The organism is Bradyrhizobium tunisiense, from assembly GCF_042263385.1.
Classification (GTDB): domain Bacteria; phylum Pseudomonadota; class Alphaproteobacteria; order Rhizobiales; family Xanthobacteraceae; genus Bradyrhizobium; species Bradyrhizobium tunisiense.
Window position 1 is genome coordinate 111367 of sequence record NZ_JBHLEV010000001.1, and the last position, 56717, is coordinate 168083.

The window sequence follows — 56717 nt, forward strand, 5'->3', positions numbered from 1 at the left end:
ACAGGATCACGGGACGGCCGGGCTTTGCCGGCACGTGCCAGACGATGACCTTTTCGCCGTCCGACGTCGTCAGGATGTGCTCTTCCGCCCCGGGCAGGCCCGCGGCATCGGGGGCGGTGCGGCCGACGCGCGGGATCGGAAACAGCATCTCGCGCTGCCGGACATAGAGCATGACGAGACCGGCGCAATAGACGGTCACGAGCAGGACGGCGATCCACTTGAAGACGGTCATGATGCGCAGCAAGCCTTTCGGCTCAGGGCTTGCGCCGGCTCCGCAGCAATTTCATGACCTCGGGCCGCCAGGCAACACGCTGCTCGCGCGTCGCCTTCAGTGGCATGCGATGGGACCGGTGCCATTCCTGTCGATGGCCACGGTCCGGGTGCCTCGGCGCTACATCGCCTTGACGATGTTCTCGGTGACCTTCTTGGCGTCGCCGAGCAGCATCATGGTGTTGTCGCGGTAGAACAGCGGATTGTCGATGCCGGCGTAACCCGAGGCGAGCGAGCGCTTGATGAACATCACGGTGCCGGCCTTCCAGACCTGCAGCACGGGCATGCCGTAGATCGGCGAGGTCTTGTCCTCTTCGGCCGCCGGGTTGGTGACGTCGTTGGCGCCGATCACGAAGGCGATGTCGGCCTGCGCGAATTCGGAGTTGATGTCCTCGAGCTCGAACACCTCGTCATAGGGCACGTTGGCTTCGGCGAGCAGCACGTTCATGTGACCGGGCATGCGGCCGGCAACCGGGTGAATGGCGTATTTCACCTCGACGCCTTCCTTCTTCAGGATGTCGCCCATCTCGCGCAGCGCATGCTGGGCCTGCGCCACCGCCATGCCGTAGCCGGGCACGATGATGACCTTCTGCGCGTTCTTCATGATGAAGGCCGCATCGTCCGCCGAGCCGAGCTTGGCGGGCTTCTGCTCGCCCGTGCCGCCGCCGGCCGCGGCGGTCTCGCCGCCGAAGCCGCCGAGGATGACCGAGATGAAGGACCGGTTCATCGCGTGGCACATGATGTAGGACAGGATCGCACCGCTTGATCCGACCAGCGCGCCGGTGATGATCAGCGCCGAATTGCCGAGCGTGAAGCCGATGCCGGCCGCAGCCCAGCCGGAGTAGGAGTTCAGCATCGAGATCACGACCGGCATGTCAGCGCCGCCGATCGGGATGATCATCAGCACGCCGAGCACCAGCGCGATGATTGTGATCAGCCAGAAATCGACCGCACTGCCGGAACGAACCAGGCCGAAAATGAAGAACACCAGCGCCAACGCAAGCACGATGTTGATGATGTGGCGGAACGGCAGGATGATCGGCGCGCCGCTCATGCGCGCGGACAGCTTCAGGAACGCAATCACCGAGCCGGTGAAGGTCAGCGCGCCGATGGCGACGCCGAGCGACATTTCGATCAGGCTGGAGGCATGGATGTTGCCGGGCGTGCCGATGTCGAACGCCTCGGGCGCGTAGAACGCGCCGGCGGCGACCAGCACGGCGGCCATGCCGACCAGCGAGTGGAAGGCCGCGACCAGTTCCGGCATCGAGGTCATCGGCACGCGGCGCGCGATCACCGCGCCGATGGCGCCACCAATGGCGATGCCGAGGATCACCAGGATCCAGGCGACTCCGTCCGCCGGCGGATGACTGGCGAGCGTGGTCGCGACCGCGATGCCCATGCCGATCATGCCGAACAAATTGCCCTGGCGCGACGTCGCCGGGCTCGACAGCCCGCGCAGCGACAGGATGAACAGCACTCCCGCCACGAGATACAAAAATGCAGAGAGGTTGGCGCTCATCTCAGGTCCCCATTATCCCATCAGCCCGAGGTGGCCGCTTACTTGGCTTTCTTCTTGTACATCGCCAGCATGCGCTGGGTGACAAGGAAGCCGCCAAAAATGTTCACGCAGGCGAAGATGAGCGCGACGAAACCGAAGCCGCGCGCCCAGCCCGAGCCGCTCGAAACCATGCCGACGCCGACCGCGAGCAGCGCACCGACCACGATCACCGAGGAGATCGCGTTGGTCACGCTCATCAGCGGGGTGTGCAGCGCCGGCGTCACCGACCACACCACGAAATAACCGACGAAGACGGCGAGGACGAAGATCGACAGCCGGAAGACGAAGGGGTCGACGACCTGTGCAACATGCTCCATGGCGATCTCTCCTTATGCCTTCGGCTGGAAGTTCGGGTGGATGACGGCGCCGTCTTTCGTGAGCGCGGTCGCCTTGACCAGCTCGTCGTCCCAATTGACGGCGAGCTTCTTCTCTGTCTTGTCGACCATGGTCTCGATGAAGGAGAACAAATTGCGCGCATATAGGCTGGAGGCCGAGGCCGCGACGCGACCGGCGACATTGGTGTAGCCGACGATCTTGATGCCATCGAGATCGACGACCTCGCCCGGCTTCGCGCCTTCGACATTGCCGCCGCGCTCGACGGCGAGGTCGACCAGCACCGAGCCCGGCTTCATCGACTTGACCATCTCGGCGCTGACCAGCTTCGGCGCCGGCCGGCCCGGGATCAGCGCGGTGGTGATCACGATGTCCTGCTTCTTGATGTGCTCGGCGGTGAGCGCAGCCTGCTTGGCCTGATACTCCTTGGACATCTCCTTGGCGTAGCCGCCGGCGGTCTGGGCGTTCTTGAACTCCTCGTCCTCGACGGCGAGGAATTTTGCGCCGAGCGATTCGACCTGTTCCTTCGTCGCAGGCCGCACGTCGGTCGCGGTCACGACGGCGCCGAGGCGGCGCGCGGTCGCGATGGCCTGGAGGCCGGCGACGCCGACACCCATCACGAACACCTTGGCCGCAGGCACGGTGCCGGCCGCCGTCATCATCATCGGGAAGGCGCGGCCGAAGGCCTCGGCGCCCTCGATCACGGCGCGGTAACCGGCAAGGTTCGCCTGCGAAGACAGCACGTCCATCACCTGCGCGCGCGTGATGCGCGGCATCAGCTCCATCGCGAAGGCGGAGACACCGGCATCGGCGATCGTCTTCAGCGCGGCCTCGTTGCCGTAGGGATCCATGATGGCGATGACGAGCGCGCCGCGCTTGTACTGCGACAGCTCCGAGGCCTCGGGGCGCTTCACCTTGATGATGATGTCGGCGTCTTTCAGCGCGTCCGTGCTGACGGTGGCGCCTACGGCGGTGAATTCCGAATCCGGCAGGCCCGATTTGATGCCGGCGCCCGGCTCAACGGCGATCTCGGCGCCCAACGCCTTAAACTTCTTCACCGTATCAGGCGAAGCGGCGACCCGCGGCTCCGACGGATCGATTTCCTTGGCAACGGCGATCTTCATAGGCCCTCCGGCGGCGCGGGACAGCGCGCGCGCAAAACTAAGCGTTACTCCCGCAGCGTTCGATACCGGTTTTGGGACCGGCTTGGATGCAAATATTCTGGGCAGTGACTGCCGCTGGCGTGTGCAGCCTGCCGACAGATCAGGTCAGGAAGATCGCCATCAGAATGACGATGAGCGCGACCGAGGCCGTGCCGTACTTCACCAGCTTGATGAAGCCCTCATAGGTCTGCTCGTGGGCAACGTAATCGTTGCCGTCGGCGGTGGTGTACGCCACTTCGCTATGGTCAGCCATGTATTGTCCCCAGTCGAAAGTCGAATTCTTGGGCTGGGATACCGCAAAGCTTCGGGCAGGGCAACGGCACCTGGACGCGGTTTTCCCGCAAATCGGGTCATTTGGAATTCCAATTGTCCCGGATCCAGCGCGCGAGGCTTTCCTCGCTGACTTCGCCGGCGGCAAGGGACAGGACAATAGTGGCCGCTTCCGCTGGATCGGGAATAAAGGCAGCACCGTTCTTGTGCAGAAAGACCATCATCGCCATGAAAGCGATGCGCCTGTTTCCATCGACGAATGCATGATTTTTCGCAAGGCCGAATGCGTATGCTGCAGCGAGTTCGTCCATCGACGCCTGCTCACAGCGCCATTTGGTGACCGGCCACTCTAGCGCGGAGCGTAGCATGCCTTCGTCGCGCAATCCTGGCGCCCCGCCAAAACGGCGAAGTTGCCGGCCATGAATTGCGACGGCCTGCTCGTGGGTGATCCAGAGCGGCCCCTGAAGATCGCTCATGCGCGCAGCCGGCTATTTGGCAAGCGCGGCGAGCGTGTCGCGATATTTGTCCATCAGCTCGTCGGCAATTTCCATTGTCCGCCCGAAGTCGGGATCGTAAGGCAACAGCTGGAAACCACCGCCGGGTAGTTCCACGATGTGCAATTGCTGCCCGCGCTTGAGATCGAGCCGTTGCATCAATTCACGAGGCAGCAATAGCCCGTCCGAATTGCCGATCTTCTTGATCTCGATTTTCATGGCCGACATCTACCGCGTTATACATACGTATAACATAGCCAGAGGGTCGGTTGAACAGATGTTTGACGGACGTCGCCCGGCTCCCCTCAGCCCATCGCCTCCAGCTCGTCGATCATCCCCGCGATGACGCTGAGCCCGCCGTCCCAGAACTTAGGGTCCTTGGCATCCAATCCGAACGGCCGCAGCAGCTCGGAATAGTGCTTGGTGCCGCCGGCCGCGAGCATGTCGAGATAGCGCTCGGCAAAACCCTCGGCCGCGTTCTCGTAGACCGCATAGAGCGAGTTCACCAGGCAATCGCCGAAGGCATAGGCGTAGACGTAGAACGGCGAATGGATGAAGTGCGGGATGTACATCCAGTAGTTCTCGTAGCCTGCCTTGATCTCGATGGCCGGCCCCAGGCTCTCGCCCTGCACCGACAGCCAGATCTCGCCGAGCCGCGTCGCGGTGAGCTCGCCGTTCTTGCGCTCGGTGTGGACCGCGCGCTCGAACGAATAGAACGCGATCTGGCGCACCACGGTGTTGATCATGTCCTCGACCTTGCCGGCCAGCAGCGCCTGGCGCTGCTTGGCGCTCTTGGTCTGCGCGAGCAGCCGCCGGAAGGTCAGCATCTCCCCGAACACGCTCGCGGTCTCGGCCAGCGTCAGCGGCGTCGGCGCCATCAGCGCGCCGTTCTTCGCCGCCAGCACCTGATGCACGCCATGGCCGAGCTCATGGGCGAGCGTCATCACGTCGCGCGGCTTGCCCTGGTAGTTCATCAGCACATAAGGGTGCGCCGACGGCGTGGTCGGATGCGAGAAAGCGCCCGGCACCTTGCCCGGGCGCACCGGCGCGTCGATCCAGCGATCGGTGAAGAAACGCTCGGCAATGTCGGCCATCCTGGGCGAGAAGCCGCGGTAGGCCGTCAGCACCATGTTGCGTGCATCGGGCCAGCCGATGATGTCGGTCGCGGCAAAGGGCAGCGGCGCGTTGCGGTCCCAGTATGCGAGCCGCTTCTTACCGAACCACTTCGCCTTGAGCGCGTAATAGCGATGCGACAGCTTTGGATAGGCCGCGCGCACGGAAGCGACCAGCGCATCCACCACCTCGCGTTCGACGCGGTTGTTCAGATGGCGGGAATCCGCGACGTCCTTGAAGCCGCGCCAGCGGTCGGAGATGTCCTTGTCCTTGGCGAGCGTATTGGTGATCAGCGCAAAGGTACGCTCATTGGCCTTGAAGGTCTTGGCCAGCGCCTCCGCTGCGGCCTTGCGCTTGGCACCGTCGCGGTCCTGCAACAGATTGAGCGTCGGCTCGATCGCCAGCTCCTTGGACCCGACCTTGAAGCGCAGGCTGGAGATGGTCTGGTCGAACAGCCGGTTGAAGGCGGAATAGCCGGTCTGCGCCTTCTCCAGGAAGAGCTGCTCTAGCTTGTCGTCGAGCTGATACGGCTTCTCCTTGCGGAGATCCTCGATCCACGGACGGTAGTACGCGAGCTCGGGCGTTTGCATCGCGTGGTTCAAAATATCGTCATCGACGCGATTGAGCTCGAGCGCGAAGAACAACAGATGCGTGGACGCGGCCGTCAGCCGCTCGGAGACATCCCCGTAAAACTTTGAAATCTTGGGGTCCACGCTGTCACCGGCATGGATGAGGCCGGCATAGGAGCCGAGACGGCCGGCGAGATCGTCGATCGCCTCATAGCGTCGCACCGCCTCCGCGAGCCATTTTCCGCCATCTTCGTTTGCTGTCCCTGTCGCCAGCTTGCCCTTGTAGTCGGTCTCGAACGCGACACAGTCGGCATCCATCTTTTCGAGATCGCGCGCCACTTCCGGCGCATCGATCCCGGAATAAAGATCAGCCAGGTTCCACTCCGGAAGCTTGCCGGTCTTGCTCGCAGGCTTTGCCGACGAAGATCTGGCGAGTGACGTTTTGGAGGACTTTGCCTTGGCTGGAGTTTTCTTGGCGGCAGATTTCTTGACGGCGGATGCTTTAGCGGCAGGCTTGCGGAGAGCGTGCTTTTCAAGAGCGTTCTTGGAGCGCGAAGTCATTGTGTGGGAAACCTGTGTTCAACAATCGCGACGGCGGGCTGGGGCATCAAGGTTTAAGAGTGCGTTAATCGGCTTCGGCCAGAGTGCCCCGATTCGAGACAGATAGTAGTAGCGTGCGGGGAACACCATGGCTGCCAGTATTTTGATCGCCGACGACGACGCCGTAGCTCGCCGGCTGGTCGAGAACATGGTGCAGAAATGCGGCTATGAGACGGTCGTCGTGGATTCCGGCGACGCCGCGATCGCCGCCCTCACCGCCCCCGATGCAGCGCCGATCGATGCCGTCATCCTCGATCTCGTGATGCCCGGCCTCGACGGCATGGGCGTGCTGGCGAAGATCCGTGACGCCGGCCTCAGCGTCCCCGTCATCGTGCAGACCGCCCATGGCGGCATCGACAACGTGATTTCGGCGATGCGCGCCGGTGCGGCCGATTTCGTGGTCAAGCCGGTCGGTGTGGAACGGCTCCAGGTCTCCTTGCGCAATGCGCTCAACGCCTCCGCGCTCAAGGGCGAATTGCAGCGCATCCGGCACAGCCGCGAGGGCCGGCTGACCTTCTCGGACATCATCACCCGCTCCGAAGCGATGGCCGGCGTGATGCGCGCCGCGCAGAAGGCGGCGAACTCCGCGATTCCCGTTCTGATCGAAGGCGAGTCCGGCGTCGGCAAGGAGCTGTTCGCGCGCGCCATCCATGGCAGCGGCGAGCGCAAGGCAAAGCCGTTCGTCGCGGTCAATTGCGGCGCGATCCCCGACAACCTCGTCGAGTCCATTCTGTTCGGCCACGAAAAGGGGGCTTTCACCGGCGCCACCGAGCGGCACATGGGCAAATTCGTCGAAGCTCATGGCGGCACGCTGTTTCTGGACGAGGTCAGCGAGCTGCCGCTGACTGCGCAGGTCAAGCTGCTGCGCGCGCTCCAGGAAGGCGCGGTCGAGGCCGTCGGCGGCCGCAAGCCTGTCAAGGTCGACGTCCGCATCGTCTCGGCGACCAATCGCCGGCTGCTGGAGCGGGTGAAACAGGGACACTTCCGCGAAGACCTGTTCTATCGCCTGCACGTGCTGCCGCTGACGATCCCCTCGCTCCGGGCCCGGCGCGAGGACGTCCCGCATCTGCTCCGGCATTTCCTGGCGCGCTTTGCCGCCGAAGAGAACCGCCAGATCACCGGCATCAGCGGCGAGGCCATGGCACATCTCGCCCAACTCGACTGGCCCGGCAACATCCGCCAGCTCGAAAACGCCGTCTACCGTGCGGTGGTGATGAGCGAGGGCGATCAGCTCGGTCTTGGCGACTTCCCTCTGCTGGCATCGCAGCCGCATCCCGCAACCGAGATTCCGACCGCTCCGCTGATGCTCGAGCCGGCGGCGACCCCTTCAATGGTATCGGGGAATGAAATACCCATCGCGCCGCTCCCGGCCGCGGGAACTCTTGCCATGCTGACCCCGACCGGCGATGTCCGCGCACTCGAGGACATGGAGAACGAGATCATCCGCTTCGCGATCTCGCATTATCGCGGCCAGATGTCCGAGGTGGCCCGCCGCCTCAGAATCGGCCGGTCCACCCTCTATCGCAAACTCGACGAGGCCGGGGTTCCCGGGCATGGCGGCAAAAGCGGTGAAGAGACGCACTGAGCCTCATGCGAACGGAGGTTCGCGGGGCGATGCGAGACCGGCAGTAAGCCGTTCGCAAGACGATAGAATTCGACTGCGCCCTGAACCGTGACTTGGAAGTGACAGACACAGGGAAAAGCGCGTGGGACAAGCGCACAATCCGTTGCCAAGAGGCGCCCTTGAAGTCAGTTTGGCGTGAGTTGTCCCGGTTAGCGCTGGCTGCAAATCCGGGGCCTGTATATCGTCTGCGTATGAATCGTTGCGTGCAGGCGTGCAACTTTCGAGAGGCCGGCGCGATTTAGCCGAAACTCATAGGCGAAAAACGAAGCTGTTCCACGAGGGACAGTTCACCCGAGGGGTGCGACACAATGCGTGACTGTTTGAACCACCGTGCGGGCTTTGACCGTGTCTTGATGACGGTCGCGGCAACCTTCCTCACGGTGTCGGCCAGCTCGGCCCTGGCGCAGGATCAGGCGCGCAGCAGCGCTGCCGAGCTCGCGATCGAAGCCGCAATCCCGCGTCCCGAGCCCGCCAACGTCCCGCCGCCGACCGCCTCCGACGTCAAGCTCGACACCACCGCGACGCTTCAGGACTCGGCCAGGGAACCCGCGAAGGCCGCAGCCGCACCGGCGCCCGACAAGGTCGAGACCAAGCCTGCCGACATCGCGACCTCGCCTGCCACCGAGGCGCCCAAGAGCGAGTCCGCAAAAACCGAGCCCGCCAAATCTGAACCTGCCAAGGCTGACACCGCAACCGCCCCGCCCGTCGCTCCTGCGGCGCCGGCCGCCGAGCCGGTCAAGGCCGCAAGCAACGTTCCCGCCGCCGACCAGCCGGTCGCCGACAAGCTCAAGGACATCATCGGCGCCAAGACGTCGCGCTATTTCGACCGCAAGAACGAGCGCGCGGCGATCGAGAAGTTTTATGGCGCACGCGACTTCGCGCCGGTCTGGACGCAAGGCGGCAGCCTGACCGCCGCGGCCAAGGGCGTCATCGCGCGGCTGAAGGACGCGGCCTCCGACGGTCTCAACCCTGCCGACTATGCGGTGCCGGATTTCGCCAGCGCCACGACGCCCGATACGCTCGCCGACGCCGAGCTGAAGCTCACCGCCAGCATGTTCGACTATGCGCGCCACGCCCAGAGCGGCCGCATGCACTGGTCACAGGCCAGCGGCGACATCCTCTATCCCGAGCATCCGGTCGATCCGAACGAGGTGCTCGCCAAGGTCACGACCGCGGCGGATGCCTCCGCGGCGCTCGACAGCTACAACCCGCCGCATAAGCTCTACAAGGAGCTGAAGGCCAAGCTCGCCGAGCTGCGCGGCCAGGGCAACGGCCCGGTGATCGAGATCGCCGACGGTCCGGCGCTGAAATATACCCCGGCCGGCAAGAAGCAGGCCGAGATCGTCGTGGAAGATCCGCGCGTGCCGCAGCTGCGCGCCAAGCTCGGCATTACCGAGAACGCAAACGACACCCGCTACGACGCGGCCGTGGCCGACGCCGTGCGCAAGTTCCAGAGCGGCGCCGAGATGAAGGCGACCGGTATCCTCGACGACAAGACGGTCAAGGCGCTCAACACCCCGAAGCGCGACAAGCAGATCGACGTGGTGCTGGTGAACATGGAGCGCTGGCGCTGGCTGCCGCGGGACCTCGGCGCGCCCGCGCTCGGCGATGCCTATGTCATCCTCAATATTCCCGATTTCACCTTGAAGGTGATGCAGCGTGGACAGCAGGTCTGGACCACACGCGTCGTCACCGGAAAGCCGGGCAAGCAAGCCACCCCGCTCCTCACCGAGACGATGAAGTACATCACGGTCAACCCGACCTGGAACGTGCCGCCGTCGATCGTCTACAACGAGTACCTGCCGGCGCTGCAGCAGGACCCGACCGTGCTCCAGCGCATGGGCTTGAGGCTCGAGCAAAACCGCGACGGCTCGGTGCATATCTCGCAACCGCCCGGCGAAGCCAACGCGCTCGGCCGCATACGTTTCAACTTCCCGAACAAGTTCCTGGTCTATCAGCACGACACGCCGGACAAGCACCTGTTCGCCAAGGAAGAGCGCGCGTTCAGCCACGGCTGCATGCGCGTGCAGAATCCGGATCAGTACGCCTCCGTGCTGCTCAACATCGTGATGCCCAGCGAGAAGTACACGCCGGAGCGTATCCGCAGCATGTACGGCAAGAGCGAGATCGACCTGAAATTCCCAACGCCGATTCCGGTCAACATCACCTATCAGACCGCTTTCGTGGACGACGCCGGCAAGCTGCAATTCCGCAAGGATGTGTATGGCCGCGACGCGGTCATGATCAACATCCTGAAGGGCAACCGCGGCAAGGACCTCGAGGCCATCGTGGCGCACTCGCAGCCGAGCTATTCGCGCCCGGCGACGACGCTGCCGTCAGGGGTAGCGGTGGCCAACAACGGCGGTGGCTTCGGCTCGTCCGGCCCGAACTTCTTCGAGCGGCTGTTCGGAGGCGGAGCCCCGACCCCGCCGGCCCCGATCGGCCGCAGGACCCAGCAGCAGCGGGTGTTTACCCGCTAAGCTCCGTTCGACGAATTCTGCAACGAAATCAGCGGCCCCGTCCCATGGACGGGGCCGCTTAACGTTAACCATTGTCCACCTAGGCCCGGGCGATGGGCGTTTTTTTGCCACAGTCAACCGGTTAGGTTTGTATTCTGACTTGGTTTGGGGGCGGGAAGGTCAACCTCAAATTAACCTTCTCGCTTTAATAAAGCGTTCATCCTCTTTCGCGCGGCTACGGGGTTGGCGGGAGAGTCCATTTTGAACGCTCGTCGACTGGGTGGGCTCATACGTGCTGACTGGTCTCGCACGCCAATTCGTTGTGCTGTCGTTGTCCCATGCGGGAGTGAAGGCCGGATCCAGGATCGGCCTTGCTGCCGCACTGCTGCTTGCTGCCGCAGGTTCGGTTCATGACGCCGCCGCGCTGAACGAGACCAAGACACTCTCCTTCCACCACACTCATTCGGGCGAAGACCTCACCGTCACCTTCAAGCGCGACGGGCGCTATGACGAGGCGGCGCTGAAGCGGCTCAACCACTTCCTGCGCGACTGGCGTACCCAGGATGAGACGGTCATGGACCGTCGCCTGTTCGACATCCTCTGGGAAGTCTACCGCGACGTCGACGGCAAGCAGCCGATCCAGATCATCTCCTCCTACCGATCCCCCGCCACCAACGCCATGCTCCGCCGCCGCTCCTCCGGCGTGGCGCGCGCCAGCCAGCACATGCTGGGGCATGCGATGGACTTCTACATTCCGGGCGTTCCGCTGGAGCAGATCCGCTTTGCCGGCCTGCGCCTCCAGCGCGGCGGCGTCGGCTTCTATCCGACCTCAGGCTCGCCCTTCGTGCATCTGGATACCGGTAGTGTCCGGCACTGGCCGCGTATGACGCATGACCAGCTCGCCCGCGTCTTCCCGGATGGAAAGACGGTGCATCTGCCGACCGACGGCACGCCGCTGAAGGGTTACGAGCTCGCCAAGGCCGAGATCGAGCGACGCGGCAGCGGCGAGGATTCCGGCAGCAAGCCGAATTTCTTTGCCGCCCTGTTCAAGGGCAAGTCGGCAGCTCCGGCCAGCAGCAGCGACGAGGATGACGAGGGCGCGCCCGCCCCGGCCGCGAAGCCGGCGGCTCCGACCGTGGTCGCCGCCGCGGCGGTCAAGCCTGCCGAACCGGTGCCGACGCCGCGCGCCAAGCCACAAATGGCCGCCACGATCCAGCTCGCCTCGGCCGATGCGCAGCTCGTCGCGGCGCCCAAGCCGAAGCCTGCCCCGGTGGCTGACAAGCCGGCCTCCGGCAAATCTCTTGACGGCAAGCCGGAGACCCCGGCCGACATCATCAATGCCCGCGGCTTCTGGGATGATGTGCCCGCGCCGCAACAGGCGACGCCGGCGCAGATCGCTGCGCTGAAGGCCCGCCAGGCCCTTGCCGCTGCCACCGATCCGCAACCCACCGCGAGCGTGTCCAACACGGCCCTTCAGGCGCTGGCGTTCGCGCCGGCCGCCTCTCCGGTTGACCGCGCCAATGTCGTCGCCGCCTCGGCGCCGATCCCGCGTTCCGCCCGCCCCGCCTCGCGCAGCCTCGCTCAGGCGACGGAGGTCAATACGGTGGTCGGCAAGAGCGTCGACGGCATGGTCGCGACCGCGACCCGTCTCTCCGCCGCCAAGGGCGAGAGCATCTGGCTCAAGATCGTGATGCTGTCCCCGAGCGCCAGCCGTGCGATGTCGGTCACGCTGATGGGCGAGTTCGATACGGCCGCCCTACGCGCCTATTTCGTCAAGCCGCGGGCCGTGATCGCGATGGGTTTCGTCGACGATCCGATGCAGGGCCTGTCCTGCGACAGCTTCTCGGGCAACGCGACCGCGAAGCTCGAGACCACCTCGTTCGTCGTGCGCACCGCCGCGCTGCGCTGAAGCTGGTAGGCTTCACCACGTCCAAGCACGTAACCTTTACCGCGCTTTCCGTCCCCGCCGATCCAGGTGATACGTCAACGCCAGCGACAGGCAGACGATGAGCTCCTGCTTCGGCAGCTTGCCCGCCACCGGCAACAACAGCGCCCTCGTCTGCCGGTATTCGAACTGATCGGGAAAGCGCTCGCGAAACGCGTCGATCAGCGTCGTCTTGCAGTTGAACAGAATGGCGGCGTGTGTGGAGTCCTTGATGCGGCCGAGCCGGATCGTCGAGCCGCTGCCGGTCTCATCGGTCAGGTAAGCCGGCTCGCCCCATTTCAACGTTTCCGTGAGCCGGCCGACATCGTCATGCGCCGCGGCAGTCGCGAAGATCAAGTCCCGCACCTGAAGCAGCCGCTTGCCGATCGGCCCTGGAAGAGCGCCAAAGGCGCGGCTCACCTCGCGCGGCAGCGCCGGTGCAGTCACGGCGGTCTCCGTTCACAGCCCAGGTGCAGCATCGCCGATTTGTAGCGCCGATGGAGCGCAGCGCAATCCCGGAAATGCTTCCGCACCGCAAGCACGCGAATCTTCCTGCGCTCGGTCGCGCCGCGGCAGTGGTGGTGAGGCGCCAACGCCTCAGAGCATTCCCAGCGCCTGCATGTAGGTTTCGAGAATGGTCTCGGCCTCGGCGCGCTCGTTCGGGTCCTGCTTGCGCATTCGCACGATGGTGCGCAGCGCCTTGACGTCGTAGCCGTTGCCCTTGCTCTCGGCATAGACGTCGCGGATGTCGTCGGAGATCGCCTTCTTCTCTTCCTCCAGCCGCTCGATGCGCTCGATGATGGATTTGAGCTGGTCCTTGGCAAATTTCGTCGCGGGCTCGTCGTCGCGGACGGCGGCGGAGGTGGCCATCTAGGTACTCCCAATGGAACTGGCAAAACGAGGTGACGCCGGCATCCTCACCGCGCGTGCTGGGGAGAACCCTTAGGGTTGGTGCCGACTGCGTTCAAGGCAGCATCGCGCTCGTCCACAGCGCGCCCACATCTTCCTGCGACAGCGCAAAGAAACCTGTTGTGTGGTGCGACTCAGCGCGGCGGCGGCCGAGGCCGCTCAATGCCCGTGGGGATGGACCTTCTTCATGGTCTCGAGCTGCTCGGACGTGGCCGCGCCCTGGTACTTCGCTTTCCAGGTCTCATAGGGCATGCCGTAGACGGCCTCCCGGCTCTCGTCCTTGCTCAAGGCGACGCCTTGGGTGTCGGCAGCTTCCTTGAGCCAGTTGGACAGGCAGTTGCGGCAGAAGCCGGCGAGATTCATCAGGTCGATGTTCTGAACATCCGTCCGCGTCTTCAGATGATCGACGAGGCGCCGAAATGCGGCCGCCTCGAGCTCGGTTCTGGTTTTGTCGTCGATTGCCATAGCTGTATCCCCTTGGGCCTGCCCCGATGGAGGTCACCCTTACGGGATCAGGTGGGGCCTGTCACAGATTTTGCCATATCCCGGCGCAAACTCGCCCGGCGATGGAATGGCCGCTGCTTGGGCCGGTTCCCGACCCCTACGCCAAATCGTCAATGATCTGGTATAGCTACCGCGACAATGATTGCCGAATCTCCCCGCTCCCCGCTTCGCCTGCTCGCCCGGTTGGTCCCGGTGCTGGTGATCGCCTTGCTGTGCCTCTGCGCCAGTCCGGCCTCCGCCGATTTCCGCCTCTGCAACAACACGTCGAGCCGGGTCGGCATTGCGCTCGGCTACAAGGACGCCGAGGGCTGGACCACCGAAGGCTGGTGGAACATCTCGTCCCGCTCCTGCGAGACCCTGCTGCGGGGAACGCTCGTCGCCCGTTACTATTACATCTACGCGATCGACTATGACCGCGGCGGCGAGTGGTCGGGGCAGGCCTTCATGTGCTCGCGCGACAAGGAGTTCACCATCCGCGGCACCGAGGATTGCCTCGCGCGCGGCTACGACCGGACCGGCTATTTCGAGGTCGACACCGGTGAGCAGCGAGCGTGGACCGTGCAGCTGACCGACGCCAACGAACAGCCGGCGCAGCAACGCGTACCCGGCCTGCCTGGTCCGGTTGGCCCGGGCGGGGTTCCGGGTTTGCCCAACAGCCCGCCCGGTGGTACGCCCCCCGCCGCGCCTGGGCTCCCGCCACCTCCCTCGCCACCGTCTGGAAGTAAGCAATGAGGCGTCTTCGCCGTATCAAGATTCTCGCGACGCTGGGACCGGCCTCTTCGGATCTCGCGATGATCCGCCGCCTGTTCGAGGCCGGCGCCGACTTGTTTCGCATCAACATGAGCCACACCCCGCATGACAAGATGCGGGAGCTGGTGGCGACGATCCGCAACGTCGAGAGCAGCTATGGCCGGCCGATCGGCATCCTGGTCGATCTCCAGGGTCCGAAGCTCAGGTTAGGTGCCTTCGCCGAAGGCTCGGTGCAGCTCCAGAACGGCCAGACCTTCACGCTCGATTCCGACAAGGCGCCCGGCGATGCCACGCGCGTCCACCTGCCGCATCCGGAGATCCTGGCGGCGCTGCGGCCCGGGCACGCGCTGCTGCTCGACGACGGCAAGGTACGCCTGATCGCGGAGGAAACCTCCAAGGAGCACGCGGTGACGCGTGTCGTGGTCGGCGGCAAGATGAGCGACCGCAAGGGCGTCAGCCTGCCCGACACCGATTTGCCGGTCTCCGCCATGACGTCGAAGGACCGCGCCGACCTCGAGGCGGCGCTCGTCACCGGCGTCGACTGGATCGCGCTGTCCTTCGTGCAGCGCGCGGACGACGTGCTCGAAGCCAAGAAGATGATCCGCGGCCGCGCTGCCGTGATGGCCAAGATCGAGAAGCCGCAGGCGATCGACCGCCTCGCCGACATCATCGAGGCCTCCGATGCGCTGATGGTGGCGCGCGGCGACCTCGGCGTCGAGCTGCCGCTGGAGCGCGTTCCGAGCCTGCAGAAGCAGATGACACGGATGGCGCGCCGCGCCGGCAAACCGGTGGTGGTCGCGACCCAGATGCTGGAATCGATGATCCAGTCGCCGGTGCCGACCCGCGCCGAAGTCTCCGACGTCGCTACCGCCGTCTATGAGGGCGCCGACGCCATCATGCTGTCGGCGGAATCGGCGGCCGGCAAATTCCCGGTCGAGGCGGTCTCGACCATGAACCGCATCGGCGAGGAGGTCGAACGCGACCCGACCTACCGCTCGGTGATCACGGCGCAGCGCCCCCCGCCGGAATCGACCGCCGGCGATGCCATCGCGGATGCCGCACGGCAGATCGCCGAAACGCTGGACCTGCCCGCCTTGATCTGCTGGACCTCGTCAGGCTCGACCGCCGTGCGCGTCGCGCGCGAGCGGCCGAAGCCGCCGATCGTGGCGATCACGCCGAACATCACCGCCGGCCGCCGGCTCGCGGTGGTCTGGGGCGTGCATTGCGTGGTGGCGGAGGACGCGCGCGACCAGGACGACATGGTCAGCCGCGCCGGCCAGATCGCGTTCCGTGACGGCTTCGTCCGCGCCGGCCAGCGCGTGATCATCGTCGCCGGCGTGCCGCTCGGCATTCCCGGCACCACCAACATGGTGCGCATCGCCTCGGTCGGCCCCGAAGGCGACGCGAACATTTAGGTCCGGCAGGCGCCGCCAAACAAAAAATCGAAAAACAACCCCATGCAAAGGAGCCGGAGGGTCCGGCGGGCTTGCTGCGGTCTTGCGGAAAGGCTCGCTCCGTCAACGACATGAGCGAGGTCAGGCCGCCGCCCGGCCGCGCGGCCGATGTTACGCGCCAACCAGCGCCTTCGTCGTCGGCAGCAGCGTCTGCTGGACGACCAGGCCGCGGGCGCGGGCGTCCATGACGCCGACCGCGCGCAGGGCCAGCAGCGTCACGGTCTGCACCGCGTCGCGCATCTTGACGGGATCGTCGAGATTGTCGGGCGCGAGCGGCCCGACCAGGGCCTCATGCAGCGCGCCGAGCAACGCGGTGGCCGCGAGCGCGGTGTCCTGCGCCGGCAGGTGACCGGCACGCACCGCGGCGTCGATCCGGGATGCGATCTCGCCCGCGATCTCGCGCCGGCTGGCAAGCCTGGAGGCGCTGACATCGACATCGACGGGCTCGGCCAGGATGCCCCAGGCGAGCCTGCGCTGCGACAGGGTATGGACCGCCACGGTTGTCACGGCCGCGGCCAACGCCGAGGACGGCCCGGGCGCCGCATCGGCCGCCCGGCGGATCGCCGCGAGCTCGTCGCGGGAGACCTCGGCAATCAGTTCGGAAATCAGCTCGGCCTTGGAGGGGAAGTAGCGGTAGACCGTGCCGGCCGCGACATTGGCCCGGACCGCGACCGGCGCGATCTGCACCGCCGCCATGCCGCCTTCCGCCGCCGTCTCCCGCGCCGCCGTCAGAATCGCACTGCGCCGCGCCGCAAGGCGCTTAACCACTTGATGCGTCCGCCGATAAACCATGGCGCGCTTCCTGTCCCACACGCCTGCCGCACGCCCTGCGGCCGAACGCTTCGTCACGCAAAAGATGCAAATCGCCCCGCAAGGACTGAACAACTATTCAGGGTGAATGACAAGATGGAAATGCGTGACGCGTCACGGCGATCCGGACTGGAGCGCCTCCGCGGCTCGGCATTCCCGTCGTGCTGGCACTGACGGAGCGCCACGTGCGGTTGCAATTGTTCATGCTCGCGATGAGCCTCGCGCTCGCCGTCACCATCACGATCTCCGCGCTGGTGCCCGCGATCGGCACCTCTTACGCATTGAATTTGCCGGCCGCGCATTTTTCCCGAGATCAACACCGCGGTCTATGCCGGACAGTTGCGCGGCATCCGCCGTGCTCTACGTGTGGGCGCTGTGGCCGTGCGCTGCCTCGGCGGCATTGCGCTCGCCGCAGCATCGATCTGGGTCGTGAAATTCTACCTCGCCCGGAGCCGCGCGGGTCTGCTGCGCCGGCTTCGTCGAGCAGACTGGCAAGCCTGGCCCAAGAAAGCTGAAGAGCTAGCTGAAGAGCTGAGCTGAACTGACGAACCAGCGACGAGCCTCGCCCCAAACGAAAAGAGCCCCGTCGAGGACGGGGCTCTTCGAATCCCTGGTTCGTCCGGCCTTACTTGAGGCTGGTCGAGATCGAGGTGAACTTGGTGTTCAGCGTGGTGCCGAGATTGTTGACGACGGTGATGATCGCGAGCGCGATGCCGGCAGCGATCAGGCCGTATTCGATGGCGGTGGCGCCGGATTCATCCTTCACGAAACGCGCAACGAGGTTCTTCATAGAAGTGCTCCAAATGAGTACACGAGGCTTACAACTGATCCGGTCTCTTCGGCTTCCCAGCGCCGCCCGACCTTGAAACCGAACGTAGAGGCAAAGAATTGCGCCGCAGTTAATTCGACTGCGTAAACACAGGGCGGGTTGCGTGTATTCGCCGATGGTAAATGGAAATCTAGAACAATCCGTTAAATTGTCGGGACATGAAACCGCGATAGCGTGGCCGGTTTACCCCAAGTTATGACCGCTATGGTCCAATGCCGACCGCTCGGCCTGAAGCGGCCCTCCGGGTCCGGATCGCGCTCGATGACAAGAACAACAGGACGACGAGGCGGCATGTCCCTTTCCTTTGCCAACAGCATCGCGGTGCAGAGCCGCGCGAGGGCCCTGGTGCCGCTGTGCGTCGGTGCCGGCGCCTATCTGTTCTACCTCTTCGTCGGCGACACGCTGCTTCAGGATTCCGACTCGTTCTGGCAGATCAAGATCGGGCAATGGATCCTCGATCACGGCGCCATGCCCACCACCGACATCTATTCCTTCACGCGAACCGGCGCGACGTGGATTTCGACGTCATGGCTGTCGCAGGTGCTGTTCGCCTTCTCCCATGCGCAATGGGGCTGGGCTGGCCCGGTCATCCTCACCGCGATCGCGATTGCGCTTGCGCTTGCAATCTTCGTCTATCTGCTCGACGCGCAGATCGAGGCACCGCGCGCCGTGCTGTTCGCGATGCTGGCCCTGCTGCTGTCGATCCATCACGTGCTGGCGCGTCCGCATATCCTGGCGCTGCCCGTCATGGTGGCGTGGGTCGGCCTGCTGATGGGAGCTGCCGACCGCAGGAGCGCGCCGTCCTGGACCTGGCTGCCGCTGATGGCGCTCTGGGCCAATCTGCATGGCGGCTTCGTGCTGGGCCTGGCGCTGATCGGACCGATTTCGCTCGAAGCGGTCGAGCATGCCGAGAAGGGACAACGCCTTCGGCTGTTCATGCGCTGGGTCCTGTTCGGAATCGGCGCGCTGATTGCGAGCTGCTGCACGCCCTATGGGTGGCGGACGCTGCAGGGCGCGACCAACATCCTCGGCCTTGGCGAGCTGCTGTCGCTGATCTTCGAATGGGCGCCGGCGAACTTCGCCACGTTCACGTCCTTCGAAGGCGCCCTGCTCGCCCTGATCGCATTCGGCTATTATCGCGGCCTGGTGCTGTCGGCGCCCCGGATCTTCCTGATCCTGTTCCTGACCTGGAGCGCACTGACCCATGTCCGGAGCATCGAGGCATTTGCGTTCATCGTGCCGCTGGTGCTGGCAAAGCCGCTCGGCCAGATGTTCCCGCGCCCGGCGCCTGACGCCACCGATGGCGACCGCTGGCCGGCCCGCTATGTCACCGCCCTTGGTGCACTGATGATCGTGGCGGCGAGTTGGACCTCGACGTCGCTCTACTTGGGGCACCACCGCTTTACCTTCACGATGACGCAAACGCCCGTTGCGGCGGTCGACCTGCTCGAGCAACGCAAGGTGCAGCGCATCTTCAACGCCTACCAGTTCGGCGGCTACCTGATCTCGCGCGACATTCCGGTCTTCGTCGACGGCCGCGCCGAGCTCTATGGCGAGAAATTCGTCATGGACTTCTTCAAGGCAACGGAGGGCAAGAAGCCCGAGCTGCTGCCGCGCCTGCTCGACGAGTACAAGATCGACGCGACGCTCCTGGTTGCCGATGCGCCGGGCCCGCAGATCCTCGACCAGCTCAAGGGCTGGAAGCGGATCTATGCGGACGACATCGCCGTCATCCACGTGCGCGAGGACGGACAGAGCGCGGATAGCAGGTCCACGCCCGCGGCCTCGAATTGAGGCGCGGGACGATGCCGTCCCTGTTCCTGCCGACCGAGCGAGGATCCAGCACGACATTGAGTCCCGCGATCGTGCTCACGATCGCCTGGGCGGCGATCGTGGTGGCGCTCGGACTTCCCGCGATCAAGGCCGGCGTGTTCGACACCTTGTCGACCGACGACGCGATGCGACTGGTCGAGGTACGCGATCTCCTGGCCGGCCAGGGCTGGTTCGATCTGATCCAATACCGGCTCGATCCGCCCGGAATCGCGATGCACTGGTCCCGCATCGTCGATGCGCCGCTAGCCCTGCTGATCCTCTCGTTTCGCCCCCTGTTCGGCCAGCATGCTTCGGAAGCGCTCGCATTGGTCGCATGGCCCTCGCTGTTGTTGGGCGCCGCGCTCTGGCTCGCAACGGCGATCGCGGGTCAGGCAAGCGCCGCGGCCGAGCGGCCGCGGATCCAGCTTGCCACGATTCTGGTCACGTCGCTGTCGATCCCTGCCCTGATCCACTTCCGCGCCGGCGCGATCGATCATCACAATGTGCAGATCGTGTTGCTGCTCGGCTTCATGTTGTGCATCACCGATCTCGAACATTCGGCATTCAGGGCGGCATCGGCGGGATGTCTGGCGGCGCTTTCGCTGGCGATCGGATTGGAAATGCTGCCTGCCATTGCCGTGGCGAGCGCGGCCGTGGTCGGTCTCCTGATCTGGAAGGGCGCTCACGTGCTGCGCTCCGCCTGCGCCTATGGTGCAGGCCTCGCCGGATCAGCGCTGCTGCTGGCATTGCTGCTGCTCCCGATGAGCAATCTGGCGAAGCCCGTCTGCGATGCCTTCGGAGGCCCCATCCTGCTGTTGTCCGCGGGCGGCGGCATCGCGCTGCTCGCGGTGGCCGGCGTCAGCTCTCCGCACAGCTCCCTGTGGAGGCGCCTTGCGGCGGCTGCAATTATGGGTGCGCTCCTCTTGGGCGCGTTCTTCAAATCCTATCCGAGCTGCGTTGCCTCGCCCTACGCACAGGTCGATCCCCTGCTCGTCAGCTTCTGGCTCGACCGGGTCACCGAGACCATACCGGTGACGGAGCTGGCGCGGATGCAGCCGCAGAAGCTGCTCGGGTACTACGCGTTTCCCTTGCTGACGCTCGGCCTGTGCGTGGCCGCCATCATTCGCGACAGGCCCGAGAGGCGCTTTCGCTGGATCGTCTCGACCGTCACGCTCGCAGCGCTGTACGGCATCAGCCTGTGGGAATTGCGCGGCGCCGCCGCCGCCAACATCCTTGCCGCGCCGCTCTGCGTCATGGCGATCGCGGCGCTGCGCACGCGTGTCGTTGCCGATTGGGGGCTGGTGCGTGCCGCACTGCTGGTGTCGCCCGCCACACTCGGCGGCATCGGCTTTGCCGTCTGGCCGGCATTCGCCGGGGCGAGCCGCCATGAGATCGCGGCGCCCGAGCGCAACGTCTCCTGCCAGACCATCTCCAGCGCCGCTCCCCTCGCTGCCCTGCCGCCCGGTCGGATCATGGCGCCGATCGACTCAGGTCCGGCGATCCTGGCAGTAACCGGTCATTCGGTGTTCGCCGGCCCCTACCATCGCAACAATGACGGTAACCTCGCCATGGTGCATGCGATGACGGCGCCGCCGCAGGCCGCGCGTGCAATGCTCGGCGTGCGAGAAGTCGATTACATCCTGACCTGCAACGGCTCCGCCGATCAGGAAGATCTTGTCCGGATCGCGCCGGAGGGCCTCGCCGCAGGGCTCGGCCGGGGGGAAGCTCCAGATTATCTGGAGCGAATCGAGGCTGCATCTCGATCCGGTATGACCGTCTGGCGCGTGCGCAAGTGAGGGCACGCAAACCGCAACTGAAGCTGCAGATCCAGCCGCTCTGTTCGGCCTTGGGACGATCTCGGACCTGTGGGCCGCATCAAGGCGCAAACGCGCGCTCTATCCGAAGAAATCGATCAGGAGCAACGCGGCGCTTGTGCACAGTCCCGCCACCGGCACCCAAATGGGCACCAGGAACACGCCGGCAGGAGGTTTCGATTCGTTCGTCTTGATCCGGAGAAGCGCCAGGTTGACCAGGACGAAAGTTCCAAGCGTCAGGCGTGAGGTCCATTCGGCCAATCCGGTCAAGGGAACGCCGAGGGCGAGAATCAGGATGGCGCCGACGCCGAAGAGGGTTGCCACCACAGGCGCGCCGCTTCTGGTGCTCACCCTCGCCAGAAGGGCCGGAAGGTTGCCCTGATCCGCGAGACCGTACAGCACACGTCCGATCATGAGCATGTGAACGATGATCCCGTTGACCGTCGCGACGATCGCGACGGCGCTCAGCACCGAGAGGGGAAGACCGGTCAACCGCTGAAATACCAGGGCGAGCGGGGCCGAGGAGTGTGCAAGTTCGGCCGGGGGCACCGCGACCACCGCAACCCAGACGACGGTCATGTAGAGGAGCGCCGTCACGCCGAGGGTGATGAGAAGCGCCCTAGGCAGGGTCCGGGAGGGATTCTTCATTTCCTCGGATATGTTCACCAGGTGCTCGAATCCGATGAATGCAAATACGGCGAGCAGTGACGTCTGTGCGATCCCTGTCCAGGCGACCTTATCGTTGATGGGGACCCACAATTCAGGCAGTCGGGACACCAGGGTGTCGCCCTGAAATAAGCCGGCCCCGACAATGAGGACCAATCCTCCGATCTCCACGACCGTCATCAGCCCGGCGAAGCTGATGGACTGAACCGCGGACAGGCAGGCGATCGCTCCCATCGCAACCACGACGCCAGCGATGATCCAGCTCGCAGGCAGCGGCAGGAATACGCCGATGTAGCCGGCGCTCCCAACCGTGATGGTCGCGCCCGAGATCGTCGCTGCGGCCACCACGAGCAACCCTGTGGCCCCGCCGAGCCATTTTCGATGGAATGCGGCCTGGACATAAGCCGCCTCGCTGGCCGCAACCGGCAGACGCGTGCCCAGTTCAGCAAAAGTCCCGGCCGTCACGCCCATCACGACGGCAGCAGCAAGGAACGCCAGAGGTGCGTGCATTCCGCTCCGCGCGGCGGCCGCCCCCACCAGGACGTAGATCCCGGCGCCGATCGTCACGCCGAGCCCGTACAGCACCGCGTGCGTCAGCGTGAGCGACCTGATCAGCCTTGGAGAACCACCTGGCGCTTTTCCCATGGCAGGTTGCTGACTGGCATCTGTTCCGGCCTCCTGCATGACCGAGCATCAATGCGAAAACAGGATCGGGATCGGAGGCTTGGAGAGCAGACCCCTGGTCGCACCACCGAGCACGAACTCCCGCCACCTCGGCGTTCCGTACGCGCCCATGACGAGAAGGTCGATGCCGCGAGATAGCACGTATGACTCGAGGACTTCGCTGATCGGCTTGCCCTCGGCATCGATCTTGTCGAGCACGACCTCGATGCCGTGGCGAGCGAGGTTCTTTCCGAGTTCTTCCGCCGAATGTTTGGAATCCAGGGCCTTCTCGTTCGTGACAGTCACGACGCGCACCGTTTTAGCCCTTTCGAGCAAGGAAAGCGCATCGGAAACCGCTCGCGCAGCGGTGCGGCTGAAGTCCCAAGCCACGCAAACAGCATCGAGCCGGAATCGCCGCGGTCGCGGAGTTGCGGGCAGGATCAGCGTCGGCCTGCCCGATCCAAAGATTACCTCCTCGGCGTGCCACCGCTCATGGAATTCCGGCACCGCCATGATCGTGAGATCGCGAAGCTTCGCATAATCGACCAGCATTGCCGCCTCGTCGGCGGTTGCACATTGCTCGATGATGGTCTCGTGCCGAACGCCGGCTTTCACGGCCGACGCTTCGAATGCTGCGAGCAGTGCGTTCACATTCTGCCGGCTCTTGGCGGCCTCGCGCGCAACGAGCGAAGGTATGTCCAGGATGACATCCCCGAGCAGGCTTTCGCGTACTTCCGCATGGACCTCGCAGGAAATGGCTGCGAGGTGCGCATCCAGGACGGCGGCGATGGAAATCGCCTCGTCGATCACCGAAACGGGCGTCGGTTCCGGGTAGCTCGCCAGGGTCAACAGAACATCCTTGAAAGCCATGTATCGCTCCTTTGACGAGCTGGAGCCTAACGCCGTCGAATCCCCCCTTCTTGACCCACCGCAACGGATTCAGACGACATGCCGTGGCAAAACGGCCCAGGTTCAAACCATGGTACCGGGCCAGAACGCTCTGGTTCGGCGGTGCCTGCCTTGCGGGACGAGCCAGCGCGAAGCCGGCTCGCGCACGCGCGTTCGGAGAACAAAAAAACGCGGCGTTTCCGCCGCGTTTTTCAATCTGATCTGCAGCTCCGCGATTACGCCTGCGGCTGCGGCTCCAGGCCGGGATCCGCATCGGGCCGCGGGCGCGGCGACTTGCCGGCCGGGGGCACGGCAGACGCACGCGGGGTGGTCGGCTCCAGCACGGACTCGCGGTTCGGCTTCTTGCCCTTGAGCAGGTCGATGATCTCGTCGCCGCTCAGCGTCTCGAACTCGAGCAGGCCCTTGGCGAGAGCTTCGAGGTCGGCATGCTTCTCGGTGAGGATGCGGGTTGCTTCCTTGTAGCCTTCCTCGACCAGACGCCTGATCTCGGAATCGATCTTCTGGACCGTCGCCTCCGAGGCGTTCTGCGTGCGCGACACCGACATGCCCAGGAACACCTCGTCCTGGTTCTCGCCGTAGGAAACGGTGCCGAGCTCTTCCGACAGGCCCCAGCGCGTCACCATCATGCGGGCAAGGCGGGTCGCCTGCTCGATGTCGGAGGCCGCACCCGAGGTCACCTTCTCCCGGCCGAAGATCAGCTCTTCGGCGACGCGGCCGCCCATCATGATCGCAAGGCGCGAGGTCATCTGCTCCAGAGACATCGACAGCTTGTCGCGCTCGGGGAGCTGCATGACCATGCCGAGCGCACGGCCACGCGGGATGATGGTCGCCTTGTGGATCGGATCGGTCGCGGGCACGTTGAGGCCGACGATGGCGTGGCCGCCCTCGTGATAGGCCGTCAGCAGTTTCTCTTCCTCGGTCATGACGAGCGATTTGCGCTCGGCGCCCATCATCACCTTGTCCTTGGCTTCCTCGAACTCGGCCTGCGTCACCATCCGCTTGTTGCGGCGGGCTGCGGTGAGCGCAGCTTCGTTGACGAGGTTCATCAGGTCGGCGCCGGAGAAGCCCGGGGTGCCGCGCGCGATGGTCTTGAGGTTGATATCCGGCGCCAGCGGCACCTTGCGGACGTGAACCTTGAGGATCTGCTCGCGGCCGACGACGTCGGGGTTCGGCACGACGACCTGACGGTCGAAGCGGCCGGGACGCAGCAGCGCGGGATCGAGCACGTCGGGGCGGTTGGTGGCGGCAATCAGGATCACGCCCTCGTTCGCCTCGAAGCCGTCCATCTCGACCAGCAACTGGTTCAGCGTCTGCTCGCGCTCGTCATTGCCGCCGCCGAGACCGGCGCCACGGTGACGACCGACCGCGTCGATTTCGTCGATGAAGATGATGCAGGGCGCGTTCTTCTTGGCCTGCTCGAACATGTCGCGGACGCGGCTGGCGCCGACGCCGACGAACATCTCGACGAAGTCCGAACCGGAGATGGTGAAGAACGGCACGTTGGCTTCGCCCGCGACCGCACGCGCGATCAGGGTCTTACCGGTGCCGGGCGGGCCGACCAAGAGCACGCCGCGCGGAATGCGTCCGCCGAGACGCTGGAATTTGCCGGGGTCGCGCAGGAATTCGACGATCTCCTGGAGATCCTGCTTGGCCTCGTCGACGCCCGCGACGTCCTCGAAGGTGACGCGACCATGCGCTTCGGTCAGCATCTTGGCGCGCGACTTCCCGAAGCCCATCGCCTTGCCGGCGCCGCCCTGCATCTGGCGCGACAGGAAGATCCACACGCCGATCAGCGCGATGAAGGGCAGCCAGGAGACCAGCAGCGAGACGAACCACGGCACGTTGTCGCCGGGCGGCTTCGCGGTGATCTGGACCTTGCTGTCATACAGGCGCTTCACCAGCGTCGGATCGTTCGGCGCATAGGTCTGGAAGCTCGAGCCGTTGGTGAAGGTACCGTGGATATCCGGGCCCTGGATCACGACGTCGCGCACATTGCCGCGGTCAACCTCGCTCAGGAGCTGCGAGAAGGCGATGTCCTGCGAGGAGGCCCGCTGACCCGGATTCTGGAAGAGCGTGAACAACGCCAACAGCAGCAAAACAATGATGACCCAGAGGGCGAAATTGCGCAGATTGGCGTTCATCGATCTTCCTTCGTGGTCGCGCGGATCGCGGCCTGGTCCTTCAGGAGTTACTTGGGCAGCGTGGCTTGGGCAAGCTAGAGAAAATCCCCAAGGAATCCTCTCGGTTAGAGCATACAATCTAGGTGCCGCACCGGTCGCTGCCAAGGGAACGAGATGGGACTATTTAGCCCATCTTAGAGCGATTCCCGCTGAAATAATGGCGACCTGACCGGTGATTTCCCTGCCTGGTTAAGGTGTCCTGACGGCAGGGGACCGGAATGGCCGGTGTTCACACACCCTTGCGCCGCCGGGCCGGCGCCGGTGCGATGTGGATACGCCCGCCGGCAAGGCTGATCAAGGCTCCCGCAAGGGTCTGCCGCAAGGCCTGCCGGCCATTGGCGGCAGCGCGAGGACTTGCGGCGATGGCCTGATCGAGCACAGCCAGGAGGGTTTCGACCTTGCCGAGTTCCGCCGGCCCTTCATGTCCGAGCGCGTTGATCGCCCGCAGCAGGAGCCGCAGCCGGACCTCCTCGGGCAGAAGGGCGAAGCTCGAGGCCTCGAAGCTTCGAACGCCCACCTGCGGCGCATCGCCGCGATCCCGCAAACGGAGGAAGCGCTCGGCGCCGTCGGCCAGTATCTCGACTGCCGCATTGGCCCGCGCCAGCCTTGCCGCAAGTCGCACGAGCGTGCGGGCATCGCCGCCCTCGGCGGCGAGTTGCGGCAGCAGCGCGCGCAGGCGCGGCCGGGTGAAGGCGGTATCGCGGTTACTGGGATCGTCGGCAAAGCCGATCTTGGCCCGCCTCAAGGTCGCGATCAGCTGCGCCTTGGGGACATCGAGCAGCGGCCGGGCCAGCACGATCCCCTCGCGCTCACTGAGGGACGCCATTGCCGACAGTCCGGCAAGGCCGCTGCCGCGGAGCAGCCGCATCAACAAGGTTTCCGCCTGGTCGTCGCGGGTATGGGCGGTCAGCACATGGCTCGCGCCGACCGCGCGCGCGGCCTGTGCGAGCAGACGATAGCGGGCCTCGCGCGCGGCCGCCGGCAGCCCCGTCTTCGGCTTTGCGTCGCGCCAGCGCAGGGTCCGGTGCGGTAGCCCGAGTTCAGTGGCGAGCCGCTTGACCTCGCGCGCCTCCCGCGCCGCCTCGCGCCGCAGGCCGTGATCGATCGTGACGACGGTGAGACGCGGGCCACGCGCGAGGCTGCGCTGCCAGCGCGCCGCCAGCCACATCAGCGCGACCGAGTCGGGTCCGCCGGAGACGGCGAGGACCAGCGCTGGCGCGCCTTTCAAGCCGGCAAAGAGCCGCCTCGCCTCGCGCGCCGAGATCGGAGAATTGTCGTCGTCTGACATGACGCGGGCCCTGACCTCCAAAGGCGGATGGTGACGACGTCTAGCGTAGCACCATCCGTCTTGTCAGGACCCGGACGTCAGCACTTCACGCGCTTCTGCTCGCGGTCGACCGCGGCTTTGACGCCGGCGGAAGCGCGCGGATATTTGCGGCCGATCTCGCCGAAGGCGGCGCAGGCGGCCTCCTTCTCCTTCAGGGCGGCGAGCGACTGGCCGAGCCGCAGCAGCGCGTCCGGCGCTTTGGCCGATTTCTCGTATTTGGTGGTGACGGCGAGGAAGGCTTCGGCGGAGTCGCGATATTGCTGGCGCTGGAAATAGCTCTCGCCGAGCCAGTATTGCGCGTCCCCCAGCAGCGGGTCTCCAGGATATTTCTGCGTGAAGTTCTTCATGGTCTGCTCGGCGAGCGCATAGTCCTTGCGCTGCATGTAGCCGATGCCGAGGTCGAACTCGTCGCGCGGCGTGGCCGACGGCGGCAGGGTGGCAAGCCCCGTGCCGCCCGCCGGCGCCGGATAGCCGGGTTGAGCCGGCGGATAGCCGGGCTGCGCGGCCGGGGGCGCGGCCTGCGGCTGATAGCGGGGAGCGGTGTTGGCGAGATCGAGCGGCTCGCCGGCGCCGCGGCCGCCGGGGGCGCCGCCGGGAGCCGCCTGCATCGGCTGCTGGCCGCCGCCGAGCGCGCGTGGCGCGCCCGGCGCGTTCGGGTTCTGGTTGGGATCGAAAGCATCGCCGCGGCGGCGCATGCCGGGGGCGCCGGGCGCCGGCTGCTCCTGAATGATCGGCGCAGGAGCGGCGACCTGGGGCTGCTCGTAATTGGGCTGCGCGGCCTGCTGCTGCGGCTGGCGATAGCCCGGCGCGACCTGACCCGGTGCAAGCTGGGCGGGCGGCATCGCCGCGACATTGGGCGCCTGTCCGGGCGCAGCTTGCGCGCCGCCTTCGACCGCCCGCAGCCGCTCTTCGAGCTGGCGGTTGCGGTATTGCAGCTCCTCGTTCTGGCCCGTGAGCTGGCGCAGCTGGCTCTCCAGCCGCTCGATCCGCATCTCCGGATCATCGTCCGACTGCGCGAGTGCAAGCGAGCCGAAAGAGAGCAGCGTGGCCATCGCCACGGTGCCGGTAAAGAGCTTAAATCTGGATGACATCTTGCCCTGACGACGAAAGCGAAATGGCCTGCGACGGAACATGCGACGCGCCACACATTGAAGGGGAGTACGCCAAAACTGTGACTGCCACCACGGGGTTTTAAGTCACGGATTGCTGAAACGAAACCGGCGCCCGAGAGGGCGCCGGCATAATCGGTTTTGGAAGATGAACGGCGCCTGACTGATCGGCGTCAGGAGCTCGCGTTCAGCACCGTGACGGCACGACGGTTCTGCGACCAGCAGGAGATATCGTTACAGACCGCGACCGGCCGCTCCTTGCCGTAGGAGATCGTGCGCATGCGGTTCGGATCGATGCCGCGCGAGGCGAGGAACGAGCGCACCGACTGGGCTCTCCGGGCGCCGAGCGCGATGTTGTATTCGCGGGTGCCGCGCTCGTCGGCATGACCTTCGACGGTGAAGCTGTAGCGCGGATAGGTCTGCAGCCACTGCGCCTGCTTCTCCAGGGTCACGATCGCCTGCGGGGTCAGATCGGTCTGGTCGCTTTCGAAGAACACGCGGTCCCCCACGTTCACCACGAAGTCCTGCTGGCTGCCAGGCGTCGCCGCATTGGCCATCGCATCCGTCGCGGCATTCTTGTTGGCGCAGGCACCCATCGACAGCGCGACGGCAAGCACCGCGACCAGCTTCAATCCCTGGAGGATACGCATAGGATGTTTCATTCCGGAGCCTCCACGCTCACGTTAGTCCACTGCTGTCCGGTCTACAGGGGGTTGGTTAAGCGAACGTTCCGTCAACCTTGACGGAACCTTGCCTCAGCCGATCAAATGCCCCCAACCAGCGAAAAGCACCCGTCATGGTTAATGGGTTGTAAATGTGGCGCAAGGGTGAAGGCAAGCATGGCGGCCGCGGAACTGGCTAAAATAAAGCCAGGTCCGGATGGGTGCCGGACCGCAGGTCCGTTTGAGCAAGGCGCCGACGGGTTGTCAGGAGTAGACGACCAGCTTTGGACGCTCGGAGGCTACTTTCGGCGAGACGATGCTCGCCGATGGCGCGTTGCTGTCCCCAAACAGCATTCGCCGCTCGAATGCGCTTGAGCGCATGATTGGAAATCGCGTTAAGACCTTTTCCCGCACGGCACGGAAGTTGGACGCCATTAATGCGACCTTTGCCAATGCATTCGGAAACAGCCGCGGCTCTGCGATGGTTTCGTTGAGAAAGACCCGGCGATAGAACGACTCGTGCGCGGGACGAACCAGCGCGAGTCCGGTATCGGCATTAAAATGTTCGCAGGCCAGGAAGACCAGTCGCACCGTCACGTAGGGGAGCTCCGGAAAGCATTTGGCTTTTTCCGGGCTTGCGACAAACCGGGCCGGATCGATGAAGACTTCGCCTCGATCAAGGCGGGGGTGAAGAACGTCGCCGAACAAGTCGGTCGTACAGGACATCCGCTGTTCTGGCGTCAGGACGTGGAGACGGATGGAGCTGCAGAGTTCGCCATCGACATACACTCCGAACGTCCGGGCGTTGGGCGCATCGTCGTAGTCATCCGTATAGCGCTGGGACTCTGACGGCGGAATTAGTCCGCCGCGCGTATAGGCCCTGTAGCGCATCTGATAGAGCTGGTCTTTCTCTTCAGGAGTCTCGATGGATCGGTAATCGACGCGATCGAACAGCGCTCCCCCCCGCACAGAGAGCGAAGCACGCAGCTCGGCTTCGGGCTTCATCCAACATTCCTCAACTGGCAAAACAACCCTTGCGGGTATGAAAGGATTAACAGCTTCTTAACGCCGGCGCAATTGACGCGCCCCGTTAGGGTTAATCGTACCGGTTGCAAGATGTCAGAGTCTTCCCGCAATTCTACGGAGATGTCAGGCGATCGATCGTGAAGCGATGGTCAGTTGGTCGTCGGCCGAACGGCGGCCGTGCGAGGCATCCAGCAATTGCCGAACCCGAACAGCGGGCACCGGCCGGCTGAAAAGATAGCCCTGCCCTTCAGTGATGGTGCCATCTGCGCTGATCAGTTCGAGCTGCTCGTTGGTCTCGATGCCCTCGACTACGACCGACATGCCGAGATCGACGGCTAGCCGCGCCACCCCGCGCAGCAGCGTCAGCGGCCGATCGGTGTCGATGCCTTCGAGGAACGAGCGGTCGATCTTCACCTTCTGCATCGGGAAATTGTGCAGATAGCTCAGGCTCGAATAGCCGGTGCCGAAGTCATCCAGCGAAATGCGTATGCCGAGGGCGTGAAGCTGCGACAGGACGTCGTGCGTGAGCTGCGTGTTGCGCAGCAGCGAGGACTCGGTGATCTCGATCTCGAGGCGATGGGCCGGAAGCCCGGACACTTCGAGCGCATAGCGGATTTCGCTGAGCACGTCGCGCTGGTGGAATTGCTGCGGCGAGAAGTTGACGGCGACGCTGACGCCCTCCGGCCACTTCATGCACTCCATGCAGGCCCGCCGCAGGATCCAGCGGCCGAGATCGACGATCAAGCCCATGTCCTCGGCAACCGGGATAATGTCGACCGGCGAGACCGTACCGCGCACGGGGTGGTTCCAGCGCAGCAGCGCCTCGCAGGTTGTGATCTTGCCCGATTTGAGGTTGACCAGCGGCTGAAAGAACAGCTCGAACTCCTCGTTGGCAAGCGCCTTGCGCAGATCGAGCTCCAGGATCCGGCGCGCCTCGACGGTCGCCGCCATTTCCTCCCGAAAGAAGCAGAAGGTGCCGCGGCCGTCGGCCTTGGCGCGGTACAGCGCCATGTCGGCGTTCTTCAGGAGCGTGTCGGCGCTCACGCCGCGGTCTGGCGCGGTCAGCGCAATACCGACGCTGGCGCCGATCTCGACGAGGTGATTGTCGATGCGATAGCGCTCGCTGAGGCGTTCGACGATCCGGCGGGCGAGGCTTGCGGCATCCTCAGCCGAGGCGATGTTCTGCTGAAACACGACGAACTCGTCGCCGCCAAAGCGCGCGACGAAATCTTCGGGCCGCAGCATCTCGCGGAGGCGGTTGGCAACCGCGCACAACAGCTGGTCGCCACACGGGTGGCCAAGCGTGTCGTTGACCTGCTTGAACTGGTCGAGGTCGACGAACAGGAGCGCGGAGAGGCGCTCGGCATGCTGCGCGTTTGCGAGCAGGCGCTCGATCTCGTCTCGAAAATTGACCCTGTTCGGCAGCGCCGTCAGTTCGTCGTAGCGGGCAAGATGGCTTATCCTTGCCTCGGCATTCTTGCGCTCGGTGATGTCCTCGAGCAGCATCACCATGCCGCCGTCTGACATTGGTTGGAAGGTCCAGGACAACGTGCGCCCACGCGCCGAATCTATGGTCAGGAGTTCGCGGACCCGCCCGTCCTCGATTTCCCGGAGGATCAAATTGCCGCTCTCGGTCGAGATAGAACCGCCGTTGACGCATGCCGCGATGATTTCGGAGGCATTGGGGCCACTCTGCACGAGATCGTCGGGCAGATTCATCTGTTCGCTGAAACGATGATTCATCACAGCAAGCTGTCTGTCGACACGGAACATGCACAGACCATGGGGCATGTTGTTCAACGCGCTGTCAAACTGGCCGGCCAGGGCCGCCTCGCGTTCACGCGCGACGAGCGCCCGCATGAATATCCTATGCAAATTGGCCGAGATTTGTATGACGGCCACCAGAAACGCGGCGCACAGGACTGACATGACGAGGTAATAGGGCGTGCCACGCCACGCCAGCGCGATCACCGTCGAACCGAAACAGAGCGAAGCCTGCAGCTGGTATATCCATTGCCGTCCATAAGCCCTGCCTGCGCCCCCCGCCACGAACCCCGTGGTTGTGGAGAGAGAGATCATATGGGCGACGGCATCATCACTCACCAGGAGCGTGGTGGTGCTCCAGATGCCGACCGCGGCGGCCTGGATCATCGCTCCGATCTGATGCCGGTTCTTCCATCGCGCAGCTTCGTCGGGGGTTAGCGTCGATTTGCGCATCTGGTAGCGCCGCAAGTCGAACGCCCGAATAGCGCCGGCGAGGATCAGCAGCGCAACACACGCCCAGATCAAGGGTTCTCCCGTCTTCAGCGCGGTCGCGGCCGCCGCAACGACACCGAAGACGAGACCCGTCAGCAAGGGAGCAGGCGTTTCGAACAGCGAATCGATCAGCGCCGCCGAAATTCTCGGCGACGCCGGCTCAGGTTCTCCGCTCTGGCTTGCGAATTGCATTTGTGTTTGTACGCGCGTCCTGTGTGACGCGTAGTTTTACTCAAACCAGATGAAGTCTTTCTGAGGGAACATCGTTAAAGTCGAGTTGTTTTTCGGAGACGACGAACCCATTTCTGCTTATATTTCAAGCAACTAGGCAAGGCTTGCCGAGCTCAAGGTGAAGGAAAGCTTGCTTTCCTCCCCGATCCCGAAAAAGTTTGCGCGTTTTCTTCGACACATCGCGCGCTGCGCCGAGGGATCTACTGGCCCGCGGTCGAGGACAGCAGCGGCGACCATGCCGGGTCGGAGGCGAAGCCCGGCGTCGGCACCTTCAGCTCGTTGCGTCCCGAGATGTCGACGCTGTACAGCGAGGGCCCGCCGCTGCCGCCGGGATCACGGAAGAACATCAGCACGCGGCCGTTCGGCGAGAAGGTCGGGCCTTCGTTGTGGAAGCCGGAGGTGAGCAGCCGCTCGCCGCTGCCGTCGGGCTTCATGACACCGATCGCGAACTGTCCGCCGCCCTGCCTGGTGAAGGCGATGTAATCGCCCTTCGGCGACCACACCGGGGTCGAATAGCTGGCGTTGGTGTCGTCCTTGGAGAAGGAAATCCGCTGCGCCTGCCCGCCGCCCGCGGCCATCACGTAGATCTGCGACCGGCCGCCGCGATCGGATTCGAAGCAGATGCGGGCACCGTCCGGCGAGTAAGACGGAGACGTGTCGATCGCCGGCGTGTCGGTGAGACGCGTGGTCGCGCGCGAGCGCAGATCCATCACGAACAGGTTGGAATTGCCGCCCTGCTGCAGGCTCATGATGACGCGCTGGCCGTCCGGCGAGAAGCGCGGCGCGAAGGTCATGCCGGGGAAGTTGCCGACGATCTCGCGCTGGCCGGTCTCGATGTTGTAGAGATAAACCTTCGGATCGCCCTGGCCGAACTCCATGTAGGTGATCTCTTGCGAGTTCGGCGAGAAGCGCGGCGTCAACACGAGATCCGCGCCGCGGGTCAGGTAGCGAACATTGGCGCCGTCCTGGTCCATCATCGCGAGCCGCTTGACGCGGCGCTCCTTCGGTCCGCTTTCGTCGACGAAGACGACGCGGCTGTCGAAATATCCCTTCTCGCCGGTCATCCGCTCATAGATCTGGTCGGAGATGATGTGGGCGATGCGGCGCCAGTATTCCGGCGACGTGAAATATTGCTGTCCCGCGAGCTGCTGGCCACTGATCACGTCCCACAGGCGGAACTCGGCCTTGAGGCGGCCGTCCGGCTGCCGCGTCATGCGGCCGGTGACGAGGGCCTGCGCGTTGAGCGTCTTCCAGTTCTGGAATTGCGGCGCGACGTCCATGTTGCTGATGCGCTCGATGAAGGCGGCCTGGTCGATCGGCGCGAACAGGCCCGAGCGCTTCAGGTTGTTGGTGATGACCTGCGTGACGCCGTTGCCAACGTCGCCGTCGGACGGAGAACCCGGCAGGAAGTTGGTGATCGCGATCGGGATCGGCTGGAATGCATTGGGGTCGATGCGGATGCGGCCGTCCTGGCCCTGAGCAAAGGCACTGCCGCCCCCGAGCATGGCAAGCGTCGATCCGGTCAGGGTCATGAAGCGGCGGCGGTTCATCGATCGGACGTCATTCATTGCAAAATTCTTTTGTTCGGATGTCACAACATATCTTTCAGGCCGAAAGTCATGGGAATGAGCTTCCAGCTCTCGTACTGCTGCTTCGGCATGAACGAATAGACCTGGCACTGCACGATGGCGCGCTTGGCGCTCTCCGCCACCGCCTGCGCGATCGACCGCGACGGTCCCCGCACTGCGACGACGATCGGCTCGGAGGCGAGCGATCCATCGATCTTCATGGGAATGTCGATGTCGGCCTCGTACTGATCGGCATCCTGGCCATTGTAGGTCGGCGTGAAGCAGCGCTTGACCGCGCCCTGGAATGCACCGCGCCAGGTCGCGACGTTGTTCGCGGCTGTTCCCGTCGCTGCTCCCAGCGACGCTGACGCATTCAGCGCCGTTCCGGTGAGCTCGTGCCGGGTCGCAGCGCGCTTGTCGAGGTCGCGCTGGATCTGCGCGGGATCGAAGCTGCGCTCCTTGGGCTTGGGCTGCTGCTGCGGCTGCACCGCCGCAACCTTTTGCTCCACCGGCTTCGGCGGCGGCTTCTTGGTGTCCAGCTTCTTCTGGAGCTCGGCGATCGGATCTTCCTTGGCCGGATCAGGCTTCTTTTCCTGCGGCTTCGGCTCTTCCTTCGGCTTGGCCTCGGCAACGGGCTTCGGCGGCTCGGGCTTCTTCTCGACCGGCTTCTCGACGGGTTTCGGCGGCGGCTCCGGCTGCGAGTTGGTCTTGATCAGCTCTTTCTTCTCGGTGACCTTGCCGACGGCGTCTTCCTCGGGCTTCGCTTCCGCGATCTTCTCGACCTTCGGCTTCGGCTCTTCCTTCTTGCCGGTCTTCTGCCCCGCCATCATCTTGGCGAGCTGATCGGTGGAGATGATGTCGATGGGAAGCGACTCTTCCGGTGCGAGGTAGGCTTTGCTGCTGAAGGTGACGAGCCCCCATCCCAGCACGAGGACGTGGAGGGCGATCGACGCAACGAGTGTCTTGTCGACGTTCACCTTCACCGCTTACCCCTGATCCGCTTCCGTGACGAGGGCGAGCTTCTTGAATCCGGCGCCGGACAGCAGGCCCATCACCCTGGCCACCGTGCCGTAATCAGCCTTCTTGTCGGCGCGCAGATAGATGCGCTCCTCGAGCCCGCCGCGCGCATCCGTGATCGCCTTCAGCTTGGGCACCAGCTCGTTGATCGCGATCTCGGAATCGTTGATGAAGACCTTGCCCTTGATGTCGACCGACATCTGGATCGGCTTCTGGTCGTTGTTTTCGAGGCTCTTGGCCTGGGTCTGCGGCAGGTCGAGCGGCACGCCGACCGTCAGCATCGGCGCTGACACCATGAAGATGATGAGCAGCACCAGCATCACGTCGACCATCGGCGTGACGTTGATCTCGGCAACGACGGGCTTGCGCCGGCCTCGGCGCCCGCCGCCTCCGGACGAACTCGCAACGTTCATCGCCATGATCGAGTGCCCAAATTGCCCTTCACACTATACATGCCGGCCGTCAGCCCCGCTCGTCGATCTGGCGCGACAGGATGGCTGAAAATTCATCGGCGAAGCCTTCGAGCCGCTGGGCCTGCCGGTTCACCTCGGAGGTGAACTTATTGTAGAAAATAGTGGCAGGAATGGCGGCGATAAGGCCGACGGCAGTCGCAAACAGGGCCTCCGCGATACCAGGCGCCACCACCGCCAGAGAGGTATTTTTCGACGCCGCGATCGACTGGAAGCTCGACATGATGCCCCAGACCGTGCCGAACAGGCCGACGAAGGGCCCCGCAGAGCCGACGGTGGCGAGCACCAGCAGGCGGCGCTCCAGCCGCTCGACCTCGCGCGCGATCGAGACGTTCATGACCTTGTCGATGCGCATCTGGAGACCCGCGACCGAGCGGGCTTGGCTCTCGAATGACCGCTTCCACTCGCGCATCGCGGCGACGAAACAGGCCGCCATGGAGTGCGTCGGCTTGGCTGAAAGCGTGCGATAGAGCTCCTCGATCGATTCACCGGACCAGAATGCCTGCTCGAAACGGTCCATCGAGCGGCGGGTGCGGGCGAACAGGAAAATCTTGTCGATGGCGATCGCCCAGACCCAGACGGAGCAAGCCAGGAGCCCCAGCATCACCGCTTTCACGATCCAGTGAGCCTGCCAGAACAGCGCAATCAGCGACACGTCGGCGGAGGCAGCAACCGGAAGGGCTGACTGAGCCAATTCGGCCGGATTCATAAGCGGTATCCTCTCAAGGCGATCGTTACCCGATGTGCCGGCCAGCAAATGGCTGCCGGTTCCCCAATAGCCGCGCTAGAACCGGGCGCGGCCGGCAAGCCCGCTCAAAGCCTTGTCTTTCTGGGGTGCAGGGGCTCGTCCAAAGCCGGCCGTCTGCATTCCCTGCCAAGATGTCAAAACTATGGGCCTTTGGCCCCGGGCCTTGACGGGCCTGGCTTTACGCTTTGGGCGCGACTGTCCGCCCTTACCAGAGCCCGCCGTTGGTTAATGCGAGGTTACCAGGGATGAATTTGGTTGCGGGAAAGGCAGCCGGCGCAGGCGGTTGAGGACCGAGCTGGTGTCCCGGGCGCGCCGCACGCTCCTTCGCCTTGCACTGCGTCCGGGGAACGAAGGTTCCACGCGCACGGCGGACTGAGGCCCCCCGCAAATTGTCCCGGAAATCACTTCCCGCGAGGTCCTGCCAGGACCATCAACCCCAAGACGACCGCCGCCATACGGCGATCACCCGCTCCATGATTCATCCCGTTGGCGCCGCATCCGATGACGCGATGGCGCCTCAAGCGGCCGAGGCGGGCTCGGGGCAGTTGATCAATCGTGCAGGATTTCCCACGACGGTGCAGCCGCCGGGAACGTCGGCGGTCACGACCGTGTCGGCGCCGATCCGGGCAAAATCGCCGATCCTGATATCGCCCAAAATGGTCGCGCCGGCGCCAATGAAGACGCCGCGGCCGATGCGCGGCGAGCGCGTCGGCAGCTCACTGCCGCGGCCGATGCTGACGTTCTGAAGGATGATGGTCTCGTCGCCGATCACCGCATTGGCGCCGATCACGATGCCCGTGGCGTGATCGAGATAGACGGACGAGCCGATGCCGGCCGAGGGATGAATGCTGACCTGCAACACGTTCGACGCCTCGTTCTGAAACAGCAGCGCCGCATCGCGATGATCATGATGCCAGAGCCAGTTCGAGACGCGCCAGGCTTGCAGCGCGACGTAGCCCTTGAAATGCAGCAGCGGCGCCAACAGGCCGGCGATGGCCGGATCGCTGCGCACGATGGCCTGCAAATCGCGGCCGGACGCTTCGATCAAATCCGGCGAGTGACGAAATGCCTCGCGCGAAAAGGCCATGAAGCGCGTTTGCCCGGCGACGTTGCCGCCAAGCCTGCGCCCGATGAGATCGGCCAAAACCGCCGCAAAGCCGTCATGGGCGAGAACCGCTTCAGCGATCGACCTGCCGAAGACGGGATCGGATGCGACCGCACGCCGCGCCTCGTCGCGAATCTGCTGCCAGAGGCCATCGCTCGTCGCGGTCACAGCTGCCGTCATCGCCGCCTCCGGTGTTTTGGGCCGCTTTCACGTCTCAGATATAGCCCGTGGGCACCCCGCGCACCACGCCGCGCGGGCGGCACGGCGCTACCCGAGCACCATGCCGCGGTTCACCGGGAGGCTACGAGCTTGCGTGCCGGGCATCCGCGACCATATAGTCAGTCGAGTTCTCGGCCGATGCTGCTTTGGCCGAGGAAATCCCGGGCAAAGCAGCTCGTTCGCCCCCCGCGGTGGTCCGCCATCCGCGGGTTTTTCGTACCCGGCAGCGCTCAGAGCTGCCGACGCGAATCCCGGATCCCCTTTACCTGAGGTCACGCCAAGACATGTCGCCTAACGCGCCCGCCGACGACCACCACGACGACATCATGTATCCCTCCGCCGTGCCGTTCGTGTTGGTCCATCTCGGCTGTGTCGCGGCGATCTGGACAGGCATTACGTGGCAGGCCGTCGCGATCTGCGTCTCACTCTATTGCCTGCGGATGTTTGCGATCGGCGCTGGCTACCACCGCTACTTCTCGCATCGCGCGTTTGCGACCAGCCGGGTGTTTCAGTTCATTTTGGCCTGCCTGGCGCAAAGCACCGCGCAGAAGAGCGTGTTGTGGTGGGCCGCCAAGCACCGGCATCACCATCTGCATTCCGACACCGAACTGGATGTGCATTCGCCGCGTCAGCGCGGCTTCCTGTACAGCCATGTCGGCTGGATCTTTTACCGCGAGCACGACACGACCGATCTCGTGAAAGTGGGCGATCTCGCGGCCTATCCGGAGCTGATGTGGCTGCATCGGCTCGAGCTTCTGCCGGCCACCGTGCTTGCGGCGCTCTGTTTCCTGGTTGCGGGATGGTCGGGTCTTGTCGTCGGCTTCCTGTGGAGCACGGTGCTGCTCTATCACGCCACCTTCTGCATCAATTCGCTCGCCCATGTGCATGGTCGCAAGCGCTACGTGACGGGCGACGATTCCCGCAACAACTGGCTGCTGGCGCTGCTCACTCTCGGTGAAGGCTGGCACAACAATCATCACGCTTACCAGAGCAGCGTGCGCCAGGGCTTTCGTTGGTGGGAGATCGACGTCACCTATTACGTCTTGACGATCCTGTCATGGATGGGCGTCGTCTGGAACATGAAGGCGCCGCCCGAACAGGTTCTGCGCAATGAGCAGCCGCTCGGCGCACGGGTGATCAATCGGGCGGCCCGCGAGCTTGCCGGGCGGTTCGATGCGCAGACGTTGGCGCATGCGATCTCGTCGGCGCGGCGCCGTGCCGAACTCGCCCAGTTGCAGCTGCCGTCGCTGCACGACATTCTCAACCGCGCACATGAAGGTGTCGATGCGCTGACGCATCTGCATCTGCCGAAGATTCCGACTCGTGACGAGTTTCTCGCCGAGGCCAAGGCGATGTTCGCTCGCACGCGATCGCTCAACGAGATCGTGGACCACGCCTACGAACACTTCCTCGCTTCGGTTCGCGCGCAGCTCGCGACAGCGCGCTGAACCTTGCGGCCACTGAGCGCATAGAGCCAGCCGCCGCGGCGACGAGAACGTGCAGGACAAACAGCGCGAAATCGCGGAGCAGGATCACGGGACGATACTCCGCTTCGCGAACAAGACCGTACGGTTGAGTGCGAAACGAGGCGCGCCCGGTAGAGATAGAGGCTGAGGAAGAACCGCCAGGGCTCGCCGAGCTGTCACCGGGATAGAGCTGAACTTCCGTCGGCCATCCATTGATGGAATGCGATCGCTCAGCGCTTGGTCGAGCCTGGTGCCCAACAGGTCCCAGGCATGGTCGGTGACCTGCGCCGGCGGGGCGCGGTGGGGAGCGCATCTCAAAAGCCAAACCGCCCGCCTGCGGGTTGCGCAGACGGGCGGCTCGGGGCCATCAGGACTTTGGGGGCATGCGCCTGAGGGCTTTGAGAGTGTCGGCCTTGAAGGTCAGCCCTGCTGCTGGTCGGTCGGCGGCGGGGTCGGACGCGTCTTGTGCTGTGCCATGAACTGGTCGAACTCTTCCTTGTCCTTGGCGTGACGCAGGCGGTCGAGGAAATTCTTGAACTCGACCTGCTCTTCCTCGAGGCGCTGCAGCGTCTCAGAGCGATATTCGTCGAAGGCACGGTTGCCGGAGGACGGCGGGCCGAAGCCAAAGCCGAAGCCACGGCGCTCCATGCGGCCGCGCATGCGATCCATCTTGTACTGCATCCGCTCCATCTTGTTCTGCCAGCGATCCTGGTTGCTCCAGCACGACATTCTTCTGCTCCCGAGTGTGAAAAAGAGAAGGGCAAGTCCGATCGGCCACCAGATGATGAAGCCGAGAATGGTCACGGCAATCCAGCCGGGATGCCAGGGCGTATCGAGCATGCGTGGACGCTCGTACTGTTGGTATTGCTCAGAGGGGCCGCGCCATCGATTGACATCAGCGGTGTAGGCCATTTCCGATCTCCATCACGGCATCTGCGCCGTTGTGAATGTAAATAACATTTACATAGCTAGACCATCCCGCGATTTTGTCAAGCCGGCGGCCTGACACGCCCGCGTGATTATCTACGCAATTTTATTTCGGTTTGCCCCAGGGACCGCCCGGAGGCAGGCCAGAACCGGAGGATGCCTCCGGTGGCACCGGTGGCGGCTCGGCGCGCTTGCCTGCGGGACGACGGTCGGTCGGGAAACCAAGGCCGCGCAGATAGATCAGCACCTCGGCCTCCAACAGCTCGTCCGGCGACATCGGCAGTTTTCGCCGCGCGGCATCACCGCGGGAAAACAGCGAGGCCACGCCATGCGCCATGGACCAGATGTGCAAGGCCATCATCATCGCCGGTGGCCGCGGCGTGCCTGGCGGCGTCAGGGCCGCGAGCCGCTCGGCTGCGGCGCGAATGATGTTGAACGCGCGTTCGCTGGCGGCCTGAAGCGCGGGATTGGCATCCACCGGCACGCCCGATTCGAACATCGCGTTGTAGAACGCGGGCTCCTCGCGGGCGAAGGCGAGATAGGCCTTGCCGACACGTTCGAACGCGGTGACCGTATCGGGCCGTCCATCGTCCCACGCCGCGACCAGGCGCGCCTCGAACTGCTCGAAACCGCGCTGGGCGATCGAGGACAGCAGTTCCTCGCGGTCTCGGAAATGCCGATAGGGTGCCGCCGCGCTGACGCCGGCCATGCGCGCGGCATCGGCGAAGGTGAAGCCGGCCGCGCCCTTCTCGGCAATCAGCCCGAGAGCGGCCTGCAACAGGGCCTCCTTCAGATTGCCGTGATGATAGCCGCGCTCGGCGCGGCGCTGCTCCTTGCGCCAGCTCATGTGAACGACCTTTACATGAGCTGGGCGCGAAGGTCACTAGCGGCCGACGGGATTGATTAACCGGTATGTCCACGGGTCACGCCGGCGTCGGGCCGGGCGTGACCTCCTGTGAGCCAGCTAAAGCTCCGGAATCGGGAGCACGGGCATGACCTCGATCGCCTCGCCCGGGAAGATCGCAAAATGCGGATGGTTCTCGAACAGTTTTGCAGCTTCCTCTTGCGAGGGAGCGCGCACCACCGTGAAGCCGGTCAACGCATTGCTGGTCTCGGTGATGCCGCGCGCGTCGATCCTGCGGGTCTTGCCGAGCGGGCCGCCCATCTCGACGATGACGTCCTTATGCTTCTCGACCCAGCCGTGCCAGGCGGCCATGCCCTCCTGTTCCCTCGCTTTCCGTTCGGCCTCGGGCAGCGCGCGCCAGGCCGCCATTTTCGACCCGCTCATGCTGCCGAGATAGACGGCTAGAAACTTGTGTTCGGTGCTCATCGGTTCTCTCCTTGAACGATCGACGACAGCCGCGAATTTTTCGCGGCTGCTGTGGCTACTTCTTCAGACCGTCGAATCCGGCGGCGGCCGCCTGAACGTCAGGCGGAAAGTCACTGATCTCCTGCACCTGCCGGATTTCGATGATCTCGTTCGGCGAGGCCGGGCACTGCCTTGCCCAGGCAATCGCCTCGGCCCGCGAGGCGACCTCGATCATCCAATATCCGCCCAGGACTTCCTTGGCCTCGGCGAAGGGGCCGTCGGTGACGATGGGCTTGCCGGTCGCAAACGAAACCCGCGCCCCCATCGATGGCGGATGCAGGCCGTCGAGCGTGATCAACACGCCCGCATCCTTCAGCGCCTCGTTGTAGCGCATCATCGCCGCGACTCGCTCGGGATCGAGCTGGACGTCCGGCGGCGCGGTCTCGTAGCCGAGCGGGATCATCAGCATCATGAATCGCATGGGTCGTATCCTGGCTTCCGGGCTGTTCCCGAGATTGTCGCAGGCCGCAGGCCCGCGCTCGGCTCCAAGACGAATGGGCTCTTACCGAGCCGACACGCCGGCTGAAATTATTCGGCACCGACCCGACCAGCCGACATGCCAGGCGCTGTCGCGCCCCCGAGCCCGGAAAAATAATGCAACAGCGCTCCGTACAATTACGGCCCGCTCTATCAACTCTGCCGTGCATATAAAGCCAAAACGCCCGCAAGTCGAGATAGATAGCAAACGCACGGAGATCCGCGGGAACGGGCCGCCGCGCGGCGGGGATTTACCGTTTGCTCAAGAAAGTCGGGCAAATTTTTTGCTTCGAGGAAACCATACGACCACCATTCATTATCACCGACCATTGCGAGGCTTAGGTGTTCAATTTCCATAGCAAGAAGGTCAGGCACGCCGTCGCCGAAGTCGAGGCGCTCGATCGGTCGCAGGCCGTGATCGAATTCGGCCTCGATGGCACCATTCTGGATGCCAACGAGAACCTCCTGAAGATGAGCGGCTACACGCTGGCCGAGATCAAGGGCAAGCATCACAGCATCTTCGTCAGCCCCGCCGAGCGCGAGAGCGCTCGCTACCGGGACTTCTGGGCCAGTCTGAACCGTGGCGAATTCCAGACCACGCAATACAAGCGGTTTGGCAAAGGGGGGAAGGAGCTCTGGATCCACGCCTCCTACGCGCCGCTGCGCGACGAGAATGGCAAGGTGGTCAGCTTCATCAAGTTCGCCACCGACATTACGGCCTACAAGATCAAGACCATGGAGGATTCCGGCAAGATCGCCGCGATCGACCGCGCGCAGGCTGTGATCGAATTCAACATGGACGGCAGCATCATCACCGCCAATGAGAACTTCCTGAGCGCAATGGGCTACGCGCTCGACGAGATCAAGGGTAAACATCATAGCATGTTCGTAACACCCGAGGACCGCGCGAGTGCGGCCTATGCCGCGTTCTGGGCCAAGCTGAACCGTGGCGAGTTCGAGGCCGCCGAATACAAGCGGCTGGGCAAAGGCGGCAAGGAGATCTGGATCATCGCCACCTACAATCCGATCCTCGACGAGAACGGAAAGCCGTTCAAGGTGGTCAAGTTCGCCACCGACGTCACTGCGCAGAAGATGAAGGCGGCCGACAATGACGGACAACTTGCCGCCATCCAGAAGTCGCAGGCGGTGATCGAATTCAACATGGACGGAACGATCCGAACCGCCAACGAGAATTTCCTCAAGGCGATGGGCTATTCGCTGGCGGAGATCAGGGGCGAGCACCACTCCATGTTCGTCGAGCCGAGCGAGAAGAATTCGGTCGCCTATCGCCAGTTCTGGGAGACTCTCAACCACGGCGAATATCAGGCCGCCGAATACAAGCGGATCGCCAAGGGCGGACGGGAGATCTGGATCCAAGCCTCCTACAACCCCATCTTCGATCTCAACGGCAAGCCTTACAAGGTGGTGAAATACGCCACCGACATCACCGCGCAGGCGATCGGCCGCAAGAAGGCCGATAATGCGCGCGGGCTGATCGAAGCGGTCGCGGCCGGCAGCGAGGAGATGAGCGCCTCGATCCGGGAGATCTCCGAGACCATGGCGAAATCGCGCGAGACCTCCAAAATCGCGACGACGAGGGTCGAGTCGGCAGACGGCCAGGCTCAGAAGCTGGCCGCCGCGGCGCAAGCCATGAGCGGCATCGTCGAGATGATCTCGGGCATTACCAGCCAGATCAACCTGCTCGCACTCAATGCCACGATCGAATCGGCGCGTGCGGGCGAAGCCGGCCGCGGCTTCGCAGTGGTCGCCTCCGAGGTCAAAAGCCTCGCAAACCAGGCCAAGCAGGCGACCGACACGATCACCTCCGAGATCGACGCGCTCAACGTCATCTCGGGCGACGTCGCCAGTTCGCTCACCGCGATCAAGGCCGCGATTGCCGGCGTCAACGAGTTCATCGCCTCCACTGCCGCCGCGGTCGAGGAGCAGAGCATCGTGACATCGGAGATGTCGACGAACATGCAGCGGGCCTCGGCGGAACTGGCGTAGGGCCCAAGCTCTCCGCCTGTCATCCCGCGCAACCGGGCTGCGCTGCGTTGGAAACTCGCCGTGCTCAAGCTCTGCGGGCCTTCAAGCCCATTGCCACTGATCAGGCCCTTTCTCCTCAGGGCCAAAGCACAGTAAAAGGAGCTACGCCCACCCGCCGCCTCGCCGGATACAGGACAGACCCGCCCATGCCCCCTGCCCCGCACCACGTCGCCCTCGTCACCGGAGCCGCGCGCGGCATCGGGCTAGCGACCGCGAAGAAGTTCTTGGCCGAGGGTTGGCACGTCGCGTTGCTCGACATCGAGGGCGAGCTGCTCGGCCGTGCCCTCGCCGAGATCGGCCAAAGCGAGGCGACGCTGGCGCTGACCTGCGACGTGTCCGACGCGGTTGCGGTCAGCGCGGCCATGACCACGGTCGAGCAGCGGTTCGGCAGGCTCGATGCGCTCGTCAACAATGCCGGCATTGCGGTGTTCGCGCCGCTGATGGAAACGTCCGAGGCCGACTGGCGCCGCGTGCTCGAGGTCAACCTCACCGGCCCGTTCCTCTGCACCAAGGCGGCGGTGCCCTTGATGCGCGAGTCCAATGGTGGCGCCATCGTCAACATCACGTCGATCTCGGCGGTGCGCGCCTCGACGCTGCGCTCGGCCTACGGCACCAGCAAGGCCGGCCTCGCACACCTCACCAAGCAGCTCGCGGTCGAGCTCGCCTCGCTCGGTATCCGCGTCAATGCGGTCGCGCCGGGGCCGGTCGACACGGCGATGGCGAAGCAGGTGCACACCAAGGAGATCCGCGCCGACTATCACGACGCGATTCCGCTCAACCGCTACGGCCTGGAGGAGGAGCTTGCGGAAGCGATCTACTTCCTCTGCTCGGCGAGCGCGAGCTACATCACAGGACAAATTTTGGCCGTCGATGGCGGTTTCGATGCGGCGGGTATCGGCCTGCCGACGCTGCGCGGACAACGCCGCAACGGGTAGGAACGGAACTGGCAAGGTGGGCAAAGGCGTGTGAGCGCCGTGCCCGCCACACCTTTCCGGATTTGCGGTGACAATGGTGGGCACGACGGTGGAGGCTTCATGCGACGCATCTCATTGCTCAAAGCCGTGATGTTTGCATTTGCTCTGCTCGCCATCACGCCGGCCGCCGCCGAAATCCGCATCATTCAGTCTCCGGGCGGGCAGGTCGGGCCGTTCCTCGATCTGTTCGAAAAGGTGCGCGAGAGCGGAGAGCGCGTGGTGATCGACGGCCCTTGCCTGTCTGCCTGCACGCTGGTGCTGAGCATCGTGCCGGACGAGCGCATCTGCGTCACCAAACGCGCGGTGCTCGGGTTCCACGCAGCACGTTCGGTGGACCGGCGCGGGCGCTTCTATGCCGAGCCGGAAGCATCGGTCGCGGTGCTTGCCGCCTATCCCGGCCCGGTCCGCGACTGGATCAGCCGCCGCGGTGGCCTCACCTCGCGATTGCTGTTGCTGAGGGGACGTGATCTCGCCGCGATCTATCCGCGCTGCCGCTGACGAATTTGACCGCCGCCACGCATGTGACGTGAATGAGTTATGTGAACCGCGTCACATTAAAAGGCATTTGGCATGGCGGGCTCCAAGCCATACGGCAGGTTCCCTGTGCTCGCACCCAACGTGCACACGGGGTCTCTGTGCCATCACGCCGAAGCTGCCTTCGATGCTATGGCTGCCTTCAATAGAGAGTCTGAATCACCGGCACCAGCTTCATGCTGACGCAGATGAGCATCCCCCAAAGAGCAAAATTGATCTGTAGCGCCGCCGCCATCGGTCGCTCCCCTTCCAAGTGACGTCCATCCCAGTTTGTAGATTTTATGACTCACCAATAACGATTCTGACTTGCAGATCACAGCCCAATATTGCGTCAATTGTTGTGCGATGCAGTCCGCATGGTTTCACGAAGCGGCCTCACTGCTCCCGCAAAGTAATGCGATTGTGAATCATTGCTCGGCCATGCCGGCCAACTCGTTTGCCTTAAGTTCCATTTGACCGACGTGATGCAAGTTTCCTGTGCGGGCTTGCATCGCGCACCGAACTTTGGGTCCGGCATGATACGACACGGCTTCATCTTGCTCGCTTTCTGCGCAGCGCTGCTTGGATATGCAGTCGCACCGGCGCAGGAGCGTCGTCCGATCGCGTGGGACGGCCTCGGGCAGGACCCCAACAAGAGCGCGAACCGCGCTAACATTGCGAAGCGGCGCGTAACGACTCCCGCGCCCGCGGCAACCGATCCCAATCAGGAACGTGAACGCGTGCTCGGCACCTTGAGGCCATACTCAGAAGCGTGGTGGGCAGTTTACGACGAGATCGAAGCGGAGAAGGACAGGCAGCTCGGCACCAAGCTCGTGATCTGCCCTCGCTGCGTGCAATCGTCATCGCCGGCGGGCGAGGAGGTGACCGGATCAATCCGTTAGGTCGAACCGCGCGTGACGGAACACGCTACGCTCCGTGATACCTTCGGTGTGTCCCCTCTCCCGCAGCAACTGGAGAGAGGGGATTCCCAACTCGACAAGACATGCAGGCGGTCGCGACCGTCACATTCCGTCCGCGGGGCAGTTCACCATCCAGGGGATGCCGAACTTGTCGACGCACATGCCGAAGCCCTTGGCCCAGAACGTCTTGCTGAACGGCATGTTGACGGCGCCGCCATCGGCGAGCGCATTGAACTTGCGTTCGCCATCGGCGGGATCCCTGACCGTGATCGAGATCGAGAAGCCCTGCGGCTTCTGGAAATGCTCCGGCGGCACGTCGGAAGCCATCAGCACGGTGCCGTCGGGCAGCGACATCCGGGCATGCATAATCATCTTTTCGCGTCCTGGCGTGGCGGGCACCTCCGGCGGTGCGTCCGAGGCGCGCATCATCGCATCGATCTTGCCGCCGAGAACCTTGGCGTAATAGTTGAACGCTGCTTCGCAATTGTCCTGATAGAACAGATAGGGATTGAGCATCGTTTCTCTCCTTTTCGTTGGCAGTGGGCTTATTGCTTCTCGGTGAGCTTCTTCAGGTTGGCGAGGCCGGCCTCGAAATCCTTGCCGATCATGCTGTCCATGTTGATGAAGACCTGCATCACTTTCGAGACGAACGGGGCCGGGCCATACATCGACCACGTGACCAGTGTGGCATCGCCTTGCGGCACAAAGGTGAACTCGGCGGTGTTGTGGCCCTCGAACGGCCGCTCGAAATCGAGCTTGATCCGGAGCTTCGAGGGTCCGCTCGCCTCCAGGATCTCCATGTGGCCGGCGCCGACATTGTTGTTGCCGTCCCAGGCATAGGTCGCGCCCTTGCCTTCCCCAGGTCCGCCGAAGCTTCGTTTCATGGCGGGATCGCGATTCTCATAGGGCGACCAGCCGGTCCAGCGGCGAAAATCGGCGACGACCGGATAGATCGCATCGGCGGGCGCTTTCACGGCGAGGCTGCGCTCGACGCGGATTGTATCGGGTTTCGTCAGGGCAAAGACAAGGATGCCGGCAATTCCGGCCGTGAGGACGACGGCGATGACGGCAATGGCTTTCAACATGAGCGGCTCCCCTGCGATACGGGCTTAGGACGAACGGGAACGGCAGGAGCCGACAAGTTGCCGGAATGAATTTCTTGATTGTCATTCCGGGGTGGTGCGAAGCATCGAACTCCGGTGCGCAATTGCGCACCTGAGAATCTCGAGCTTCCGGGTTCACTCCTTGGGTGCCCCGGAATGACGGAGAACCGTCACGTCGCCTTCGCGCTTTCCTTCGGCTTCGGCTGGCTGTCCCGGATCAGGCGATCGAGATGCATGCGGATGTGGGCGGCCTCCGCGGACGTGTTGGCGAGCGCAATGGCGCGGTCGAAGGCGATGCGGGCCTCGTCGTTGCGGCCGAGCTGCATCAGGAAGGCGCCGCGCACACCGAAGAAATGGAAGTAGTTGGCGAGCTTCGGCGCCAAGGGCTCGATCAGGTCGAGTGCGGCTTGCGGCCCCCGCACCTTGGAGACCGCGACCGCGCGGTTGAGCGTCACCACGGGAGACGGCTGCACGATCTCGAGCGCGCCGTAGAGCAGGTCGATCTGCGTCCAGTCGGTCTCCTGCGGCGTCGCTGCACGGGCATGCAGCGCGGCGATCGCGGCCTGGATTTGATAGGGTCCGCTGCGGCGGTGTCGCATCGCCTTGTCGATCAGGGCAAGGCCTTCGGCAATCATGGTGCCGTTCCACAACGAACGGTCCTGGTCGTCGAGCAGGATCACCGACCCGTCAGCGGCAAAGCGCGCGGCGCTGCGCGCATGTTGCAGCAGGATGAGCGCCGCGAGCCCCATGATCTCCGGCTCGCTCGGGAACAACCGCAGCAGCAGCCGGGCCAGCCGGATCGCCTCTTCGCACAGCGGCTTTCTGATCTCGGCAGTATCGCCAGTGGTGGAATAGCCCTCGTTGAAGATCAGGTAGATCATCGCCGCGACGCCGGCGAGCCGCTCGGAGCGCTCGACCGCGCCGGGCGCTTCGAACGGCGTTCCCGCCTCCGCGACCTTCGCCTTGGCGCGGGTGATGCGCTGCTCCATCGCCGCGTCCGAAACCAGGAAGGCGCGCGCGATCTGCTTCACCGTGAGGCCCGAGACGATGCGCAGCGCCAGCGCGATCTGCTGCGTCGCCGGCAATTGAGGATGGCAACAGATGAACATCAGGCGCAAAATGTCGTCGCGGTAGTGCGAGCCGTCGAGCCGCTCGGCCAGCGCGACTTCGGCGTCGTCGAGATCGGAGATCGCCTGATCGTCCTCCGGCAGCGGCTGCTGCTTGCGGGTCCTGCGCACCTCGTCGATGGCGGCATTGCGGCCGACCATGATCAGCCAGGCCGCAGGATCGCGCGGAGGCCCGTTCTGCGGCCAGGACTTGAGTGCGCGCAGGGACGCGTTCTGGAACGCCTCCTCGGCAGTATCGAGATCGCGGAAATAGCGCAGCAGCGCGCCGACCGCCTGGGGTCGCGCAGAGGTCAGCGCGGTCTCGATCCAGGCGGTGTCGGCCTCGCTCACGTCAAATTTCCTCCGGGCCGGAACACGCCGACGGGACGCACCTCATAGGCGCCCCCGGGATTGGCCGCGCCGAGGTCGCGGGCGACGTCGAGGGCTTCGTCGAGATTCTTGCAGTCGACGATGTAGAAGCCGAGCAGTTGCTCCTTGGTCTCGGCATAGGGGCCGTCCAGCACCAGCGGCGGGTCTTCCTTGCGCAAGGTAGCAGCCGCCGTGGTCGGCAGCAGCCGCGCGACCGGCCCGAGCCGACCCTGCTTGGTGAGATTCTCCTGCACCACGGCGAGCTTCTTCATCACGGCCTCGTCCTGCTCCTTGCTCCAGGAGCCGACGAAGTCCTCATCGTGATAGCAAAGGATTGCATAAAGCATGGGCGACACTTTCCTCGTCTGTTCTGAAGACGGTTGACTATGCCCCGGGCCGACAGGGCTGCGGAAAAAAATAGCAGGAAATATCCGGCAGGTCGTGCCAAGGAGGGCCTTCCTGAGCGGAACCTGAGAGGCACTTCGAATGAGCATGGGCACACTGGCCGTCCTGATCAACAGCACGCAGCAGAACTGGCTTCCGGAGCGCTGGAAGACCCGGTTCGATGCGGTCTGCGGCGGCCGCCGCGTGGTGCTGCTGCCCGATGCTTCCCTCGATCCGGCCGAGGTGCACTATGCCACGGTGTGGAAGCCGGTGCCGGGCGCTCTCGCCGCCTTCCCTAATCTGCGGGCGATCTTCAATCTCGGCGCCGGCGTCGATGCGCTGATGGCCGACAAGAGCCTGCCCGATGTGCCGCTTGTCCGCGTCGCCGTGCCCGATCTCACCAACCGCATGACCGAATATGTCGTGCTGCACGTGCTGATGCACCATCGTCAGGAGCTGTATCTGCGGGACTCGCAGCGCGCGAAGCGCTGGGAGCCCAGATATCAATGGCCGGCGAGTGCCGTCACGGTTGGCGTCATGGGGCTTGGCACCTTAGGCGCGGACGCGGCCGACGTGCTGCGGCGGCTCGGCTTCCGTGTCGCCGGCTGGAGCCGCAGCCCCCGCGCGATCGAGGGCGTCGAATGCTTCCACGGCGCCGACGGAATGAATGCCTTCCTGCGCAAGACCGACATCCTGGTCTGCCTGCTGCCGCTGACGCCCGACACGCACGGCATCCTCAACCGCGACGTCTTCACAAAGCTCAACCGCGACAGCCCGCTCGGTGCGCCGGTGCTGATCAATGCCGGCCGCGGCGGTCTTCAGAACGAAGCCGACATCCTGGCCTGCCTCGACGACGGCACGCTGGGCGCCGTCTCGCTGGACGTCTTCGTGCAGGAGCCGCAGCCGGCGGACAGCCGGTTCTGGACCCATCCCAAGGTGGTGCTGACGCCGCACAATGCCGCCGACACCGACGCGGACGCGATTTCGGCCTATGTTGCCGAGCAGATCACGCGGTTCGAGGCAGGCGGTGCGCTGGAGAACGTGGTGGACCGCGCAAGGGGGTATTAGGCCTCGGGATTTCGCGAACGCTATTGCTCCGAATCCTCGCCAAGCCACTTCTTGTGGTTATGGGTCCCGGATCTGCGCGCGCTTAGGTGCGCTTGTCCGGGACGACAGCTCAGGTCTTGGAGCCCGCGCCCAACATCACGTCGATCGCACCCTTCACGATGGCCTCGAGGTCCTTGCGCGACACGCGCGCGCGCGAGCGGATGGCGATGGTGTGGATGGTGGCTGATGCGATCTGCGCCAGCACGACCGGATCCGCACTCTCCGGCAACTCGCCGTTGTCCTTGGCGCGGCGGAAGCAATTTGTGAAGCCCTTGTCGAGCTCGGTGAGACCGTCGAGCACCATGGCGCGGATGTCTGGATCACTCACCGCCTCCGAGGCCGCGGTCACCACCGTGAAGCAACCGCGCGGGCCAGCCTCGCCGGACAGATAGATGTTCAGCGCGGAGGCGAAGATGCGCTCGAGACGTTGGCGCACCGGCATCTCCTGTCGAAAGATCTCGACCATCGCGGCACGGGCCTCCTCGCGATAGCGCTGATAGCTCTTGATGTAGAGCTCGCGCTTGTCACCGAAGGCGCCGTAGAGGCTCGGGCGATTCATCCCGGTCGCCTCGCTGAGATCATCGAGCGAGGTCGCGGCAAAGCCCTGCTTGCGGAACAGGTCCAGCGCCTTGCCGAGCGCGACTTCGGGCTCGTAGGCGCGCGGCCTGCCGCGGCGCTTAGGTTCGCCGCGGCGCTCGGGCTCGCTGGCAGCAGCTGGCGGCTTTGATTTTTGTACCATTCTGCAAATAATCCTTGACCGACCCCATATTATGCAAGACAGTACAAAAATCAATCTGGCCGGGTTGAGCGAAAATCTCAAAGAGTGCCCAAGGAGGCTACAGATGGATCTCTATTTCTCGCCGCTCGCCTGCTCCATGGCGACGCGCGTGGCGCTGTACGAAGCCGGCGCCGAGGCGAACTATCTCGAGGTCGACCCGCCGACCAAGACAGTGCTGAGCGACGGCTCGGACTTTCGAGCCGTCAATCCGATCGGCCTGGTGCCGACGCTGCGCACCGACGAGGGCGTGGTGCTGACCGAGAACGCGGCGATCCTGCAATACATCGCCGACCGCTTCCCGCAATCCGGGCTCGGCGCCACCGCGGGCATCGAGCGCACGCGGCTGCATCAATGGCTGTGCTTCGTGGGCACAGAGCTGCACAAGAGCCTGTTCGTTCCCCTGCTCGACCGCAAGGCGCCGCAGGAGGCCAAGGCCTATGCCCTGGAGAAGAACCTGTCGCGGCTCGACTATCTCGACAATCATCTGAAGGGGCGCGACTTCCTGCTCGACCATTTCAGCGTCGCCGACGCCTATCTCGTCACGGTCATCAACTGGACCATGGCGACGCCGCCGATCGAGCTCGCGAAATGGCCGAATTTGAAGGCGTATTATGAACGCATGCGCCAGCGCCCCTCCTTTGCCAAGGCGATTGCGGAGGAGTTCGAGCTGTACAAGGCCGAGCAGGCACGCAAGAAGGCGGCGGCTTAGGCCGAATTGGACGCCGCATCGCTCGTCCTCGATCAAGACGTCGTCCCCGCCGACAAGGCCGGGGCGGCGTCTGCGTTTGATGGCGTGTTTTGCGATGGCATCGCCTTTCTCGTGTCCCGGACGCGCTGCAACGTCCTTCGCGTTGCGGCGCAGAGCCGGGACCCAGAGGGTTCCACATTCCGCTGATGCATGGGCCCCGGCTCTGCAGCGCACCACGCAGCGAAGACGCGGCGCGCTGCGCTGCGTCCGGGGCACGAGGCCGCTGTTTGGCGATAGACATGCCTTCTCATCCTCGCGGCGTGTTTTGCCCGAGCTTTGCGTTCGTCTCACGCCCTTTGAAAGCAAGGGCGCAGGGAAGGCCGGGCGCCGGCTGGCACCCGAAGTCCCGCGTGTGCTGAAAGAAGCGCACGGGGTGGACCACAGGTGTTGCCGGTCGCCCGGCCTTCCCTGCGCGATGGTTTTCACGGTGTCCTTCGTGCTCCCCCCCGGGAGCGTTGCACTATTGCCCCCGTCGCCTTGCGGATTTCAGATGCGCGCACCGGTTGGCCGCCACATCACCGCAAGCCTTGACGCCAGAACCCCGGGCGTCAGGACCACACGACTTCTCCGTCCGCGCACATCCTCGCTGGGTTCTCGACGGCTGGCGTGCGCTCGCCGCAAAGACCATTCGAAGACGCTGTCAGCGCCGTGTCGTATCGCGCCTGCTGCTGCTCACGGTTTCCCGCCCTGCAGCCACCATTGCGCGCCGACGCCGTCGCGGCCACCGCATCCCGGCCCGCGTCTCGTGACGATCGCGAAACGCCCCTTGTGGCGGGCGGGATGGCGGAGCTTGTACGGCAAAACCGAACTTCTGTAAATTCGAATATTTTTGCCTTGGCCTATCGACCCAGCGCTGGCGTGTTTTGCCCGTCGGGCAGCACAACCGATGGTAGGGTGGGCGGGCCAAGGCGGCCTGAGAACCCGCCGCACCCGAAGGCCGTTTCGTCGGGTCCGGCGCTTTCTCGACATCGAGCAAGCGCTTTGCCGATCAAGCCGTTGTCCCCAGCAGGCGGGACAACGGCTTTCTTTCAGATCGCGGCTCTTCGCGGCGTTCAGGCAGCCCTGACGCTGTCGAGAAAGCGGCCGACTTCGGTTCGCAGACGATCGCTGTCGGTTGAAAGGGCTTTCGCTGCGCTGAGCACCTGCGTGGAGGCCGAGCCGGTTTCGGTCGCGCCGCGCTGGACGTCAGCGATGTTCGACGAGACCTGGTGCGTGCCTTGAGCCGCCTGCTGGACGTTGCGCGCAATCTCCTTGGTCGCCGCGCCCTGCTCCTCGACCGCCGCAGCAATGGCCGACGAGATTTCCGACAAGGACTTGATCGTACCGCCGATCATCTTGATGGCGTTGACCGAGTCCTGGGTCGCGCCCTGAATGCCCGTGATCTGTTGGGAGATCTCGCCGGTGGCTTTGGCCGTCTGCTCGGCCAGGGCCTTTACTTCGGAGGCGACGACGGCAAAGCCGCGGCCGGATTCGCCGGCCCGCGCGGCCTCGATCGTTGCGTTCAACGCGAGCAGATTGGTCTGGCCTGCTATCGTGTTGATGAGCTCCACCACGTCGCCGATCCGGGCCGCGGCCCTGGAGAGCTCACCGACCTTTTGATCGGTGAGGCGGGCCTGCTCGACCGCCTCATTGGCCATCCGCGCCGACTCCTGGACCTGCCGGCCGATTTCGTTGACGGACGACGACAGCTCTTCCGTCGCACTCGCGACGGATTGCACGTTGGTGGACGCCTCCTCGGAAGCCGCAGCGACCATGGTCGCAAGCTTCTCTCCGTGCTCCGCGGTCGAGGTCAGCGTGTTCGCCGAGGCCTCCAGCTCGGTCGATGCCGACGAGACGGTCTCGATGATCTCGCCCACGGCGCCTTCGAAATCCCCTGCGAGCTTGGTCATCTCCAGCTTGCGCTGGGCAGCCGACCGCCTCTGCGTCGCGCCGAGTTCATCGCGGTCGAACCGTACGATCGCCTGCAGCGTCTGCAGGTTTCTCAGCGCCACACCGAGCTCGTCGTCTCGTTCGACGACGATGCGATTGTCGAGCTTGCCCTGATTGATGCTGAGCATGGCATCGTTCAGGCGCTGAAGCGGGCGGACGATGGCACGGATGGTTTGCCGGCTCACGAGCCCGCCGATGGCGATGCTGGTCACCAGGAGAACAATCGCAATGCCGACCAACCAGCCATATTCGTATTCGGCCGCATCGTATTCCGCCTTGGCCTCCTTGACCTGGATCATCACGAGCTTGTCGAGATCGGCCTTCGCCGCCTCGTACAGCTCGCGCGCCCGCCCGGCCAGCAAGGCGGCAAGTTCCTCGTACTTTCGCTCGGCGGAGAGCGACAGCGCCGGCTTCAGTCCGTGCTCGACATAATTCACGCGCTTGGGCGTGAAGCTGTCGGCAATGCTTTTTTCTTCGGGCGTGAGGTAGGTCGCCATGTATTCGGCCCAGGTCTTCCCGACTTTCTCGAGGTTGGCGTTCACCTTGGCCGTGAGGCCTTCAACCGGCTTTCCGGCCCGTCCATTCGCGGCCGCCTCGAACAGCAGCACCGTGTTGTCCCTCATCCGGTCATTGATTTCGAAGAGCTGTTCCAGCGGCACCGCACGGTCTTCGTAGATCGATTTCAGCCGCGAATTGCTCTGGCGCGTCCCCTGCAAGCCCATGACGCCGATCGCCAGCAAGAACAACGAGAGCATGGTGACAAGCGTGACCAGGCGCGCGTTGAGCGTGCCGGTGAAGATGGCCAATCGATCAAGCAAGGAACGCCGGCGAAGCATGCCGGCATCCAGCCTGTAACAGTGCGGCTTGTTCTCGCGGATCATCGCATACACTTGTTCCGCCTCGGCGCGCTGGTCGGCGGACAGCTTGGTGCGGATGGAGCTGTATCCGACGATCTGTCCGTTCTGCCGAATCGGAGAAGCCGTCGCGAGCACCCAGTAGAAGTCGCCGTTCTTGCGCCGATTCTTCACGGCGCCCGACCACGGCTTGCCCTGCTGCAACGTCGCCCAAAGATTTTCGAAGGCCGCGGGCGGCATGTCCGGATGACGGATGATGTTGTGAGGCTGCCCCATCAACTCGGCCTCCGAAAATCCGGAGGCTTCGACGAACTGGTCGTTGAAGTAGGTCAGCTTCCCTTTCGTATCGGTGCGAGAGACGATGAGGGCTTCGTCGGTAATGGGATATTCGGCCGTCGTGACCGGAAGATTGGTCCGCATGGGAGCCTCCGAGTAGCATTCGAAAAAATCGAACCTGTAAACGTCAGGTAAGCGCCGAAAGCATTTAATTTGCCTAAATTCAGAGCATCGATCCGGGCACTGCGATCACTTTGTTTCACGGTTTTCGGCAAAAACGCATCTAGTGCGGGATGCTGCAGAGCCGCAGCAACCGCTGGATGGTCGCGGTCTGTCTCGCAATGTCACACGCGTTCGCGGTCGCGCGCCGGCGGGTCTGATCGCCGCGAACGTTGCAGCCGCTTCTCGTTCGCAGCTAGCCGTACAGCACTCGCGGTAGGATCGTGACGATGCCGGGCCAGAGCGTCAGCAGCAGCACGAAGCCGATCATGATGATCAGATACGGCATTGTCACGCGCGCGATGTAGCCGAGACCATCGTCGGTCAAGCCCTGGATCACGAACAGGTTGAAGCCGACCGGCGGAGTGATCTGCGCCATCTCGACGGCGAGCACGAGGAAGACGCCGAACCAGATCTCGTCGAAGCCGGCACCCTTCACGATCGGCAGCACGATCGGCAGCGTCATCACGATCATCGAGAAGCCGTCGAGGAAGCAGCCGAGGACGAGATAGAAGACGATCAACGCCACGATCAGCATGAAGGGCGACAGGCCTAGCCCCTTGACGAAGGCCGCCACCGCCTGAGGGATGCCGAGGAAGGCCGCGGCATTGCCCAGGATCGAGGCCCCCAGCACGATCAGCGCGATCATCGAGCAAGTGACAACCGAGCCGATCAGCACGTCGCGCATCACTTGCTGCGACATTGATCCCTGCGCCCAGGCGACCAGCGCGGCGCCCAGCACGCCGACGGCGGCGGCCTCGGATGGCGTCGCGAGTCCGCCATACATCGAGCCGAGCACGCAGACGATCAGAAAGAGTGCCGGCGCGAGATCCTTCAGCGCTGCGAAGCGTTCGCTCCACGGCACTTGCGAGAGCCTGGCTTCCGTTTCCGGCACCATGCTCCGGTCGAGGCTCGTGTGTAGCATCACCCAGGCCATGAAGGTGGCGGCGAGCAGAAATCCCGGCAGCACGCCGGCGGTGAACAGCTTCAGGATCGAGACGTCGCCAAGCACGCCGTAGATGATCAGGATGTTTGACGGCGGGATCAAAAAGCCGAGCGTGCCCGCGCCGGCCAGCGAGCCGATCGCGATGTCGCGGGAATAGCCGCGGCGCAGCAGCTCGTTCAGCGACATGCGGCCGATCACCTGCGTGGTGGCGGCCGACGAGCCCGAGATCGCGGCGAAGATGGTGCAGCCGATCACGTTCACGTGCAGCAGACGGCCGGGCAAAAGCCCGGCCCACGGCGCGAGGCCCTGGAATAGGGAGCGTGACAGGCGGGTGCGAAACAAGAGCTCGCCCATCAGGATGAACAGCGGCAGCGCCAGCAGCTCCTGCGTGGTCAGGATATTCCAGGCGTATTGCGGCAAGAGCTTGTCGAGCGGGATCGAACGGAACATCGCGAGCAGCAGCGTCGCGGTGAGCGCGAGCGTGAGGCCGATCCACACGCCGCACGCCAGAAGCGCGAACAGGATCGCAAACAGGGCGACGACTTCGATGGTCATGCGATCTTGAATCCGGGAGCGAGCAAAGCTGTCATTCGACGGGCGAGGCCTTCATGCGATGGTCCTCCAGCGGCAGGCCGAGGGCGGCCTGGATCGCGCGCGCCAGGAACTGCAGCGTCAGCAGCAGCATGCCGAAGGTGACGACGGCTTCCGGAAACCACAGCGGCGTATCGCTGGAGGTCGAGACCTGGCCGCGCACATAGGCGCCAAAGGCAAACTTCGCCATCGCCGAGGTC

At 64.4% G+C, this 56717-nt stretch carries 52 protein-coding genes (2 of these 52 only partly in view); 14 read left to right on the forward strand and 38 right to left on the reverse strand.

Going from position 1 to position 56717, the window contains the following annotated elements; all coding sequences use genetic code 11:
* From ACFDR6_RS00550 to ACFDR6_RS00585, 8 genes are all read right to left on the reverse strand, one after another.
* On the reverse strand, positions 1-232 hold the 5' portion of the coding sequence (locus tag ACFDR6_RS00550; protein ID WP_212088182.1) for an alpha/beta hydrolase. It extends 563 nt beyond the left edge of the window; 232 of the gene's 795 nt are visible here — the first part of the coding sequence; its start codon is at positions 230-232; its stop codon lies off the left edge, out of view.
* Positions 233-391: 159 nt separating this feature from the next.
* Complete coding sequence (locus ACFDR6_RS00555) at positions 392-1789, reverse strand: NAD(P)(+) transhydrogenase (Re/Si-specific) subunit beta (RefSeq protein WP_317241065.1); 1398 nt, start codon at positions 1787-1789, stop codon at positions 392-394.
* A gap of 38 nt (positions 1790-1827) precedes the next feature.
* On the reverse strand, positions 1828-2145 hold the full coding sequence (locus ACFDR6_RS00560) for a proton-translocating transhydrogenase family protein (RefSeq protein ID WP_028138374.1): 318 nt from the start codon (positions 2143-2145) through the stop codon (positions 1828-1830).
* 12 nt (positions 2146-2157) lie between these two features.
* Positions 2158-3285, reverse strand: a complete 1128-nt coding sequence (locus ACFDR6_RS00565) for a Re/Si-specific NAD(P)(+) transhydrogenase subunit alpha (RefSeq protein ID WP_375857046.1) — start codon at positions 3283-3285, stop codon at positions 2158-2160.
* A 139-nt stretch (positions 3286-3424) separates the two neighbouring features.
* Positions 3425-3577, reverse strand: coding sequence for an aa3-type cytochrome c oxidase subunit IV (locus tag ACFDR6_RS00570; protein ID WP_008136857.1), 153 nt, complete (start codon positions 3575-3577; stop codon positions 3425-3427).
* Between the two features lie 97 nt (positions 3578-3674).
* Positions 3675-4070: a type II toxin-antitoxin system death-on-curing family toxin gene (locus tag ACFDR6_RS00575; RefSeq protein WP_375857048.1), complete on the reverse strand. Its 396-nt coding sequence runs from the start codon at positions 4068-4070 to the stop codon at positions 3675-3677.
* 12 nt (positions 4071-4082) lie between these two features.
* Positions 4083-4307, reverse strand: coding sequence for an AbrB/MazE/SpoVT family DNA-binding domain-containing protein (locus ACFDR6_RS00580; protein ID WP_212088174.1), 225 nt, complete (start codon positions 4305-4307; stop codon positions 4083-4085).
* Positions 4308-4393: 86 nt separating this feature from the next.
* Positions 4394-6331 carry a M3 family oligoendopeptidase gene (locus ACFDR6_RS00585; RefSeq protein ID WP_212088172.1) on the reverse strand — a complete coding sequence of 646 codons (1938 nt, stop codon included), beginning with the start codon at positions 6329-6331 and terminating at the stop codon, positions 4394-4396.
* Between the two features lie 127 nt (positions 6332-6458).
* Here ACFDR6_RS00585 and ACFDR6_RS00590 point away from each other — a divergent pair, with 127 nt between their 5' ends.
* From ACFDR6_RS00590 to mepK, 3 genes are all read left to right on the forward strand, one after another.
* Complete coding sequence (locus tag ACFDR6_RS00590; RefSeq protein WP_212088170.1) at positions 6459-7955, forward strand: sigma-54-dependent transcriptional regulator; 1497 nt, start codon at positions 6459-6461, stop codon at positions 7953-7955.
* 347 nt (positions 7956-8302) lie between these two features.
* A complete protein-coding gene (locus ACFDR6_RS00595) occupies positions 8303-10474 on the forward strand; it encodes a L,D-transpeptidase family protein (protein ID WP_212088168.1) in 2172 nt (723 codons plus the stop codon).
* Between the two features lie 271 nt (positions 10475-10745).
* Positions 10746-12362, forward strand: coding sequence for a peptidoglycan L,D-endopeptidase MepK (gene mepK, locus ACFDR6_RS00600; protein WP_375857050.1), 1617 nt, complete (start codon positions 10746-10748; stop codon positions 12360-12362).
* 36 nt (positions 12363-12398) lie between these two features.
* Here the strand turns inward: mepK and ACFDR6_RS00605 are convergent, their stop codons facing one another.
* From ACFDR6_RS00605 to ACFDR6_RS00615, 3 genes are all read right to left on the reverse strand, one after another.
* Positions 12399-12824 (reverse strand): DUF1801 domain-containing protein, encoded by a 426-nt coding sequence (locus ACFDR6_RS00605; RefSeq protein WP_212088164.1) that lies wholly within the window; start codon positions 12822-12824, stop codon positions 12399-12401.
* Between the two features lie 150 nt (positions 12825-12974).
* Complete coding sequence (locus tag ACFDR6_RS00610; protein ID WP_014492426.1) at positions 12975-13247, reverse strand: DUF2312 domain-containing protein; 273 nt, start codon at positions 13245-13247, stop codon at positions 12975-12977.
* A gap of 198 nt (positions 13248-13445) precedes the next feature.
* Positions 13446-13751 (reverse strand): DUF1244 domain-containing protein, encoded by a 306-nt coding sequence (locus ACFDR6_RS00615; RefSeq protein WP_375857052.1) that lies wholly within the window; start codon positions 13749-13751, stop codon positions 13446-13448.
* A gap of 177 nt (positions 13752-13928) precedes the next feature.
* Between ACFDR6_RS00615 and ACFDR6_RS00620 the strand changes: the two genes are divergently transcribed.
* Positions 13929-14522, forward strand: coding sequence for a DUF1036 domain-containing protein (locus ACFDR6_RS00620; RefSeq protein WP_212088154.1), 594 nt, complete (start codon positions 13929-13931; stop codon positions 14520-14522).
* The gene (gene pyk, locus ACFDR6_RS00625; protein WP_212088152.1) at positions 14519-15955 is read left to right on the forward strand and encodes a pyruvate kinase; all 1437 of its coding nucleotides are present in this window, start codon (positions 14519-14521) and stop codon (positions 15953-15955) included. The genes ACFDR6_RS00620 and pyk overlap by 4 nt, the downstream gene beginning before the upstream one ends.
* Positions 15956-16105: 150 nt before the next feature.
* Here the strand turns inward: pyk and ACFDR6_RS00630 are convergent, their stop codons facing one another.
* Both ACFDR6_RS00630 and ACFDR6_RS00635 read right to left on the reverse strand, forming a co-directional pair.
* Positions 16106-16786, reverse strand: a complete 681-nt coding sequence (locus ACFDR6_RS00630) for a TetR/AcrR family transcriptional regulator (RefSeq protein ID WP_212088150.1) — start codon at positions 16784-16786, stop codon at positions 16106-16108.
* Between the two features lie 643 nt (positions 16787-17429).
* Positions 17430-17594, reverse strand: coding sequence for a Flp family type IVb pilin (locus ACFDR6_RS00635; RefSeq protein ID WP_027545569.1), 165 nt, complete (start codon positions 17592-17594; stop codon positions 17430-17432).
* A gap of 330 nt (positions 17595-17924) precedes the next feature.
* Here ACFDR6_RS00635 and ACFDR6_RS00640 point away from each other — a divergent pair, with 330 nt between their 5' ends.
* A complete protein-coding gene (locus ACFDR6_RS00640) occupies positions 17925-19427 on the forward strand; it encodes a hypothetical protein (protein WP_317241073.1) in 1503 nt (500 codons plus the stop codon).
* A gap of 11 nt (positions 19428-19438) precedes the next feature.
* Positions 19439-21241: a hypothetical protein gene (locus tag ACFDR6_RS00645; protein WP_375857054.1), complete on the forward strand. Its 1803-nt coding sequence runs from the start codon at positions 19439-19441 to the stop codon at positions 21239-21241.
* 99 nt (positions 21242-21340) lie between these two features.
* Here the strand turns inward: ACFDR6_RS00645 and ACFDR6_RS00650 are convergent, their stop codons facing one another.
* The 13 genes from ACFDR6_RS00650 to ACFDR6_RS00710 form a co-directional block, all read right to left on the reverse strand.
* On the reverse strand, positions 21341-22609 hold the full coding sequence (locus ACFDR6_RS00650; protein WP_249153345.1) for an APC family permease: 1269 nt from the start codon (positions 22607-22609) through the stop codon (positions 21341-21343).
* 9 nt (positions 22610-22618) lie between these two features.
* Entirely contained in the window at positions 22619-23458 is an 840-nt protein-coding gene (locus tag ACFDR6_RS00655) for a universal stress protein (protein WP_375857056.1), read from the reverse strand.
* Between the two features lie 254 nt (positions 23459-23712).
* Positions 23713-25638, reverse strand: a complete 1926-nt coding sequence (gene ftsH, locus ACFDR6_RS00660) for an ATP-dependent zinc metalloprotease FtsH (protein ID WP_212088134.1) — start codon at positions 25636-25638, stop codon at positions 23713-23715.
* 268 nt (positions 25639-25906) lie between these two features.
* Positions 25907-26965: a tRNA lysidine(34) synthetase TilS gene (tilS, locus tag ACFDR6_RS00665; protein WP_212088132.1), complete on the reverse strand. Its 1059-nt coding sequence runs from the start codon at positions 26963-26965 to the stop codon at positions 25907-25909.
* A 77-nt stretch (positions 26966-27042) separates the two neighbouring features.
* Entirely contained in the window at positions 27043-28095 is a 1053-nt protein-coding gene (gene ybgF, locus ACFDR6_RS00670; RefSeq protein WP_375857058.1) for a tol-pal system protein YbgF, read from the reverse strand.
* A gap of 191 nt (positions 28096-28286) precedes the next feature.
* Positions 28287-28775 carry a peptidoglycan-associated lipoprotein Pal gene (pal, locus tag ACFDR6_RS00675; RefSeq protein ID WP_018317777.1) on the reverse strand — a complete coding sequence of 163 codons (489 nt, stop codon included), beginning with the start codon at positions 28773-28775 and terminating at the stop codon, positions 28287-28289.
* 264 nt (positions 28776-29039) lie between these two features.
* Positions 29040-29780, reverse strand: coding sequence for an N-acyl amino acid synthase FeeM domain-containing protein (locus ACFDR6_RS00680; RefSeq protein ID WP_212088128.1), 741 nt, complete (start codon positions 29778-29780; stop codon positions 29040-29042).
* A 144-nt stretch (positions 29781-29924) separates the two neighbouring features.
* On the reverse strand, positions 29925-32249 hold the full coding sequence (locus tag ACFDR6_RS00685) for a putative bifunctional diguanylate cyclase/phosphodiesterase (RefSeq protein ID WP_212088126.1): 2325 nt from the start codon (positions 32247-32249) through the stop codon (positions 29925-29927).
* Between the two features lie 239 nt (positions 32250-32488).
* A complete protein-coding gene (tolB, locus tag ACFDR6_RS00690; RefSeq protein ID WP_249153344.1) occupies positions 32489-33856 on the reverse strand; it encodes a Tol-Pal system beta propeller repeat protein TolB in 1368 nt (455 codons plus the stop codon).
* 23 nt (positions 33857-33879) lie between these two features.
* A complete protein-coding gene (gene tolA / locus ACFDR6_RS00695; RefSeq protein WP_317241080.1) occupies positions 33880-34839 on the reverse strand; it encodes a cell envelope integrity protein TolA in 960 nt (319 codons plus the stop codon).
* A gap of 3 nt (positions 34840-34842) precedes the next feature.
* The gene (gene tolR, locus ACFDR6_RS00700) at positions 34843-35292 is read right to left on the reverse strand and encodes a protein TolR (RefSeq protein ID WP_212088121.1); all 450 of its coding nucleotides are present in this window, start codon (positions 35290-35292) and stop codon (positions 34843-34845) included.
* 43 nt (positions 35293-35335) lie between these two features.
* Complete coding sequence (gene tolQ, locus ACFDR6_RS00705; protein WP_212089081.1) at positions 35336-36052, reverse strand: protein TolQ; 717 nt, start codon at positions 36050-36052, stop codon at positions 35336-35338.
* A gap of 556 nt (positions 36053-36608) precedes the next feature.
* A complete protein-coding gene (locus tag ACFDR6_RS00710) occupies positions 36609-37376 on the reverse strand; it encodes a serine acetyltransferase domain-containing protein (protein ID WP_375857060.1) in 768 nt (255 codons plus the stop codon).
* A gap of 323 nt (positions 37377-37699) precedes the next feature.
* On the opposite strand from ACFDR6_RS00710, the gene ACFDR6_RS00715 reads away from it, so the two are divergent.
* On the forward strand, positions 37700-38863 hold the full coding sequence (locus tag ACFDR6_RS00715; protein WP_317241082.1) for an acyl-CoA desaturase: 1164 nt from the start codon (positions 37700-37702) through the stop codon (positions 38861-38863).
* Between the two features lie 438 nt (positions 38864-39301).
* Here the strand turns inward: ACFDR6_RS00715 and ACFDR6_RS00720 are convergent, their stop codons facing one another.
* From ACFDR6_RS00720 to ACFDR6_RS00735, 4 genes are all read right to left on the reverse strand, one after another.
* On the reverse strand, positions 39302-39793 hold the full coding sequence (locus tag ACFDR6_RS00720; RefSeq protein ID WP_212088115.1) for a DUF2852 domain-containing protein: 492 nt from the start codon (positions 39791-39793) through the stop codon (positions 39302-39304).
* A gap of 121 nt (positions 39794-39914) precedes the next feature.
* Positions 39915-40655, reverse strand: coding sequence for a TetR/AcrR family transcriptional regulator (locus ACFDR6_RS00725; RefSeq protein ID WP_212088113.1), 741 nt, complete (start codon positions 40653-40655; stop codon positions 39915-39917).
* Between the two features lie 117 nt (positions 40656-40772).
* Positions 40773-41138: a YciI family protein gene (locus tag ACFDR6_RS00730; RefSeq protein WP_375857062.1), complete on the reverse strand. Its 366-nt coding sequence runs from the start codon at positions 41136-41138 to the stop codon at positions 40773-40775.
* Between the two features lie 55 nt (positions 41139-41193).
* The gene (locus tag ACFDR6_RS00735) at positions 41194-41598 is read right to left on the reverse strand and encodes a YciI family protein (RefSeq protein ID WP_375857064.1); all 405 of its coding nucleotides are present in this window, start codon (positions 41596-41598) and stop codon (positions 41194-41196) included.
* A 398-nt stretch (positions 41599-41996) separates the two neighbouring features.
* On the opposite strand from ACFDR6_RS00735, the gene ACFDR6_RS00740 reads away from it, so the two are divergent.
* The 4 genes from ACFDR6_RS00740 (at position 41997) to ACFDR6_RS00755 (ending at position 46089) form a co-directional block, all read left to right on the forward strand.
* A complete protein-coding gene (locus tag ACFDR6_RS00740; RefSeq protein WP_375848394.1) occupies positions 41997-43661 on the forward strand; it encodes a methyl-accepting chemotaxis protein in 1665 nt (554 codons plus the stop codon).
* Positions 43662-43846: 185 nt separating this feature from the next.
* Positions 43847-44635 carry an SDR family NAD(P)-dependent oxidoreductase gene (locus ACFDR6_RS00745; RefSeq protein WP_375857066.1) on the forward strand — a complete coding sequence of 263 codons (789 nt, stop codon included), beginning with the start codon at positions 43847-43849 and terminating at the stop codon, positions 44633-44635.
* 99 nt (positions 44636-44734) lie between these two features.
* Positions 44735-45172, forward strand: a complete 438-nt coding sequence (locus ACFDR6_RS00750; protein WP_212088103.1) for a hypothetical protein — start codon at positions 44735-44737, stop codon at positions 45170-45172.
* 551 nt (positions 45173-45723) lie between these two features.
* A complete protein-coding gene (locus ACFDR6_RS00755; RefSeq protein WP_375857899.1) occupies positions 45724-46089 on the forward strand; it encodes a hypothetical protein in 366 nt (121 codons plus the stop codon).
* A gap of 120 nt (positions 46090-46209) precedes the next feature.
* Here ACFDR6_RS00755 and ACFDR6_RS00760 read toward each other — a convergent pair whose 3' ends face one another.
* The 4 genes from ACFDR6_RS00760 to ACFDR6_RS00775 all read right to left on the reverse strand — a co-directional run bounded on the left by ACFDR6_RS00760 (position 46210) and on the right by ACFDR6_RS00775 (position 49032).
* On the reverse strand, positions 46210-46623 hold the full coding sequence (locus ACFDR6_RS00760; RefSeq protein WP_317241088.1) for a VOC family protein: 414 nt from the start codon (positions 46621-46623) through the stop codon (positions 46210-46212).
* A gap of 29 nt (positions 46624-46652) precedes the next feature.
* On the reverse strand, positions 46653-47192 hold the full coding sequence (locus ACFDR6_RS00765; protein WP_375857068.1) for an SRPBCC family protein: 540 nt from the start codon (positions 47190-47192) through the stop codon (positions 46653-46655).
* A gap of 188 nt (positions 47193-47380) precedes the next feature.
* A complete protein-coding gene (locus tag ACFDR6_RS00770; RefSeq protein ID WP_375857070.1) occupies positions 47381-48667 on the reverse strand; it encodes an RNA polymerase sigma factor in 1287 nt (428 codons plus the stop codon).
* A complete protein-coding gene (locus ACFDR6_RS00775; protein ID WP_212088087.1) occupies positions 48664-49032 on the reverse strand; it encodes a YciI family protein in 369 nt (122 codons plus the stop codon). The genes ACFDR6_RS00770 and ACFDR6_RS00775 overlap by 4 nt, the downstream gene beginning before the upstream one ends.
* A gap of 139 nt (positions 49033-49171) precedes the next feature.
* Between ACFDR6_RS00775 and ACFDR6_RS00780 the strand changes: the two genes are divergently transcribed.
* On the forward strand, positions 49172-50137 hold the full coding sequence (locus ACFDR6_RS00780) for a 2-hydroxyacid dehydrogenase (protein ID WP_375857071.1): 966 nt from the start codon (positions 49172-49174) through the stop codon (positions 50135-50137).
* Between the two features lie 109 nt (positions 50138-50246).
* Here the strand turns inward: ACFDR6_RS00780 and ACFDR6_RS00785 are convergent, their stop codons facing one another.
* On the reverse strand, positions 50247-50915 hold the full coding sequence (locus tag ACFDR6_RS00785; RefSeq protein WP_375857072.1) for a TetR/AcrR family transcriptional regulator: 669 nt from the start codon (positions 50913-50915) through the stop codon (positions 50247-50249).
* Positions 50916-51018: 103 nt separating this feature from the next.
* Between ACFDR6_RS00785 and ACFDR6_RS00790 the strand changes: the two genes are divergently transcribed.
* The gene (locus ACFDR6_RS00790) at positions 51019-51663 is read left to right on the forward strand and encodes a glutathione binding-like protein (protein WP_317241093.1); all 645 of its coding nucleotides are present in this window, start codon (positions 51019-51021) and stop codon (positions 51661-51663) included.
* Between the two features lie 1091 nt (positions 51664-52754).
* Here the strand turns inward: ACFDR6_RS00790 and ACFDR6_RS00795 are convergent.
* The 3 genes from ACFDR6_RS00795 to ACFDR6_RS00805 all read right to left on the reverse strand — a co-directional run.
* A complete protein-coding gene (locus ACFDR6_RS00795) occupies positions 52755-54905 on the reverse strand; it encodes a methyl-accepting chemotaxis protein (protein WP_375857073.1) in 2151 nt (716 codons plus the stop codon).
* Between the two features lie 271 nt (positions 54906-55176).
* On the reverse strand, positions 55177-56481 hold the full coding sequence (locus tag ACFDR6_RS00800; RefSeq protein ID WP_212088072.1) for a TRAP transporter large permease: 1305 nt from the start codon (positions 56479-56481) through the stop codon (positions 55177-55179).
* A 31-nt stretch (positions 56482-56512) separates the two neighbouring features.
* On the reverse strand, positions 56513-56717 hold the 3' portion of the coding sequence (locus ACFDR6_RS00805) for a TRAP transporter small permease subunit (RefSeq protein ID WP_317244008.1). The gene runs 389 nt beyond the window's last position; only the last 205 of its 594 coding nucleotides appear in the window; its start codon lies beyond the right edge, outside the window; the stop codon is at positions 56513-56515.

Excerpts from the sequence above, each read along its gene's own strand:
- ACFDR6_RS00555 (WP_317241065.1), bottom strand. The coding sequence starts at position 1,789 with ATGAGCGCCAACCTCTCTGCATTTTTGTATCTCGTGGCGGGAGTGCTG.
- ACFDR6_RS00560 (WP_028138374.1), bottom strand. The coding sequence starts at position 2,145 with ATGGAGCATGTTGCACAGGTCGTCGACCCCTTCGTCTTCCGGCTGTCG.
- ACFDR6_RS00565 (WP_375857046.1), bottom strand. The coding sequence starts at position 3,285 with ATGAAGATCGCCGTTGCCAAGGAAATCGATCCGTCGGAGCCGCGGGTC.
- ACFDR6_RS00570 (WP_008136857.1), bottom strand. The coding sequence starts at position 3,577 with ATGGCTGACCATAGCGAAGTGGCGTACACCACCGCCGACGGCAACGAT.
- ACFDR6_RS00575 (WP_375857048.1), bottom strand. The coding sequence starts at position 4,070 with ATGAGCGATCTTCAGGGGCCGCTCTGGATCACCCACGAGCAGGCCGTC.
- ACFDR6_RS00580 (WP_212088174.1), bottom strand. The coding sequence starts at position 4,307 with ATGAAAATCGAGATCAAGAAGATCGGCAATTCGGACGGGCTATTGCTG.
- ACFDR6_RS00585 (WP_212088172.1), bottom strand. The coding sequence starts at position 6,331 with ATGACTTCGCGCTCCAAGAACGCTCTTGAAAAGCACGCTCTCCGCAAG.
- ACFDR6_RS00590 (WP_212088170.1), top strand. The coding sequence starts at position 6,459 with ATGGCTGCCAGTATTTTGATCGCCGACGACGACGCCGTAGCTCGCCGG.
- ACFDR6_RS00595 (WP_212088168.1), top strand. The coding sequence starts at position 8,303 with ATGCGTGACTGTTTGAACCACCGTGCGGGCTTTGACCGTGTCTTGATG.
- ACFDR6_RS00610 (WP_014492426.1), bottom strand. The coding sequence starts at position 13,247 with ATGGCCACCTCCGCCGCCGTCCGCGACGACGAGCCCGCGACGAAATTT.
- ACFDR6_RS00615 (WP_375857052.1), bottom strand. The coding sequence starts at position 13,751 with ATGGCAATCGACGACAAAACCAGAACCGAGCTCGAGGCGGCCGCATTT.
- ACFDR6_RS00620 (WP_212088154.1), top strand. The coding sequence starts at position 13,929 with ATGATTGCCGAATCTCCCCGCTCCCCGCTTCGCCTGCTCGCCCGGTTG.
- pyk (WP_212088152.1), top strand. The coding sequence starts at position 14,519 with ATGAGGCGTCTTCGCCGTATCAAGATTCTCGCGACGCTGGGACCGGCC.
- ACFDR6_RS00630 (WP_212088150.1), bottom strand. The coding sequence starts at position 16,786 with ATGGTTTATCGGCGGACGCATCAAGTGGTTAAGCGCCTTGCGGCGCGG.
- ACFDR6_RS00635 (WP_027545569.1), bottom strand. The coding sequence starts at position 17,594 with ATGAAGAACCTCGTTGCGCGTTTCGTGAAGGATGAATCCGGCGCCACC.
- ACFDR6_RS00640 (WP_317241073.1), top strand. The coding sequence starts at position 17,925 with ATGTCCCTTTCCTTTGCCAACAGCATCGCGGTGCAGAGCCGCGCGAGG.
- ACFDR6_RS00645 (WP_375857054.1), top strand. The coding sequence starts at position 19,439 with ATGCCGTCCCTGTTCCTGCCGACCGAGCGAGGATCCAGCACGACATTG.
- ACFDR6_RS00650 (WP_249153345.1), bottom strand. The coding sequence starts at position 22,609 with ATGCAGGAGGCCGGAACAGATGCCAGTCAGCAACCTGCCATGGGAAAA.
- ACFDR6_RS00655 (WP_375857056.1), bottom strand. The coding sequence starts at position 23,458 with ATGGCTTTCAAGGATGTTCTGTTGACCCTGGCGAGCTACCCGGAACCG.
- ftsH (WP_212088134.1), bottom strand. The coding sequence starts at position 25,638 with ATGAACGCCAATCTGCGCAATTTCGCCCTCTGGGTCATCATTGTTTTG.
- tilS (WP_212088132.1), bottom strand. The coding sequence starts at position 26,965 with ATGTCAGACGACGACAATTCTCCGATCTCGGCGCGCGAGGCGAGGCGG.
- ybgF (WP_375857058.1), bottom strand. The coding sequence starts at position 28,095 with ATGTCATCCAGATTTAAGCTCTTTACCGGCACCGTGGCGATGGCCACG.
- pal (WP_018317777.1), bottom strand. The coding sequence starts at position 28,775 with ATGAAACATCCTATGCGTATCCTCCAGGGATTGAAGCTGGTCGCGGTG.
- ACFDR6_RS00680 (WP_212088128.1), bottom strand. The coding sequence starts at position 29,780 with ATGAAGCCCGAAGCCGAGCTGCGTGCTTCGCTCTCTGTGCGGGGGGGA.
- ACFDR6_RS00685 (WP_212088126.1), bottom strand. The coding sequence starts at position 32,249 with ATGCAATTCGCAAGCCAGAGCGGAGAACCTGAGCCGGCGTCGCCGAGA.
- tolB (WP_249153344.1), bottom strand. The coding sequence starts at position 33,856 with ATGAATGACGTCCGATCGATGAACCGCCGCCGCTTCATGACCCTGACC.
- tolR (WP_212088121.1), bottom strand. The coding sequence starts at position 35,292 with ATGGCGATGAACGTTGCGAGTTCGTCCGGAGGCGGCGGGCGCCGAGGC.
- tolQ (WP_212089081.1), bottom strand. The coding sequence starts at position 36,052 with ATGAATCCGGCCGAATTGGCTCAGTCAGCCCTTCCGGTTGCTGCCTCC.
- ACFDR6_RS00710 (WP_375857060.1), bottom strand. The coding sequence starts at position 37,376 with ATGACGGCAGCTGTGACCGCGACGAGCGATGGCCTCTGGCAGCAGATT.
- ACFDR6_RS00715 (WP_317241082.1), top strand. The coding sequence starts at position 37,700 with ATGTCGCCTAACGCGCCCGCCGACGACCACCACGACGACATCATGTAT.
- ACFDR6_RS00720 (WP_212088115.1), bottom strand. The coding sequence starts at position 39,793 with ATGGCCTACACCGCTGATGTCAATCGATGGCGCGGCCCCTCTGAGCAA.
- ACFDR6_RS00725 (WP_212088113.1), bottom strand. The coding sequence starts at position 40,655 with ATGAGCTGGCGCAAGGAGCAGCGCCGCGCCGAGCGCGGCTATCATCAC.
- ACFDR6_RS00730 (WP_375857062.1), bottom strand. The coding sequence starts at position 41,138 with ATGAGCACCGAACACAAGTTTCTAGCCGTCTATCTCGGCAGCATGAGC.
- ACFDR6_RS00735 (WP_375857064.1), bottom strand. The coding sequence starts at position 41,598 with ATGCGATTCATGATGCTGATGATCCCGCTCGGCTACGAGACCGCGCCG.
- ACFDR6_RS00745 (WP_375857066.1), top strand. The coding sequence starts at position 43,847 with ATGCCCCCTGCCCCGCACCACGTCGCCCTCGTCACCGGAGCCGCGCGC.
- ACFDR6_RS00750 (WP_212088103.1), top strand. The coding sequence starts at position 44,735 with ATGCGACGCATCTCATTGCTCAAAGCCGTGATGTTTGCATTTGCTCTG.
- ACFDR6_RS00755 (WP_375857899.1), top strand. The coding sequence starts at position 45,724 with ATGATACGACACGGCTTCATCTTGCTCGCTTTCTGCGCAGCGCTGCTT.
- ACFDR6_RS00760 (WP_317241088.1), bottom strand. The coding sequence starts at position 46,623 with ATGCTCAATCCCTATCTGTTCTATCAGGACAATTGCGAAGCAGCGTTC.
- ACFDR6_RS00765 (WP_375857068.1), bottom strand. The coding sequence starts at position 47,192 with ATGTTGAAAGCCATTGCCGTCATCGCCGTCGTCCTCACGGCCGGAATT.
- ACFDR6_RS00775 (WP_212088087.1), bottom strand. The coding sequence starts at position 49,032 with ATGCTTTATGCAATCCTTTGCTATCACGATGAGGACTTCGTCGGCTCC.
- ACFDR6_RS00780 (WP_375857071.1), top strand. The coding sequence starts at position 49,172 with ATGAGCATGGGCACACTGGCCGTCCTGATCAACAGCACGCAGCAGAAC.
- ACFDR6_RS00785 (WP_375857072.1), bottom strand. The coding sequence starts at position 50,915 with ATGGTACAAAAATCAAAGCCGCCAGCTGCTGCCAGCGAGCCCGAGCGC.
- ACFDR6_RS00790 (WP_317241093.1), top strand. The coding sequence starts at position 51,019 with ATGGATCTCTATTTCTCGCCGCTCGCCTGCTCCATGGCGACGCGCGTG.
- ACFDR6_RS00795 (WP_375857073.1), bottom strand. The coding sequence starts at position 54,905 with ATGCGGACCAATCTTCCGGTCACGACGGCCGAATATCCCATTACCGAC.
- ACFDR6_RS00800 (WP_212088072.1), bottom strand. The coding sequence starts at position 56,481 with ATGACCATCGAAGTCGTCGCCCTGTTTGCGATCCTGTTCGCGCTTCTG.